At 39.6% G+C, this 43,379-nt stretch carries 37 protein-coding genes and 2 pseudogenes; 6 read left to right on the forward strand and 33 right to left on the reverse strand.

Translation table 11 applies throughout. From position 1 onward, the window contains the following. On the reverse strand, positions 1-254 hold a 254-nt coding region (locus BA1DRAFT_RS14620; RefSeq protein WP_036780512.1), incomplete at its 3' end, for a DNA-binding protein. A 20-nt stretch (positions 255-274) separates the two neighbouring features. Continuing rightward, on the reverse strand, positions 275-496 hold the full coding sequence (locus tag BA1DRAFT_RS14625; RefSeq protein WP_036780514.1) for a helix-turn-helix domain-containing protein: 222 nt from the start codon (positions 494-496) through the stop codon (positions 275-277). Between the two features lie 163 nt (positions 497-659). On the opposite strand from BA1DRAFT_RS14625, the gene BA1DRAFT_RS21340 reads away from it, so the two are divergent. After that, complete coding sequence (locus tag BA1DRAFT_RS21340; RefSeq protein WP_051560807.1) at positions 660-1,283, forward strand: helix-turn-helix domain-containing protein; 624 nt, start codon at positions 660-662, stop codon at positions 1,281-1,283. Positions 1,284-1,521: 238 nt separating this feature from the next. Further along, a complete protein-coding gene (locus BA1DRAFT_RS14635; protein WP_235201124.1) occupies positions 1,522-2,136 on the forward strand; it encodes an RES family NAD+ phosphorylase in 615 nt (204 codons plus the stop codon). A 38-nt stretch (positions 2,137-2,174) separates the two neighbouring features. Here BA1DRAFT_RS14635 and BA1DRAFT_RS14640 read toward each other — a convergent pair whose 3' ends face one another. Then, positions 2,175-2,795 carry a hypothetical protein gene (locus BA1DRAFT_RS14640; protein WP_036780516.1) on the reverse strand — a complete coding sequence of 207 codons (621 nt, stop codon included), beginning with the start codon at positions 2,793-2,795 and terminating at the stop codon, positions 2,175-2,177. 243 nt (positions 2,796-3,038) lie between these two features. On the opposite strand from BA1DRAFT_RS14640, the gene BA1DRAFT_RS14645 reads away from it, so the two are divergent. Further along, positions 3,039-3,230 carry a type II toxin-antitoxin system prevent-host-death family antitoxin gene (locus BA1DRAFT_RS14645; RefSeq protein ID WP_051560809.1) on the forward strand — a complete coding sequence of 64 codons (192 nt, stop codon included), beginning with the start codon at positions 3,039-3,041 and terminating at the stop codon, positions 3,228-3,230. Further along, entirely contained in the window at positions 3,227-4,129 is a 903-nt protein-coding gene (locus BA1DRAFT_RS14650; RefSeq protein ID WP_036780518.1) for an Rpn family recombination-promoting nuclease/putative transposase, read from the forward strand. Before BA1DRAFT_RS14645 ends, BA1DRAFT_RS14650 begins: the two co-directional genes overlap by 4 nt. Before the next feature lie 121 nt (positions 4,130-4,250). Here BA1DRAFT_RS14650 and BA1DRAFT_RS21345 read toward each other — a convergent pair whose 3' ends face one another. The 3 genes from BA1DRAFT_RS21345 to BA1DRAFT_RS14665 form a co-directional block, all read right to left on the reverse strand. After that, entirely contained in the window at positions 4,251-4,892 is a 642-nt protein-coding gene (locus BA1DRAFT_RS21345; protein WP_338049299.1) for a fucose-binding lectin II, read from the reverse strand. Between the two features lie 315 nt (positions 4,893-5,207). Then, positions 5,208-6,005 (reverse strand): tail fiber protein, encoded by a 798-nt coding sequence (locus BA1DRAFT_RS14660; RefSeq protein WP_051560810.1) that lies wholly within the window; start codon positions 6,003-6,005, stop codon positions 5,208-5,210. 519 nt (positions 6,006-6,524) lie between these two features. Continuing rightward, positions 6,525-7,415, reverse strand: a complete 891-nt coding sequence (locus tag BA1DRAFT_RS14665; RefSeq protein WP_036780521.1) for a hypothetical protein — start codon at positions 7,413-7,415, stop codon at positions 6,525-6,527. Between the two features lie 183 nt (positions 7,416-7,598). Between BA1DRAFT_RS14665 and BA1DRAFT_RS14670 the strand changes: the two genes are divergently transcribed. Together BA1DRAFT_RS14670 and BA1DRAFT_RS14675 are read left to right on the forward strand one after the other, a co-directional pair. Then, complete coding sequence (locus tag BA1DRAFT_RS14670; protein ID WP_036780524.1) at positions 7,599-8,294, forward strand: helix-turn-helix transcriptional regulator; 696 nt, start codon at positions 7,599-7,601, stop codon at positions 8,292-8,294. Positions 8,295-8,417: 123 nt separating this feature from the next. Beyond that, positions 8,418-9,287, forward strand: a complete 870-nt coding sequence (locus BA1DRAFT_RS14675; protein ID WP_036780526.1) for a hypothetical protein — start codon at positions 8,418-8,420, stop codon at positions 9,285-9,287. A 228-nt stretch (positions 9,288-9,515) separates the two neighbouring features. On the opposite strand, the gene BA1DRAFT_RS14680 is transcribed toward BA1DRAFT_RS14675, so the two are convergent. The 27 genes and pseudogenes from BA1DRAFT_RS14680 to BA1DRAFT_RS14800 form a co-directional block, all read right to left on the reverse strand. Then, positions 9,516-10,529, reverse strand: a complete 1,014-nt coding sequence (locus BA1DRAFT_RS14680) for a hypothetical protein (RefSeq protein ID WP_036780528.1) — start codon at positions 10,527-10,529, stop codon at positions 9,516-9,518. A 65-nt stretch (positions 10,530-10,594) separates the two neighbouring features. Then, entirely contained in the window at positions 10,595-11,497 is a 903-nt protein-coding gene (locus BA1DRAFT_RS14685) for a Pvc16 family protein (protein WP_036780529.1), read from the reverse strand. Between the two features lie 24 nt (positions 11,498-11,521). Then, positions 11,522-13,606, reverse strand: coding sequence for an ATP-binding protein (locus BA1DRAFT_RS14690; RefSeq protein WP_036780531.1), 2,085 nt, complete (start codon positions 13,604-13,606; stop codon positions 11,522-11,524). A 9-nt stretch (positions 13,607-13,615) separates the two neighbouring features. Beyond that, positions 13,616-15,793, reverse strand: coding sequence for a contractile injection system tape measure protein (locus BA1DRAFT_RS23795; protein WP_051560811.1), 2,178 nt, complete (start codon positions 15,791-15,793; stop codon positions 13,616-13,618). 62 nt (positions 15,794-15,855) lie between these two features. Further along, positions 15,856-17,160, reverse strand: coding sequence for a tail fiber protein (locus BA1DRAFT_RS14700; protein ID WP_036780533.1), 1,305 nt, complete (start codon positions 17,158-17,160; stop codon positions 15,856-15,858). Positions 17,161-17,220: 60 nt separating this feature from the next. Beyond that, entirely contained in the window at positions 17,221-20,121 is a 2,901-nt protein-coding gene (locus BA1DRAFT_RS14705; RefSeq protein ID WP_036780535.1) for a hypothetical protein, read from the reverse strand. After that, positions 20,114-22,819: a baseplate J/gp47 family protein gene (locus BA1DRAFT_RS14710; protein WP_036780536.1), complete on the reverse strand. Its 2,706-nt coding sequence runs from the start codon at positions 22,817-22,819 to the stop codon at positions 20,114-20,116. Before BA1DRAFT_RS14710 ends, BA1DRAFT_RS14705 begins: the two co-directional genes overlap by 8 nt. A gap of 84 nt (positions 22,820-22,903) precedes the next feature. Beyond that, positions 22,904-23,320 (reverse strand): hypothetical protein, encoded by a 417-nt coding sequence (locus BA1DRAFT_RS14715; RefSeq protein ID WP_036780537.1) that lies wholly within the window; start codon positions 23,318-23,320, stop codon positions 22,904-22,906. Next, on the reverse strand, positions 23,317-23,763 hold the full coding sequence (locus tag BA1DRAFT_RS14720) for a GPW/gp25 family protein (RefSeq protein WP_036780538.1): 447 nt from the start codon (positions 23,761-23,763) through the stop codon (positions 23,317-23,319). Before BA1DRAFT_RS14720 ends, BA1DRAFT_RS14715 begins: the two co-directional genes overlap by 4 nt. A gap of 12 nt (positions 23,764-23,775) precedes the next feature. After that, a complete protein-coding gene (locus BA1DRAFT_RS14725) occupies positions 23,776-25,377 on the reverse strand; it encodes a phage baseplate assembly protein V (RefSeq protein WP_036780539.1) in 1,602 nt (533 codons plus the stop codon). After that, entirely contained in the window at positions 25,374-26,057 is a 684-nt protein-coding gene (locus tag BA1DRAFT_RS14730) for a CIS tube protein (RefSeq protein ID WP_036780540.1), read from the reverse strand. Before BA1DRAFT_RS14730 ends, BA1DRAFT_RS14725 begins: the two co-directional genes overlap by 4 nt. Then, positions 26,044-26,223 (reverse strand): DUF5908 family protein, encoded by a 180-nt coding sequence (locus BA1DRAFT_RS14735; protein ID WP_036780541.1) that lies wholly within the window; start codon positions 26,221-26,223, stop codon positions 26,044-26,046. The genes BA1DRAFT_RS14730 and BA1DRAFT_RS14735 overlap by 14 nt, the downstream gene beginning before the upstream one ends. After that, positions 26,220-26,678 (reverse strand): phage tail protein, encoded by a 459-nt coding sequence (locus tag BA1DRAFT_RS14740; RefSeq protein WP_036780542.1) that lies wholly within the window; start codon positions 26,676-26,678, stop codon positions 26,220-26,222. Before BA1DRAFT_RS14740 ends, BA1DRAFT_RS14735 begins: the two co-directional genes overlap by 4 nt. A gap of 47 nt (positions 26,679-26,725) precedes the next feature. Next, a complete protein-coding gene (locus tag BA1DRAFT_RS14745; RefSeq protein WP_036780543.1) occupies positions 26,726-27,901 on the reverse strand; it encodes a phage tail sheath family protein in 1,176 nt (391 codons plus the stop codon). A gap of 54 nt (positions 27,902-27,955) precedes the next feature. Next, the gene (locus BA1DRAFT_RS14750; protein ID WP_036780554.1) at positions 27,956-29,350 is read right to left on the reverse strand and encodes a phage tail sheath family protein; all 1,395 of its coding nucleotides are present in this window, start codon (positions 29,348-29,350) and stop codon (positions 27,956-27,958) included. An 11-nt stretch (positions 29,351-29,361) separates the two neighbouring features. Next, the gene (locus BA1DRAFT_RS14755) at positions 29,362-30,444 is read right to left on the reverse strand and encodes a phage tail sheath family protein (RefSeq protein WP_036780557.1); all 1,083 of its coding nucleotides are present in this window, start codon (positions 30,442-30,444) and stop codon (positions 29,362-29,364) included. 171 nt (positions 30,445-30,615) lie between these two features. After that, on the reverse strand, positions 30,616-31,065 hold the full coding sequence (locus tag BA1DRAFT_RS14760; protein WP_036780559.1) for a phage tail protein: 450 nt from the start codon (positions 31,063-31,065) through the stop codon (positions 30,616-30,618). A gap of 575 nt (positions 31,066-31,640) precedes the next feature. Further along, complete coding sequence (locus tag BA1DRAFT_RS23565) at positions 31,641-31,814, reverse strand: hypothetical protein (protein WP_160170010.1); 174 nt, start codon at positions 31,812-31,814, stop codon at positions 31,641-31,643. 3 nt (positions 31,815-31,817) lie between these two features. Then, the gene (locus BA1DRAFT_RS14765) at positions 31,818-32,663 is read right to left on the reverse strand and encodes an Rpn family recombination-promoting nuclease/putative transposase (RefSeq protein WP_051560812.1); all 846 of its coding nucleotides are present in this window, start codon (positions 32,661-32,663) and stop codon (positions 31,818-31,820) included. A 29-nt stretch (positions 32,664-32,692) separates the two neighbouring features. Continuing rightward, positions 32,693-33,052 (reverse strand): hypothetical protein, encoded by a 360-nt coding sequence (locus tag BA1DRAFT_RS14770; RefSeq protein ID WP_036780561.1) that lies wholly within the window; start codon positions 33,050-33,052, stop codon positions 32,693-32,695. Between the two features lie 56 nt (positions 33,053-33,108). Next, on the reverse strand, positions 33,109-34,116 hold the full coding sequence (locus BA1DRAFT_RS14775; RefSeq protein WP_036780563.1) for a hypothetical protein: 1,008 nt from the start codon (positions 34,114-34,116) through the stop codon (positions 33,109-33,111). 155 nt (positions 34,117-34,271) lie between these two features. Next, complete coding sequence (locus BA1DRAFT_RS23800) at positions 34,272-34,487, reverse strand: hypothetical protein (RefSeq protein ID WP_051560813.1); 216 nt, start codon at positions 34,485-34,487, stop codon at positions 34,272-34,274. Then, complete coding sequence (locus BA1DRAFT_RS23805; protein ID WP_200868789.1) at positions 34,484-34,651, reverse strand: hypothetical protein; 168 nt, start codon at positions 34,649-34,651, stop codon at positions 34,484-34,486. Before BA1DRAFT_RS23805 ends, BA1DRAFT_RS23800 begins: the two co-directional genes overlap by 4 nt. Positions 34,652-35,248: 597 nt before the next feature. Then, positions 35,249-36,112: a cytotoxic necrotizing factor Rho-activating domain-containing protein gene (locus BA1DRAFT_RS14785; RefSeq protein WP_036780567.1), complete on the reverse strand. Its 864-nt coding sequence runs from the start codon at positions 36,110-36,112 to the stop codon at positions 35,249-35,251. A gap of 419 nt (positions 36,113-36,531) precedes the next feature. Further along, on the reverse strand, positions 36,532-40,488 hold the full coding sequence (locus BA1DRAFT_RS14790) for a putative adhesin (RefSeq protein WP_036780569.1): 3,957 nt from the start codon (positions 40,486-40,488) through the stop codon (positions 36,532-36,534). Positions 40,489-40,690: 202 nt separating this feature from the next. Beyond that, positions 40,691-41,353: pseudogene (locus tag BA1DRAFT_RS14795) on the reverse strand (Pvc16 family protein); the annotation flags it as partial. 24 nt (positions 41,354-41,377) lie between these two features. Then, a pseudogene (locus BA1DRAFT_RS14800) lies at positions 41,378-43,333 on the reverse strand (ATP-binding protein); the annotation flags it as partial. Positions 43,334-43,379: the final 46 nt, after the last annotated feature.

Raw genomic sequence — 43,379 nt, forward strand, 5'->3', positions numbered from 1 at the left:
CAGTAGCTTTCAGTCTGACGTTGTTTTATTTCAAACTGGCGATCGTTAATTTCTATCGTGCCTTGTTTTTTCAGTATTGCGGCACGGGCCACGGGCGGCAGACAATTAATATGGAATTCAAATGCCTTAGAGCCTTCACGCTTACGGACCATTTCTGTTGTTGCATTTTTCTTTAAGCGGTTAGAAATGTTAAAAGGGGCTGTTGGTAAATTCGGTAGCCCGACACACTCTTGCGCTGTAACCCAAATATCCATCAGCTTCATACTCCCTGACATTATGAATTTTGATAACGACTCGGCCAGATAACAGCCGGATCAACACCGATTGCCTGAGCAATCAATCTTTCCCCCTTGGGCCAAGGGCGAACTAGCGCATTACGCAAAGTATCTTTTGCCAGCCCTGCGGCAACAGACAACGCGCGTAAATTTGTACCGCGTTTTTCCAATGCTGCGCGAATATCTGCGCGATGCCAATCTGCTTGCTTGCTTGTCTGCATTGTGAAATCCTTATAAGTTTATCGGCGTGGATAATCACTACTGATTATCTGTGTGAGTATGAATATAGCGTATAAAAACACGCTTGTAAACATCCCGGCGTGTTTTTATACGCGGTGGTTTATTTTCAACAAACCTTTTGTTTAGCCTGTAATGGTGGGATTTATGACTGAAAAATATAATGAAGGAATAAAAAACACAGATCATGTTTTTCTTGAGAGTGTAATAACACGCTTTGGGGAGAGGTTATCCACCCTCATTAATGGAGAACCATACAAGTCATTTGCAAAAAAGTGCAATATGTCTGACAAAGCGATAAGGGACTATGTGAGTGGAAAAACATACCCAGCTTTAGATAAGATTGCTCATATAGCAAAAGTCACGGGATGCTCATTTGAATGGTTAGTGACAGGCCACGATATCAATGAACAAACAATTACTGAAACCCAAGAAATACGCACGGCTGTTACACCAGAGCAACAACAATCATGGCTATCCATATTAGGCAGAATGACCCCATCAGAAAGAGAATCGGTTATTGACAGGGTTTTCAGGCAAGGCATTAGCACACTACTAGTACCTCCCCAGGCAAGTACTCAACAACAAGAGTCGCAGTTCCCCTGGCCGGAAGACCTGCCTGCCAAACTAGGGGTATCTAACCACTCATTGGCGTTTGCTCAACTGTATGCATCTTTAACTGATGAACAACGACAGAGATTTTTGGAGTCTATCAATGACAAAGAACACGTCCCGGCAAACCACAACAAGATGAGCAGCAAAGCAGGTTAACATGGGCTAAAGTAGCCTATGTTTTAAAACGTATTTAAAGATGTTTTAAATGGCTGATAGGGCGTATCCTGGTTTTATTAAAATAAGTGGCGCAAAAGCAACAATCACAAAAATTTTCTCATTTTAGTTAGTCTGCCCGTCAGGGCAGGAATAAACTTATCACACTCACTCAACACCGCACCAGCTCTGAATTTACACCCGTGAATTCCCGTTTATTTTGACCAATTCCCTATTCTTTTTGTTTCTCATTACTTGTGGTTCAATACAACCTGGTAATGGGGACTTAAAACGCTGGCAGAGGAAAGAATGGCCATCGGCTATAAATTTCTCCACTGGTGACGGTCGATATAATGCTCCGGATGATACTTTTGGTGTTTGCTACATGGCAGACAAGGCCGTTTCAGCGCTTGCTGAAAGTTTTGGGCGCCTGGTACATAAAGATGGGCGGAAATTCGTTGAGGAGTCTGTTATTGAAAACTCACGAATGTGTCTGATTCGCCCACTCCGGCTACTCGTTTTTGTCGATGTGGGGAAACTTCTGGGAATGCTGCACATTACGTTAGACGTCTCAGTCGGAGATGACTACACGGTGACACAGAGAGTAATTGCGTGCCTCTACAAGCTCGCCAGAGATAAGTTTGACGGTGTTTGTTACTTATCGAGGCATTTTCCTTCCACTGATTTCTGCTATGCAGTCTGGGAATCGGATGAAGAAAAGTTTGAAGATGTAGGAATGAAGAATCTCGCGGAATACCACGATTCAGAATACATGCCATCGAACTGGAAATACTCCAGCATCACGGCTGAAGAACTGCTCGAAGACGTGCTTCGATTCAAGGTTGTCTCGCTTTAAGTTTGTACTAGGCGTGTCCTTTTCGAAAGGACACGCTTTTAACTGGCGATTTGTTCGCCCATCTGTTTCGCTGCACGAAGCATTTTTGAAACATCATCAATGCTGCTATCTTCTTTCATGATCTCGATAGGGGTTTTCCCTTTACCGTTCTTGTCGCTCAAGGGGGTAGTCAAAAACGATATTCTGGAAATAGGCCCGATATCATTGCTCATTGCTTTCATGACGTCTTCAAAGTGAGGTAACAGTCCCCCCTCTTTGAATTGAAAGAGTGGGAAGACATGATCACTATTCTTCTTGAAAGCGAGCAGCTTATTTCCCTTCACTCGCAAATTAACGGCCTGACGTGTGATACCGAGAATATCAGCAACATCCACTGCTTTAATCACGCCGCCCATGCGCTCAATTTCCTTATAAAAATTGGACAGGTTCTCAGCGCGACGCTTTAGTTTGCGGAGTTCGCGATCGGGAGTCCTGGCACTCTTTTCAAGTACGGTTGAGTACAGCAGCCCAAAAAGTTCGCTATCCGGAAGAACAAGAGCATTGCTGGCCTTCGCCTTTTCAGCAAACTCAGGCATCAATGAGCCGAATATTATGTCAAAGCGTTTTTGCAGTAACACCTGTAGCTCATTCAAATTACGTTGTTTGGTTGTGGTGTTCATAAAACCTCCTATTTCTTGACCATTATTTTATTATTTCACCTAGAATTGGTCAAGTAACATGGTGCAAATCAAAGGTGATTTGCAATCAGATAAAGCTATCAACTTTTACATATGGGCGGATAGAGATCGTGCGAATAAAGAGATTGCGCCACGGATGGCGCATATAGATGTTTAGCTTGATATTATACTATTTTGTCATACAATCTTTGTATGATATTTATACTACGGTGAAAAAGGCATATTATGCGGAAGACAACATATAGCGTTGCAAAGGGAAATCTTGCTTCGATAATGGATCAAGTTGTTCAGGATTGTACACCAATATTGATTACCAGACAAAACGGTGGTGATTGCGTCATTATTTCAAATGCAGAATATGCAAGCCTTGAAGAAACTGCTTATTTACTACGTTCATCCGCTACCATTCACCGATGAAGAGAAAAAATACACCAACGCCACATGACGCTGTTTTTAAACAGTTTTTAAGTCATATTGATACTGCCAGAGACTTTTTGGAGATACATTTGCCTGCGACATTACGGGCAGTTTGTGATCTGGATACACTGCGGTTGGAATCAGGGTCGTTTATTGAAGACAATCTGCGGGCGCATTATTCCGACATTTTGTATTCATTGAAAACGGCGCAGGGTGACGGTTATGTGTATTGTGTGATTGAGCACCAAAGTTCCCCGGACAAAATGATAGCATTTCGATTAATGCGTTACGGTATTTCAGCCATGCAAAGGCATCTGGAGCAGGGACATGAAAAATTGCCGCTGGTCATTCCGGTGTTGTTCTATCACGGTAAAATACAGCCGTATCCCTGGAGTACCAATTGGCTCGACTGTTTCGATGATCCGGCCTTGGCGGAGGAAATCTATTCCAATAAATTCCCGCTGGTAGATGTGACGGTAATCCCGGATGATGAAATCTTGACGCACAAACGGGTCGCGCTACTGGAAATGGTGCAAAAGCATATCCGGCAGCGAGATATGGCAGAGCTGCTGCAAGAGTTGGTTATACTGCTGACGTATGATTACTATACGGATGAACAGCTAAAAAGCGTGTTAAACTACTTATTACAGGTGGGAGATACCGCCGATCCAGAGGGTTTTATTCGGCGACTGGCAGAACAGTCCCCGAGGTATGAGGAGGTACTGATGACAATAGCACAAAGATTGGAACATAAAGCACGTCAAGAAGGGCGTCAGGAAGGACGTCAAGAAGGACGTCAAGAAGCAACGTTAAAAATTGCTCATGCATTGCTGAACAGCGGAATCGATCGTGAAACAGTGATGAAAACCACCGGTCTGAGCCAGAGTGAGCTTGAATAAATGTCCGACAAAATTACTGTATTTCTTCCAAATACTACTATTTATTTTACGGTAGTCATATGAGTAGGAAAAAAAGCGCCACGGAGGGCGCAATTATTATTCGAAACCAAGTATTTTTAGTTTATGTCAGAGGCCAATTCAAGAACACCACGCTATCATTGTAATGACTATTGGTACCGTTTTCAGCGCTGATAATAGCTGTTCCCGGGTTTCCATCAAATATATTATCGAGATAACGAAGCTTGCATGGTTTGCCATCCCCTTCAATCTCAATACAGATTTTGCCTGTACCTGATGTGTAGGCTTTAGTCGCCATGAGATTATTTTGTCCTTTACTGGTACTGGTTAATGTATCTACCAGAAGATCGTCAATATATACTTTTACAGTTTGCGGAATATTTGTATTAGTGTAGGCTATCAAGCCGAATCGAATACTGTGAGGTAACTGGAAGCAATATTTACCCGTATCATTAGTACCACATGTTCCATTACAGACTTTACTATTGCCTCCACTACTGTCTCGGTGACTGCCTAATAAATCAGTATCGACCGATACTGCCGCTTGAATATTTTTGAAGGTTAACCCTCTCCAACCCTCATTATCGCTGGAGATGATGATTGGCCCGGCATCAAGTGCATTCAATTTTTGGTCGAACCGAATAAAAGAATCATTTTTGAAAAAATAAATAAAATTTCCATCAATAGTTGGCCATAAAATAGCAGCATCAAGGTTGGTACTAAATTTTTCATATTCCTCTGTCATTCCCCACCGTTCTGAAATAGTATTCGTCTTAATTGTGTGTGAATCGATGGTGTAATCTACACAATATTTTCCTTTGAAAAAAATATAAAAAACCATTTAAATTAATAATATCGTCAATATATCTTTGGAACTCGGCAAGTAGGTTGGGCCAATCTTTACTGATGGGTTGGGGGTAGCCAATGTATATATTTAAACATTGATTATTAAATTTAATGTTTTCTTCATTTAGGAAGAAATAACTTGATATATTCATTGCTATGTATCCTTTGTAGCTAGAAAATAAGAGGTAATTTAAATCTTTTTAGTGCAACGGAATTAAAGTTTCATAATAAAAGCCAGTAAATAATAAGGCGGAATGATATCAACACTATGATTATGGGAAGGGGATGATGCCGTTGCTGGATGATTATGTCCTTGCCCTCCTCCTGTGTTTGATGTATTGGCATAGCAATTAAGTCCGGATGAAGGTTTCATCCATATTGAGCTATCTGGTATATCATTTATTTGGCATTCGGTTTGGGTAGCACTAACAGCATCATATTTATTTCCAAAGCAAGAATAATAAGGCATACCTCCAATATGTTTATGACTGGGTATTTGTGATTCTGTTAATATTGTATTTTCCACAGTAACATTTACCGAAACCACAGTTAATGTTGTATCTATGGAAAAGTTTTTTCCATTCCCTCTCCCACTGGCTTTATTACTGCTTTTCCCTGTCTCAGAAATAGTTTCACCACACATGACAAAACGACTTCTTAAATCTGGGGTTCCATTATTGCCATCACAAAAAGCCCAGCCCGTAGGGGCATCTCTACCGGAGAACATCATAATCATTCCTTTTGGCAATACATTATTGGGATCAATACTGATGCCGCTACTGTCTACCTTAATACCATTACCCACTTTAATTTTTACACCTAATCCATCTTTATCTGCTTTTAAGCCGCCGTCAGGGTTAATTTTTATTGCTTGTGTATAGTCATCACCTGGTTTTAGCGCTGAATTTGGCTTATCAGTTTGACAGGGCGTTTTACCAACTTCATGGTGATCCATAGTATTGGTATTCTCTGTATTGGATTCTGAAGTGGACCGGTTATATTTTTTCTCCATCTTTATCACCTTGTATATAATGTTGGGTTGTTTTATTTAACAATGAAATTGATGATTTTTCCTTTGTTTACTATTTGTATTTAAAATATAAAAACGTTTATTGCTTTGTTTTCATTAGTTTTTATTGAAGGATATATCTACCGCAATAACATGATTTATAGATGTTATTATTTATATTTGAAAATTTAATTCAATGGTTATTTAAATAAGTTTACATGAAAAAACAATTATTGGAGGTGGATTTTTAGATTCAACATCAATTGATAACAGGGATTGTTAGTTGATGCTGATTTCTTTGGTTGTTCAATTTTAAGTATGATAAGTCGGTGGTAATGAATAGGGTTATTTTTATTGCTTGGGATAAGTGGATTGGTTTTATTTTCAATGCTGGCCTTTTGCGACACCCTCTTCAGGGTGAGGAGGATGTCAAAGCAGAGTTCTGCTTCATTACGAAGAGCGAAGGTGGATTACAGGTAAGCTCAGTATGAAAAATAGAGCTTACAGTAATCCAATAATCATTTATGGTTTAATAACTTGATCTTCAATATTAAATTTGAATAATGCATCCTCGTTTAAAGTTCTTGGTAGTAGCATTTTAACAATAGGCAAAAACTTACCTGTTGCGTTTTTATAATCACGCTGATCTTTTTGTGCATCAGCTAAACCTGAATTTTCTGAATAAAAAAGGGCTTCAATAGGTAATTTATTAGGCTCATTTTCTTCCCAGATTGAAATTCTGATTTCATTCTGTTTTGGTGGAGTATTAGGAGTACGTGGAAGTTTTTTGATACTTTCTAACATTTGATAGAAAGCTATAGCTGGATTATTCACATCTTGAGTAACATTAAATCCACATTGAAAAATATCTTGAGAGTTTACTTTCCTATAATTTTTTATCCAATCATCGGAATTCATCACATTTTGTTCTTGGCAAGATTTACCTTTACCTTTCGCCTTAGTGATATTTTCACCACAACCTTGATTCGCTCTCTCATTTGTATAGCCATCAATAGGAAATGCACACAATACAGAAAAATCGACTCTATCTTTAGGCGCTATATGTTCAGGGAAAACAATAAATCCATTTCTATATCCATAAGCTAAACGTTTAAACTTAGCGTCTTTCCTTAAATATGAAAAAGAAACGCCACCACTTTTTATAGATGATGGGCTAGGTTGCCAAAATCTATAATCATCTGAATGTTTAGTGCCACGCAATATAACTCCAGAGCAAAGAAAAGCAGGTGATTGAGCATCACCACAATCTTTGACGGTATTATTATATTGTTGGGTCAATATATTAGCAATATCATTTTGTACATCGATTTTATTTTCTGTTTGCGTGAAAGCAAAAGTATTTTCTGAAAAAAAGACAATACTAAGGAGCAAACCTATGGCAGGCTTTTTCATAAAATCCTCACTTAATTTAAAGTGCGTTAATTGAAATTAAATTGTTCCCCATTTACTTCCTAGTAGAGTTTTTCATTGTTTTGCTTATATCACAACTATCAGATTTGATAGTTGTTCTAGTCAATTATTGGACTAATCTTAGTATTAACGTTTTGAAATATTTAACAATACCCAGGTTAAATTATGATTGACTTATATGAATTTTATTCGGATTGTGTTGTTGAGGAGTTTAATGATCTCCATTTTGTTATTAAAACCATTCAATCTATTACTGATATAGAATGGTATTCTCTCTTTTACTCTTCAACTAAAAGTAATATTAAAGAATCAAATTTCATCACCAATAATGATCAATTAGCCTTAAACTATCAGAAAGATAAATATATCAATAACAATCCAATTTTTGAATATTGCATAAAAAACACTATCCCTTTCATATGGGATTGCAATAAACTAGAAAAAAGATCACTTTTTTCCCATGAAATTAAAGATTATGGAATAAATCATGGCATATCTTTTCCTATGCATGGTATTAATCATGAGTTTGGAATTTTAACTTTATCTTTTTATTGCAAAGAAGATGATTATATAAGGACAATAAATAAAAATTTCAATCAATTAATAGCATTAAGAGACATAATACTACACTATTTAATTATTTTAAAAAACAAAAAAAACAACATTAAATTAAGTAAAAGAGAAAAAGAAGTTTGCTCTTGGTATTTAATTGGAAAAACAACATGGGAGATATCACGCATACTTAATTGCTCAGAAGCAAATATTAATTTTCACTTTAAAAAAATTAGAGAAAAATTTAATGTTAACTCTAGAGGTGCAGCCATAATAAAAGCCATTGAAAATGGTCAAATAGAATTATGAAGCCTTGTTTTGCTATCAATTTTGATAGTTGTGATATAAGCAAAACAGTGAAAAACTTCATTAGGAAGTGAATGGAGAACAATTTAATTTCAATTAACGCACTTTAAATTAAGTGAGGATTTTATGAAAAAGCCTGCCATAGGTTTGTTCCTTAGTATTGTCTTTTTTTCAGCAAATACTTTTGCCTTCACGCAAACGGGAAATGAAACCGATGTACAAAATGATATTGCTAATATATTGACCCAACAATATAATAATACCGCTAAAGACTGTGGCGATGCTCAATCACCCGCTTTTCTTTGCTCTGGAGTTTTGATGAGAGGGACTCGGCCTGGATTTAATTTTTGGAAGTTAAATCCATCTTCTATAAAAAATAATGGAGTTTCTTTTTCATATTTAAGAAAAGATGCTAAATTTGGCAATACATTTGCTAGCGTTAATGGTTTTATTCTTTTTCCTGAACAGATGGCCCCTGAGGATAAGGTTAAAGTTCCTGTATTATGCTCCTATGTTATTGATGCGAATACTTGGGGGCGTCAGGGAAATTATTGTGGCGCACCGCCTAAACCTTCAGATGGAAAATCATGCCAAGATTTTGGTGTTTTCACCGCTCATCAATTAAATAAAGCTATTGTAAGAAAATCTGCATGGGGAGTCTGTGCATTTGATGTTAGACCGACGGCTAAAGATCCAGCAGATGCTTTTTATCAAACATTACTTGCAATGCCTTATCATGGTAATGGTTTAAATTATAATGAGATAGTCGTTCAACCTTGGGATGAGAATAAGCCACAAACATTACCTATTGAAGCTCTTTTTTATTCAAACAGTGCAGGTTTAATTAATGCACAAAAAGATCAACGTGATTATAAAGATGCAACAGGTAAATTTTTACCTATTGTTAAAATCGAATTACCTAAAGGTACAAATGTAAAACAGGCAACAGATGCTGTATTTACATTTAACCCTAAAGATCAAGTTGTGAGTCAGTAATATAATATTGTAGTGGCGGATTCAACTAATAAGTGAAATTTTTCAAAAAGATTACCAGTTGTTATAATAACCTGAGCTTTTCTTAAGAAGGGAACTAAAGCGCCTGAGGCACGATAAAAGTTTTTGTTAAAGAAAACAAAATCGTGGAGTTCCTCAGGTGTATTAGCTCAGACCTGATCTATAAAGTGAAAGTGATCGATTGGTTATTCTTTCTTGCCGGTATTATTATTAATGAGATTTCCGATTAAATCTGGCCATTCCCGGTTTTTGTGGATTGGAAACGAATCCGGGATTTCCAGCACCCGGTTTCCAGCTTGCTTTCATTTTTGCGCCAATACTATTATAAAACTGATTCAGTTCATCGATATTATTGGCAATGGTCCATTGCCCTTTACTGACAATAGCAACCGGAAATTCCCCTGGTTCAGCAACGGCTTTAACAATTCCCCCATGTCTCCTTATCTCTTCTTTTTCTTTATCCATCGCAAAAGCAGGATAGCTTACTTGAGGACCATGCCTGATAACATTATGTTCTGTATCTTCAAATGGTCGGTTTGAATCAGATTTAGCAATATATTCGTTAATGCGATCGATGATTTTCTTTTCTTCTGATGAATTGGATGGTACTGAATGTGGTTGTGTTGCGAAGCTAATCATGTCATGCATATCATAATCACCGGTGAAAGGCAGCGCGGCCCAGTTCTTTTTTTCTTTCAAAGGCGCCAGACTTGCTTCGAGATTGTTTAAATCTATGGGATAAATTTTCCCATTGACCTGTTCATCTGATAGACCGTGACCGCTGCTCATATAAATACCTTCGAGACGTCCCGTTTCTTTATTCCAGTGACCGACATAACCTTCAATACCCGCCTCCTGTACTTGCTTTATGACATTTGAAGCTTCATCTTTGGGATAAGCTTTGTTAATTGAACCGGGTTTAATGGTTTTTTCCAGAATATCATGTCCCTTGGCCGCAGCGCCTTTACCCAAGGCTCTGAGTGTTGGTTCGCCCGCTGCCCGAAAACTGACAGCAAAATTACCGAGTCTGGACGCTTTTTCAATTGCCTCCATATGGCCTTCCCAGATAAATTGCCTCTTAACTTCTTGGCGAACGGAGGAGTCATTAGTCAGATTATTTGAAAGTGAAAGGTGTCCATCAGAGGGAATTGATAATGGAGATGTTCTACGGCTATTTTTACTATTCTGTGTGGGTATTCTCTGAGAATTAGAATATTTTGGCATATTTATAAATCCTTGGTCATTAGTTTGATCTATTAATCTGTATAATTTTATCTTTATTAATGATTTTATATTGATATTAAACTGTCGGAATTTTCTTTAGCGATAAGAATACCTGTTCCATTTACTTTAACTACGGTTTTTTGGCTATTTACCCATGTAGAAAGAATATCTTTTATTTTAGGTAAATAGATTGAACGGGTAATGCCCGAGACTTCAAGAATAACACTTTCATTTTCCTGATTATCATTATTATCTGTTGTAGGTTCGGTTATTATATTCACTTTAGCCAAGGAAAGGCGAATATCTTCTGTACCGCCTAAATCGGCACATAATTTATCTGCCAGAGCCTGATTTATTTGTGAATTATCCAGACTGGGTTTTTGAACCACCGAAGTGGATATTTGGCTAATTGGTGTCATATTGTCTTTAATATCTTGCAGTCTCATTGGTACAGTAATGGAATAGAGCAATGAGAGGCGAGGGCGATTACCCAGAGCTTGCCAAAAATTACCTAAGCTATTTAAATTTTCCTGTTGGGGAATAACCCGAGTATAAGCACCGGGAATGCCGGTTAATTGGCGGTTGTTGATTAATGCATTTAAAATTCGCGTCATCACTTGCGCAGCTTGATTATTGGGTTGGCTGTCTGGGTTGGAGCTGTCACTAGAGGGCTTGCTGGCATCCCAGTAGGTGATTAAATAGTTACAATTGATATTGACCCATCCCGGTAATAATGTGTTAGTTATCGGGTTATAACGTCTTGATTCAGCGGATCGTAATTGTAGATCTTCATGTATTTCATAAAGAAATACACTGACTGTCGGTTCTGATTGAATAGAGTTAATTTCAGGTAGATCAAATCGAATATCAATTTTTTGACCGGAAATGTCTAAATATTGAGATAAAATAGTATTTAATGCTTGATTAATCTCGATAATCGCATTGTCAGAAGCAATGATGGTTGTCATGGTTGTTCCTATTCTATTAAATATTTAAAATGCTAATCGGCCAGTTTTATTTAATTCAAGTATCACGGCGCGATCGATATGTTTATTTTCGATTTGTTCACTGTTATCATTTGCTGATAATATTGATGACAATAAAGCAATATTCCTGATATTAGCACCAGTTAAATCAGCCCGTTTAGCCAGAAGGGAAAAATCAATTTCATTGGATAATAGCAATTGTTCCGGCCAAATGACTTGCCACATTTTTTTACGTAACTCTTCATCTGGATAAGTAAAACGGGTAATAAAGGTAAAGCGGCGATTAAACGCGCTATCTAAATGACTGCGATTATTGGTGGCTAAAATCACTAATCCCGGATAATTTTCCAATCGTTGTAATAAGTAAGATACTTCGATATTCGCGTGCCTGTCTTGAGCATCTTTGGTCTCGCTGCGTTTGCCAAATAGGGCATCGGCTTCATCGAAAAACAGCACCCCAGAATCCGCTTCGGCCAGATCGAAAATACGAGAAATATTTTTTTCCGTTTCACCGATATATTTATTCACTACGGTGGAGAGATCAACTTTAATCAGATCAACCCCAAGATAACCCGCAATCACCTCGGCAGCCATTGTTTTGCCGGTACCCGATTCACCGTAAAATAGGGCGCTAATACCGGTACCGTAATTGATTTTTTCCTGAAAACCGGCGCCCAGAATTTGGTCACGGTAATTAATTGCTGAGATAATTTCTTTTAATTGTTGTGCTAATGTGTCTGAAACCACTAAATCGTCAAAACTGCGCTTTGGAGTAATTCGTTGAGCCAGTTTGCCGAAATTCTGTTGGGCGCGAAAACTTAATGCTTGACGCAGATCAGTTTCTTCCAGTTGGCCTTCTGGTTGCCGGATCATTTTATATTGATAAGCTTCTTCAAGAATCAGCGGTAATGTTTCCGCAGTAAAAGAGAAGCGCTGACATAGCCGAGTAATATTAATTTTTTGGGCGATATTTTCCGGTAAGCTTGTTTTTAGTAAAGTTTCTTTATCGGTCAGTGTCGCAATGGGCATATTAATTTGCACCATTGGCAGATGCTTAATCCAGACTAATGCATCTCCCGGTTCTACCAGATAAACCACGCGTAATTTCGGCTGATTTAGCAAAATAGATAAATTGTGGTGTAATATTTTCTTTGCCTCTGTAAGCAAAGAAAAATTGCGAATTAATAAACAGGCGTTATGTAGCCGGGTTTCTCGTATTGCGTCTGCGAGCAGGCCGGATATTATGGTTATGTTTTCTTCATCGGGCAGGAGGGCTAAATCAACAGTTAAGGTATTAATGCCATGAGATGCCATAATATTACTGACTGCTAATTCTCTGGCGCTGCCTTCTTTTCCCCGGAGTATCACCAGTGGTCGTATTTCATCAGTTTTATTCAATAATATCTTTTCCAGTGAATGATAAAGGGGCAGAGGATACCCATTATATGAAACAGGTGTTTGCCAATTAGCACAGGTTATCAAGGGAGATAAAAGTGTTCGTTGTCCCGATAAAAAATGCCAGATCGCGTTGTGGGTTAAAAATTGCGTTTGTAACCAGATAGATTCTTCGTGATTATTGAGTCGTAATAATTGGTTACTGATTAACGGTGCTTGCGGTAGAAAGCTGTTTTGCAGTAATTGCCGATCACTTTGGTGTTGGCTAAATAATTCAATGGCTAAAGTAAAACTGGGCCACTGTTTTTTACTGCTACCATTTAGAACGGCAAATAACGCATGATAACGACTATCGAAATGGGGTAATAAACCTAATAATAAAACATCACGCTCAAATTCAGTCAGTTCAAAACGTTCGACCAATAATGATAATGCATCAAGGGCAGGGTTTGCCTCGATTTCTGGATCGCGAATAGGATTATTTACTTCAATTAACCAATGAGGAACTCCTTGCGGTGATATTAAACATTGCTCGACTTCATCTTCGGTCAGTAGAAAACTTTCCGGTAATGAGTCGTATTGGTCTCCCTTTTGGTAATAATAGTGCTGTAATAGCAGATCAATACGTTCTAAATGGGGATAAATCCAGCGTAATTCAGCTATGCTACAGGGGATATTTGTTAGTAGGTAGTCCATATAAACCTTCTAAATATTTTTCCAGTCAATCTTTAAAGGGCGATCCAGCCAGGGAAGCTTGGCGATATTTAATGGCCACGGCCAATCGGTTAATAACATATCAAACGGCTGATGCTCTACTGTGATGTTGATTTCTTGATCGCTGATCAGTAATTCACCCGGTCGTTGTAAAAACAGTTGGCGAGCGTCATTACGGGTTAATTTTTTCCAGCCGGGAAGTTGGCTAATAATGACATCTAGCCATTGATCTATGATCAACTGTTTTTCTGGTTCAACAGGCGCTAATTCAATAGGTTCGTTAACCATTAATCCGCACAGAACGTTATTCAATATATTTAGTTCTGTCTGTATTTCTTCGTTTCCCCAAATCAAATAGTTGAGGAAATTAATTGCGCTAAATGGGGCTTGACGATGAATAAATTTTTGCTCTTCAAGTAAGCCAAATTGATTAAATAGTGCGGGTAGCATCGGCCATAAAACTAATATCCCAGCATTATTTACCTGATATGGAAGAGTTTGTTTAGGTAATAAAGCGTATTTAGAATGTGTTTTATTGATATTCTGTAGTTGGTTAGCGTTATTTCCTGTAATATGTCGGTTATTCGATATTGGTGATATTCTTTGGTTTTCGGATATTATTTCCTGATTTGTTGAATATTCATATCTATAAACATTTTTAATATCAACGTGAGTAGAGGTTAATTTCTTGCTGGATTTATTTCTATCTGTATGGCCTGAAATAAAATGTTTTGGAGTATATTGATCTTCCTTAACATTGATGTTGTCATGATTGGTAGCAATTGATTTTTTATCGAGTATATCTTTATGCATATGATTTGAAATAAAATACTCAGGTAAATATTGTTCTTCCTGAGTATTAATGTTGTCATGATCAGTAATAATTAGTTTTTCACCTACTCTATCTTTATCTGTATGATTTGAAATAAAATGTTCAAGTAAATATTGCTCTTCCTGAGTATTAATGCTGTCATGATTAGTAATAACTGATTTTTTACCGAGTCTATCTTTATCCTTATAATTTGAAATAGAATGCTCAGGTAAATATTGATTTTCCTGAGGATTAATATTTTTATGATTGGTAATAATTGACTTTTTGCCGAGTATACCTTTATCCGTATAATTTGAAATAAAATACTCAGGTAAATATTGTTCTTCCTGAGTATTAATGTTGTCATGATCAGTAATAATTGATTTTTTACCGAATGTATCTTTATTCGTAGGGTTTGGAATAAAATGCTCAGATAAATATTGATATTCTTTATCGGATAGATATTTTTTACTGAGTTTTGCAATGGTAATAGTTTGCCAGATCTGTTTTAACCAACTATTTAATGGAGTATTGTAAGTGATAATTTGGCGAAATAACGTAATAATAGATGTTGCATTAAGTATACCACTATCTAATTCAGTGGTGATATATAATAGCACTTTGGCATCCAGTTTAGGTATCTCCTGTGTATGATTTATCTGTATATATTGCAATGCATTGAGTATCAGTTGTCCGGGGGAGACAGGCTCCCCCAAATATTGTGATCTGTTTATCCTTACGGATAGTCTGTGGTTAATAGCGCTTAATAAAGTGGATTGCTTAAGCGCTATTAACCGTTGTAGACTTGGTTCAGATAAACAGCTTTTTGCTAAAAACAAAGCCCATTTATCTTCTATTCCAACTAATTGATAAACCAATTGATAAACCAATTGCTGGATATTGATGTCAATATTTTGATGATAAGTTTTAATCTCTATTGAATTGAATGCGGAATTTTTTTGATTTAAGTAATGAATGAAGTCTTCAATATTAATTGAATTATTATCGTATAATAAATAAGGTTTGTTGGTTATTTTTTGCGATTTTGATTGTATTAGGAATGTTTTTTTCTCCTGATTATTCATTTGATATTGGCTTAATGCTTTATTTAGCGCAGTGTTAAGCCGTACAGGGAACAGTGAATTAAAGTTATGTAAACTTATTTCGCCAAGGTCCAGAGTTAATGTTTCTAAATAGATATCCTGATTAATGGGATATTGAGTAAAGAATGTATTAAATAACTTATTGATATCAGCCTGATTAAGCAGGGAGCCATGCAATACTTTTTTAGCCGCCTGTTGATTATTAGCTTCAATAGTAATGGTAATCCGGTTTAATAGATTTGGCTCCGAAATCATATCAATATATCCTTGGTAATTAGAAAATAATAGATAATTTAAAGCTGTATTTATGGAAGGAATTAAATTTTCATAATAAATGCCAGAATATAATAAGGAGGACTCACACTTACTGTATGCTGATGAGCTGTTTCATTAACTGACGTTTGGTGATTGTGTGCTTTTCCGCCACCTATTTCGTTTGTTTTATGTAAGCTATAATCTTCGTTCGAGTCGTGAATAATTTGATTATTTAGATTATATCTATTTAACTGATTAGCCTTTTGGGTAACAAGTCCATACTCTGCTGCTTGTGTTATTTGCATTCTCATCCCTTCGATATGACTATGTGATGGTATTTGATCTATAGTTAATGTTGTATCTTGCACACTAACACTTAGATTAGTTTTATCCGCAGTGGTTTGGGCATTAAATGCTTTATTCTTATTATCTCCAGTAATGCGTTTATCGTTTGTATTACCTGCATCACTTAGTTGCCAAGCGCCTGAAACAAATCTATCGCGTAAATCTGGAGTACCGTTAGTACCATCACAAAATGCCCAACCTTGCGGTACTACAGAGCCAGAAAACATCACGATCATTCCTCTGGGGAGTACTTTGTCAGGATCAATACTGACACCTTTATCATCAACCTTAATACCGTTACCGGCTTTAACACGAAATCTATAGCTTGGAGGATCACATTGCAGTCCATCGCCGAAATAAATACCCACTCCTTTTTCTTCCGTTACCATAATACCAGTAGTAGTATCCGGAGTTACATGTATACCCTTCCAATCAACGTGAATGCCAGAGGCACCCTTAGCATTTAATCCATCACCTTCTTCTACTCCCCAACCAAGTTTTACTGATATCCCTGTAGGTTCGACTTTAATTGTGCTATTTGAGGTTTTTACAGCGACGCCATTACTATCAACGTTAATACCGTTACTTGCTTTAACTTTTACACCGTCTGGACCCAGGCCCAATCCACTTACACCACTCCAACCGTTACCGGAATTACCCCCTACTAATTTTAAATAAAGACCAGAACCGTCAGTGACTGTGATACCACCGCTCGGCCAACATTTAACAGCTAGGCCGCTCGAATCAACAGAAATACCGCCGGTAGGGTTAGTTTTTACTTTCAGCCCAGAACTATTATCCAGTTCCAACGCTGAATTTGGATTGTTAGTTTGATCTGGTGCTTTGCCCACTGCTCGGCGACCGATATCAGCAATATCAATCAGGTCTGAATAATCAGTTTGCAGGGGAATACTGCCCGCTTTAAAACGATTTTTTAATTCATCTGATGAAGGCCCTATTGATTCAGGATTGGCATTTTCTGTATTGGATTGCCCAGTAGATAGATTATATTCTTTTTCCATTTTAGTGACCTTATATTGAGGTTTGTTTTTATAGCACGATATTAATTTCTGCAACTATTTTTATTTAGATTGAATATTAGCTTGAATTTTCGGTACATATAATAACTGATTATCTTCTATTACCTTTTCGTTCCATTCGGTTCCAGAGTCGCCGATAACCTCTTTGCGCTGCTGTTCGGTGGCGATTCGCATATTACCCGTACCGGTTGCCGCTGAAGGTAAACGCCCTAACGTTAAGGTTTCTAAAATATTATAGGCTTCATCACCCAGAGGCGCGCCATTGTTCTGCCAACGCTTATAAGTACTGGCAAAATTCTTAAAATGTTCCGGTGATAGCCAGTGGAAAATCATGGAAAGATGTGCCGGGAATTCAGCTAAGATCTCCGTTTTTACCCACGCCTCCAGTTTATAAGGATCGACTTTATCATTCTCAATAAGTTGACGATTAATTACCACACTGACCATAAATGAAAAGCGGTCAGCCAACGCGTATTTGTCATTGGAAAAATACCAATGGTAGCGCCATGCGTCTTCTGGTTTTGGAAAATTATATTGTTGGCCCGGTATTTTTTTAATTAATATCCGGCCTTTAATGCGATCAAATTCCACGACTTGTGCTTTAAGCTCATAATCGGTAGGCGAATCACTATTAGCTAATATTTTTGTCGCTGGCCCATAGGGGGTAATGACATATTTCAGCGTAATTTCATCATTCACTTCGAGCATCGCAGGGAAGGGGCTTTGGGTGCTGGAGGTGATCCAACGTTTATCTTCTGTTCCCGTTTGATATGTGTCACTGGCATAAACCAGTTGGTAATCCATATCCTCCATCCATACCGGGCTATTACACCAGCGTAAATTACCTTGCTTAAACGCTTGTTCCACGCGGTTTAAATTGCGCTCTAGATCGGTGCTATTACGGGTGTTAAGAGAGAAGGCGTCTCCTGTAATATCGGTGATCATTTGGCCTCGTAATATGAATTTTCTGTCTCCCTCAATAATAATCAGATTAATGACCTGCCCGTGAAATAATTGGTCTGCCGTTCCTTTCTGGGTAATGATTAATTGATGATTTTTGACATTGGGATCACTTTTTATTTCCAGGTTATCGGGCTTTTGCTCGCTATCGAACTTTTTGTCAGGTTTTACCGGTAATAGCTGACGATGTTCAATCAGATAGAAAGGCAAATTAGCTAAGTTGGGGTTGTCTTTAAAACATTCTCCACCTAAGCCAATGCGGGCGGCAATCCGTTTTTGCAGCGCAGATACTTTATCAACACGAATATTATTACGCTGATAGGTTAATTCAGGTTGTTGCGCCAAATAGCCGCGCTGAGTAAAGAGAAAATCCAATGAATCCAGAGTGAGTGGTCTGGCCGCACGATGGGTGCCAAAATATTCCAATAAGTAATTCAGGATTGATAATTCTTTTGCATAATTTTGTCGATGGATACCGTCATCATTATTAATTTGGGAATCATTATTTAGTTGTTTGATTAAATTGGGCATGATCTCCTGATGGACTTTCTGACCGATAGTATTAGCTTTAAAAGGCCATTGTGTACCATATACCGCATTTCCCCGTTGTTTAAAGGCTAACAATTTCGGCAAAATAGCGAGTTCGGCGCAGCCGTTAGCCAGCATCTGTTCAAAAGGCAGCATAAATTGGTGCAAGTGTACTTGCTGTTGAGTTTCCGCATAGGTCTGTAATCCATAGCAGGCGGGTAATTTATTGCTGACTGGATAGTAGTCCAGAACTTTACGATGTTTGCCCCAGTTTAATAATTCGGGCTGTGTCTCAATCAATGGCTCAGTAATAACCTTGCTCGCTATATCTTGTTTAGAAACGGCGACTTTTACTCCACCTTTGGCGGTAATAGTGAGTGGGCTTGCTGGTGAGGAAATTAAGCCTAAGGGATCGTTACCCCATAGCCTGGGATAATATCTTTGAGCGATTGTCCAGGACCAATTATCGTCCGCCAACGGAGAAATATTTTCATCGTGTTTGCCTAATGCTAATTGGGTAATACTTTGTACTCCGGGGATAGCCAATAAGCGATTAGCCAAATGGCTGAGTTTTAATTCTGTCGGCTTGGTGTAATCTTTGGCCGCCGGTAATTCGGGTATCCAGCCGTGATGTAAATAAGGTCCCGCGAATATTTCTTCATTACTGTAGCCTAATTCTTTCATGGCCTGAGTGGTATGACGTAACGGTTTAGCCAATACCATCTGTGCGGTTGTCATATAGACTTTGGCGAAGATGTCAGCAATATCTCTCACATCATCATCCAGCTCAATATCAAGCTGTAATAGGAAATCCGTCGGTTGTAGCCAGATAATTTTACTGACGGATTCTCCCAGATTACGGTTATTTTTTAAGAAAGCCGCCAGACTCTGTTGTGCCAGTACCTTATCGGCCTCAGTTTCCCGGCTAGGGAGTAGATAAAGCCAGTAGTTGCCTCTCAGGGTTAATTGTTGGCTGTCTGGCGTCTGAATGAAACTGTATTCACGTTTCTGTTTGTTATACCAGTATTGATACCGTTCACTTTCAGGTTCACGAACTAGCTGCACATCGTTAAAGAAAAAATAACCTTCACTTTTGTCGTTAATATTATCGCTACTATGTAAATCCAGTAAGGTCCGGCGATAATCTTCCGCGGTAATGGGGCCGCAGGTCAGCATTTGTTGTGGGCCGAATTCTTGTGGAAAAATGCCATCGTTCGGTGTCTGTTCTTGTTTTTCGGGGGTAAGCAGATCGCGCAGGGGGAGCGAATGACGATAGGCCAGATCAGATGCACCGTAACAACTGGCTTCTAATAAGGTAATACCGGGATCATTTTCTGCTGTATTGCTCCAGAGTTGCCCAGACTGTTGCTCAACTACCGTCTTGGCTTGAGTGAGTAAGGTTTCAAAGGCGATATCGTCTTTAACGATGGGAAACAGGGCATCCTGATTATTCATTGTTTGCTCCTTTATTAGCGGGACTCTTTTCTGACCAAACTAAAATCAGTACTTCATTATCAGCAGCCTCTACGCTGTCACCGACTGCTTCTGCGGTTTGGGGCGATTTTTTCAACGTTAAGTTGGTGACTCGTTCAACTAAAGGTGACTGCTGAATGGTGGCTAATAACGGGTAGTAATCAATGCGGTTACCGGTTGTGACGCCGATTGCGCTATCTTCTGCCCACGGCATATATTTTCGGCTGAGTTCCTGCTGTAACTGATGACGACCGTAGTCGGGATTAACCCCTGCGACAAATACCAGTTGATAGCTGATCAGCACGTCAACGTATTTGGGATTGTCGATTTTGAGAGTGGTCCAAGGGCTGCTTAACTGGCTTATCCAATCGGCCATTTCCGCCAGTCGGGCCGGATTCAGGATCGGGCGCAGCGCATCGTCGTTATCTTTGTAACGACTGTTAGGGATCACCGTCAGTTGTTGCGTTTCCGGCGCCGGGATTTTGGTTAATTCATTGGCGGAAGGGTATTTGACATCAAATATACTGATAAAATTCTCTTTCAGTAGCGTAACGATATTATCCCAACTTAAAGCACGGTTACGATGGGATAACCGGGGAGGAATTCGCGTGAGAAAAGCGGATTCTGTTTCTTTCGGATGACCGTTCCAGGATGCCCAGGGTTGTGTCACACGGCTAATGGCGTCGGACGCGCTGACGGTTTGCTTGATGCTATCGGCGGCTAATCCATTGATAAAGTGATCATTTTCAACAGTTTCTGGGTTGACTAATGTAGCAGTGGCGGCGTTATACAATATGCCTTGCATTTTTGGGTAATTCTCAGGGGCGGTCTGTTGAGTGATCTCGGCTTTCAACCAGTATCGTCCTGACGGCATTAAGGCTGCCTGATTTGACGCGTCTTGTGGCAATAACGTACTCCATATTCCCCGGTCAAACAGGTTGTGAGTTTGGTCGTGAACCAGTTGATTTAATGGCTGCCAGGTGTTTTGTTGATTCAGATAAGACCAAAATAGCGTAAGTTCTTGAACACCGACCAATTGCCAGTATAGGGATAAGGTTTGTCCCGGTGACACGTTAGTGAAACCCAAATAGAGTGCGTCATTGGCGAATGAAGGCGTTTCAGCGTTCGCGTTTCCCCAACCGAAAGGCGTGAGAGGATAAACGGTGTATTGCTCGGTTTTTACTTTAGCGCTGAATGTGATTTGCAATGCGCTGATTTGTGGGGTGTAGGGTAAATTTTTACCGGTCGGATCTTGCCAATATTGGGTGTGCATAAAATCCTGCTCAGCCAATTCTATGCGCACTGACGCGGGCCAGTCATTAGGTGATGGACTATCAGTAACAGAATAGTCCATTGTCGGTAAGGTAAAACTCAGGCTTTGTCCTTGTGGCGCATCGGTTCCGCCAAATAACGATGGGGTTCCCGTGAGCTTTTTTCTTTCCTGAGGCGTGACTAAATAGCCTTGGACTTTAAACGCGCTATTATCCAGTTCAGGGGTGTACCCTTTATACCAGGTTTTAAAACTCTTTGTCGGCAAGCCAACCCATTGAGGAATCAGGGTAAGCGTCGCGTTTTCAGAACCATACCATTCAGGGGCAACCAGATTAAAACCGGAACCTAACGATGGAAATTGACCAAAGGGGAAACTGGTTTTATCGGTTTGTTCAGTTCCGCCGTCAGAGGCATAGCGCACACTACGGTTGCCGTTAATGTTGATTGCAATCCCGGTAATTTTGGGCAAAGTGGGTTTTTGAGTCGTGCCTAATGTTAATACCGGTACGTCGAATGTCATGCCGTCAAGGTTATCTGGCGGGCTGATAGGATCAGCGGTGGATGATAATCCCAGTTCAATATTCTTTTTGTCGATAAGTTTTACCGACAATGATAACCAGTGATCTTCTGTACTGATTTTAGCGGTGAGATGTTCCGCTTGACCTTCCCAATCATTTTCCAGCGTCAATGTAATGTGGCGTTCTCCGGCGGACATCGCAAATAAAGAGGAGGTAATCAGATAACCGGATAGCACCGACACATCATTAGCTGTCGGGCTAAAAAGTCGGATACCATTTTCAGGTAATGCAATGTTATCCGAAAGATTAAAAGGGATTGCCGATTGCCAGCCATTGTTGCCGTCTTTCCGATACCAACGCAGGTCGGTCAGCGCCCCTTGATTCGCCAATAAATCCGTGTCTGACGCATACTGTAACGAATTGCCTGCGCTATCTTGCCCGGCATCAAACAGTGTGCCTTGTGCTACCAGAAACTCCTCGTTATCCGTATTCAGGACAACGCTGATGGCGACACTATCCGCTTGGGCGTTTTTAGGATTCAGTCCCAGTAATTCTCGATAATAAAGATCACGGTGTCGTGCCGGGAAGGTGTTTAATAAGCGTTTGGTTGTTTCTAATAGTTTTAAAAAAGCCAGTACGAAAGCCTGATGTGGCGGTAAAAGGCCGTTGGCTTGATTAACTTGCTGGTAAATATTGGCTAATTGCTGAGGACTATTTTTTTGAATAAAGTAGAAACTGTCCCAGAACTGTTTTTTATCTTGATCGAAAGGAATGATTGCGGCGTATTTTTTAAGCCAGTTTAAAATATCCAATGTACTTCTTTCATCAAGTTTAAACGCAGTATTTGGCACAATAGCGGAGAGTTTATTATCTAACTCGGCCTGTCCCATATTGACACCACCTATTATTTGAATATATTCCTGATCAATTCTCAGGAGATCATGGTTATTTAGAAATAAGGTTGAAGGGAGGATTTATCCGGCAGTGACGCTATATTGGCTGGCAATAAAACGGCCTTTTCCCATACTCGGCGTTGTCACATCCGGGCCACTCGATGGATTATTTGCCGGTTGTGTCGGGGTGAAACGGGCGGTAAATTGCTGACCGACAATAATCACCGTGGCGGTGCTGCGACAAAAGTTTGCCTGCTGGCTAGCATCCAATTGAGCAATGGTGACCATTCCCATACCGGGTATCGGATGGTTAGGGGTAATATATTGCGCCTGAAATTGGACCTTTTTTTCGTCACCCACAATGGCGATCTTTTTGCCTTGGATCTGGGCGTGCCCGCTGCCTCTGATGGTCGCCGGCCCTAGAAGGGTGACTTGCCGGTTGCCGAATAACGGTTCAAATAGCAGATTGTCGCCATCCACCACTAGTTGCTTACTCATAGATGCACCCACACCTGGCCTTCGTTGACTTCAAGGATGCCATCAATTTGTTGGTTGATTTCGCTCCCTCTCAGGGCGCAAGTCACCTGAACATGCAGGGTGTTGGGCAAGTCCGTTCTCTGATTGACCTGAATTATCGTGATTTCCGCGCGTGGTTCATAACGCAATACCCGTTCTTCAATTCGGGTTTGGATTTCTGCTATCAGTGCATCATTGATATTGGCAAACAGATAATCATTCAGGCCACAACCGTAATCTTCACGCATAATCCGTTCGCCGGGTTCAGTGAGAAAAAGAATTTTCATGCTTTGGCGAACATTTTCCGCGCCTGCCGCCATTTGGACACCGGTGGGTATTTCTGAGTGCGCATTATCTTGGATAGAAAATTGTGGCGGAAAAGCCCAACCCCGGCCATAAATATCGGCTAATATGCTGTCTGTCATTTTGCTGTCCTATTATTGTGTTAAATTAATTTTCGCACCTTTAATATCGACGCCGGACTTTCCTGTGGCTGACAGGGATTTTTCCGCCTGTAGGTTAATTTCCTGACCTTTAGTGATAATATTCTTGGCCGAATCTAGCGTGATATCTTTATCCTGTTGCAGAGATAATGAATGTTTCCCGCTATTAAGAGCGGCAATTTTATCTTGATGATTGAATATTAGTTCTTGCTGATTATCCCCTTGTTTAATGACCAAGGTTTTTATTGGGTTTTTCTCACTAGGTTCTATCGGTGTTTTATTTTTCGGGTTGTGCATAGCGCCTAATATCACCGGGAAACGGGGATCGCATTCAAAAAAGCCGATAATCACTTCATCCCCCGGTTCCGGGTAGAAACAGAACCCGCTTTCATGACTGGCGTAAGGTTTACCCAGTCGGGCAAACAGCACGCTGTTGGTTAAATTTAACGCCGGTATCCTGACCGGAATTCGGTCCAGTGACTGTTTGTCCTGTTGGTATTTCTCCACAATCCCTACATGCAGCTCTTTAACCTGCGGGACCGCCGGTTCTGTCTCCGGCAACAAACCCAGAGTTAACCGGGTACGCCAACCTTGCCGTTGATTGATGGTCTGACTGACGCCGGTGATAACGCCTTTGCCATCCATTCCCTGACCAAAGCCGCTTAACGCCAGAACATTCCCCGGTTGATAGCGGCTATTCCCTGCAACTTCAACATTGCCGGAGACGTTATCACTTCGCAGGTTATTCAGGATGCCTTGCGCAAGGTATTTGGCTTGTTCATTATCTTGCGGATAGCTAAAAACCCATTGCCATGCCTGATCGGTCAAAGTCGCCAAACTGTCTGGCGCGAGTTGACCACTGCCAAGCCGACTGTTTTTTGCCTGAGTGGCCTGAGACAGTTTTTGTTGTGCGATATCCCAGGATTGTACGCTCACCGTTTTGGGGCTGTGCCGGTTATCCCATTGCAGATCCACTTCAAACAGCACAATGCCTTGATCGCCGGCACGTTGTTTAATCGTGTGCACCGTTGATTGATTAAGTGATTCCGGCGTCGCCAGCGTGACCGTTTCGTTACCGGGTAATAACCAGATATTGGTGGCGGCCAGTCGGCTTTTTAAGAATTTCCAGTCATGGCAGCGAAACTGGACCATTTGCTCATGCTCAGTTTTAAGCTGAGGCGCCTGTTTGATCGTGACGGGTATTCCTGCCTGACTGAATAGTTTTCTGATAATGGCTTCATCACTTTGTTGGCTGAATAACTGTGAATGGAAATTGTCAGTAAGTTTTTGCAGTGGATGTTTCGCCGTTAGGGTAATCAGACTGTCCTGACCTTTGAACTTAAGCGCTTGTCGAACAATGATCCCCTTAAACAACACGGTTTTTTGCACTCTCACGCTCAGTTCTTGATTTGGCCGACAGCTTGTGAGTTCAGCTTGCGCTTTAGCGGTGAAAATCGCGTTAGCGTCACCGGCTACGTTAAGGGTGATCTTGGCGGTGGGAATACCGTTGATTTGGTGGTTGACGGTCAGACTTATCACAGAAAATTGGCTGAGAGTTTTTCCCGCTATTTTAACGTCTATCGCCGGTATCTTCATGCGTCCCCCTGTGCCTGTAGCGTTTGCCCGGGGGTGAAATCATCAAGATTATCCAGATTGTTTTGCCAGGCGAGGGTGAGGTAATCAATGCCGCCAGCCAGAGAAGCCCCGGCGCCTAAGGCGATTAACGGCAGCGAGAGCATATCGGTGACGCTGACTGCGGTGATCGGCGGTGATTTTAACTGCTGTTCAGTGGCTTGAATAACAAAGCTTTCGTCCGCGATCAGCGATAAAGTGACGCTGGCTCGCAGCGGGGTGGCGTCCCGATCAAATAGGGTGTAATTGATGGTGAGATCACTGGCCCGGCAAGCGAAATAACCTTTATTTTCCCAACGCATTTTGCCCCATTTGATTTTGAGGAAGTGGGGTACGCTGGTGCTGGCATCCACCGTACACAGGGTTTTCAAGGTTGCGAGTTGGGTTTCTACCGGAATGTTGTTGCCCGGCATAGTGGCGTCAAATAGCAGAACTAACGTTAAACCGGCGGGTTGTGATAGCACATAGCGGCTGCTTTGGCTGGCATTGTTAACGCTTTCATCCTGTTGGTAGCGGGTTTGATAATCAAGCTGAATCCCATCAGGGTTATACATGGCCTGTAAGCTGCCGACGGAGATTTTCCCTTCCCGGTCTTTAAAGGCGGTCAGGGTGAGTTTGGACAGGCTGCGTTCAATTAAGCTCATAATATCCTCCTGTTTCACGCAACGCCTCTAACACTTCCCGTTTGACGATTTCGATCAGACGGGCGTTATCCAGCGTCTCTTGGGCTAATGTCTGTGGTGTGATGGGATTACTCTCGGAATCAGTCACTTTAGCCCGAATAATCAGCTCCTTAATTTCGACGGTCATACTTTCACTCCTAACCAGCGCATATCTTGATAACGCAACTCCAGTGAGTTCACCAAAACGGTGTTGCTATTGGCGTCAAAGTCGCCGGTGGACCAGCGTACCGGTAGCGCGTTGCTTAATGTCCAGCTTGCCACGGGTAATGAATGTTCATTCAGTAACATAATCACAACATCGGCGTAGACCGCTTTTTCGCCACGCAGGACGCGATCAAACACCAGCGTGAGTGGTGTCACTGTCATCACGCCACGTTCCAACATCAGACTGCCATGTTGGATTTTTTCGGCCAGCCAGGTATTTCTGGCATTTTCCCCGCCCTGGCTGTGTTGGCTGGTTTGCAGCTCGCGGCTCAGGCCCGATATGCGTTGAAAGGCGATATCCAGTGGACTGGGAATGTTGTTAAAAAGAAAACTGGCGATAAAACGGTGTGACACTGCCGGGGTGTAGAGGTTGTTCATATTTTGCCTCTGTTTAACTTTTATTTCTGTTTAACTTAGCGTTTAACTTAGCGGGTGGTACCGGTACGGGTATCGAATGTCAGGCTTAGCTCAATAAATTCAGCCGGAATTAAGACTGCGAGGCTGATTTTCATGATCATTTTTCCGGCCCGTATATCGGCTTCACTCATTGATTCACCCACACCTAATAACACCTCAAACGCCTGATCTTCTTGGGTGCCTCGTAGCCCGCCGTTTAACCATAATTGACGCAACCAGTTGTGGGCTTGTCCTTTAAGTTTCATCCAAGTGATAGCGTTATTAGGCTCAAAGACAAAGGCGCGACCTAGTTGGGTCATATGGGCTTCGATATAAGAAACCAGACGACGGATTTGGATATAACGCCAGAGGGAACCGGGTGTGTTGTCCAAGGTTCGGCATCCCCAGATCTTAATGCCTTTGCCGGGAAAGCTGCGCACCAGATTCAGCGAGGTGCCATCCGGGTTAAAGAGTATATTCGCTTCAATATAAGCGCGTACCGGGCTAATCACTTTGGCTAAGGCAATGTTGGCCGGAGCGGTCCATACGCCTTGTTGGTTATCGTTACGCTGGATGACGGCCGCCACGGCGGCGGTCGGTGAAAGCACGATAGGATTTTGCGCATTATCCTGATAGGCGCTTTTCAGCAACGGCCAGTATACGGCGCCCCATTGTCGATCCGCGGAAGAAAACCGTTTTAAACACTCAGCGGCTAATGTGGGATTGTCTGGAGCATCCAATAATCCCATGATACCGCGTCGGCTCTTGCAAAGATTGAGCGCCGATTGCCAAAATTGTAACCAAAGATCTCTTTGAGTATAGGAAACCTCTGTCTGATTAAAGCGGATAACATCCGGGGTGATAATCAGAGTAATGTCGTTCTCTGCGGAAATCGTTTGTGCCAGCCACGCTTGTTGCAGCGCGGTGATCAATGACGGAAAATCGCTCAATTGCTTCTCAGTACCCAATGACAGCACATAAGCCTGTTGACCGCCGTTTTCAAAGAAATGGCGCACGGAATAGTACATTAATCCTGACTCAGGAAATGACCGGGTAAAATCGGCCAGGCTGTGGAGCTTGATAGCGATTTTATTGACCGGCGATGAGGTGTAACCAATAAAAACCGGTATACCGATAAACGTGTCATCCTGTTTTGGGGATATCAGGTTTTCTGTGACGGTGACGCTCGGCTGTGTTATCTCCATTATCGTCTCCTTAGCGACTGAATAGACGCGGTGTTTAACCGCGTCTCAGTACGATTACTGTGCTACATGTTGTGAAAACTGAAGGATAATAAATTCAGCCGGACGTACCGCGGCCATGCCCACTTTGACAATCATTTTCCCTTGTTTAATGTCGTCGTCAGACATGGTGATACCTTTACCAATCTGAACAAAATAAGCTTCCTGAGGTTTATTTCCCGCTAATGCCCCTTGTTGCCATAAGGAATAGAGATAATTGTCAATGGCTGACTTCACTCGCTCCCAAGTAGGTTGGCTATTGGGTTCAAAAACAGCGGTGCGCATGGCTTGCTTGATATCCCGCTCTGCGCTGTTAAACAGACGTCGAACCGGAATATAGCGCCAGTTGTCATCATTTTGCAGAGTACGTGCGCCCCACACCACAAAGCCCCGCCCATTGAAATAGCGAATAGCATTGATGCCCTGTTGATTCATGGTGCCTTGTTCATCGTCATTGAGTCGTTCAGTGACATCACTGATACCGCTTAGCACGGCATTCGCCGGGGCTTTCCAGACACCACGGCTGGCGTCAGTGGCACAATACACGCCCGCCATGACTGCACTGGCAGGAATGACGTTGCCGTTGGTGGCTATTTTGTTCTGTATTGTTTGAGTAGCTTGTTGGTAGACAGCTAGATTTTTCTGTTTGAGTTGTGACAGATTGGTGATTGCATCGGGCTTTGTTTCCGCATCTTCATAACCTGAAACAGCTATAGCACTATCTTCCGCTTGCATAAGTTGTGAGACTTTCACCGCTGGATAGTAAGTTGCGGTTTGCGATTGCACATTAACGCCAGGTATGCTGGTTTTAGTTTGGCTGTCAGCGATCAGAAAATAGCCGGCATTCAATAATGCGGGGGTTAAGCCGTTGTATATCGCGCTCTGGTAAGAAGAATCCTGTTCAGGGCAGACGATTAAGGTAATCTCCAGAGCTTGCTCAATTAACTCAGGGATTAATGCCGAAGTGGCAGTATCTTGGGGATTAGCAACCGGCAGGATATAACAAGGTCCACCGCCATTTTGAAAATAAAGTTTTACCGCATCACTACTTGTTGTGTAGGTACCGACAGTCACAGTGTAAGTGTAACCGGAGCCTGTATCACCTGCGTTAAGAGCGATATCGGTAGTCGCGACAACTGCTGCATCGCCTGCAACTTTCTCGGAAGGCGGAGTGGGAGGCGGTGGTGTTGGTTTAGTCGATGTGATGGCGATTGACGTAATACAACCGACATTAAATAGATTGGTAAAATCCAGCCAGCTACTAACACGTACCGCTTTTAGGGGTGAGCTAGTTTTTTTAGGTTGGAAACGGCCAATAAAAACAGGTATTGCGGTATTCCCGTGGCTGACAGAGAGCGATAATGACGCATCTTCTTCAATATAGACGCCAGGATAAGTTGGTGTCGTTGGCATGCTGCCTCCAATTATTGTGCGATATTCTGCGTGAACTGCAAGATAATGAATTCGGCTGGACGGACAGCGGCCATACCGATTTTGACGATCATTTTGCCCTGCTTGATATCGTCATCAGTCATGGTGACGCCTTTACCGATTTGGACAAAATAAGCCTGTTCGGCTTTGTCGCCCATCAATCCGCCTTGCTGCCAGAGGGAATGGAGATAGTTATCAATGGCCCGGCGTACAGCTTCCCAAGTCGGTTGGCTGTTAGGCTCGAACACCGCGAAACTCATGGCGTTTTTAATGTCCCGTTCCGCGCTGTTAAACAGGCGACGAACCGGGATATAACGCCAGTTATCGCTGTCTTCAAGGGTTCTGGCTCCCCAGACCAGCGTACCAATCCTAGGAAAAGTACGGATCATATTCAGTGCTTTACCTTGGTTATATTTTCCTTGCAGATCGTCGGTCATCGGATATTTAGGTTGTAATCCGCCCTGAACAGGAACGTTGGCGGGGGCTTGCCAGACGCCCCGGCTATTATCGACACTGGCATAAATACCGGCCATGACGGCACTGGGTGGAATATCAATGGAGGCTTTATTTTCTCCCCATGCAGCGGTCAGCCAGGGGTAATAAACCGCGCCATATTGAGTTGCTGAATAAGGCTTAAGTACATCGTCTGGTTTTTTGTCTGAGGTTATTTGATCCTTTGGGCCATCAAAAATAGCGAATAATCCTTTGCCTAATTGACAAAGTGTTCCGACGGCGGTGGTGATCTCTTCTCCGGCGGCAACCAATAGCGTGACATCATCAAGTACCGGCACTTGCTTTTCTAAATCTTGCGTTTTGACGAGATAACCATATCCACCGCCGTTAATAAAATAGGCCCGCAGTGCGATATCAAGTTTATCGGAAGGATTAAATTGTCCACCTTTTAGTGTTAAATACTCCAGCCAGCTACTGACGCGAATATAGGGCTTACTTGATATTAATGAATTATTATTTGCGACGGCGAAAACAGGCACTGCCGTTGCCCCGGAACGAACAGAAAGAGACGGTGAAGCGTCCTCTTCAATATAAACGCCGGGATAAGTTGGGGTTATTGGCATATTGCCTCCAAGTTATTGTGCAATATTTTGCGCGAATTGTAGGATGATGAATTTGGTCGTGATGAGCTATGCCAATATTGATCATCATGTGTTTGCGCATGGATAATTGGCGATGTCAGACAATTATCTTCTGCAATATAAACATCGGGATAGATCGTTATTGTGGATCTATTAAGGTGCCTGAATGGTGACTCGATCCGCGACCAGTGCGATTTCTTGAATGGCAATATCATTGCTGGTGGCGTCAAAAGAGGGGGAGGTGAATGACGTTGGGAAAGCGTTTGTCACATTCCAGGTCATTAGAATCTCGGTACCGGCTTCGTTGGTCAGACTAATTGCGATATCTTTCTTCTCAACCTGATTAAGTTGAATCGCATTAATCCAGTCAAAAAGCTTAGTGTCGCCGGGAAAGACGCCTTTACGCAGGGTAATATTGATCGCTTGACGTTGGCCCGGCATTTTATAGTAATTACCGGTACCATCTTTATATTCGATGACGTCGTGAGAGATATCGAGTCCGGAAACATTGTTAAAAGGGATTTTCTCATCGCCAATAGAGACAACAAACCGATAAGCAGGAATGGGATAGTCAACAGCAATTTGTTCTGGAGTTATAGCCATGATTTTTTCCTTGATTGTTTACATTTGAAATATAAGGAAAACGTCTATTACTTTGTTTTCCTTAGTACCTAACGATTGAGTATAGCTACCGCAATAACCTGATTTACATAGGTCTTTATTCGTATTAAAGGGTTTGTTCAATGATTATTTAAATCACCTTTGATAAAGCGAGGTGATTATAGAGAATGATTTTTTAGGCGGTAGCATCAATTAATAATGATATTTATTTTTAATTGATGTGGTAGGTTTTAGTGATTTCATGTATCAGCGTTAATTTACTGCTTTCTGTAAACATGAAAATAAATAACAGGTGTGATTTTTATGTTGAATAATATCACGCGATTATGAGATTTTTCATTGCCTGGTAGTTTTGTTCTTTAATCATTTCAACGATAAATTAATTTTTGAATAAAAATATAATCATGAAAATGATTGCTAGTGAAATGAGTTAGAATATTTATTGGGGGTGAAAAGAGAAAACAGCGATTTCAGAAGCATGTGGATTCAAACCGGGTCTTTCGCTTGGAATGTAAATGTGCTGCTTCTATGCGTTTTGTGCATTGACTCAAGCATTTTTATGCCGATAACGGTATTAACAGTAAGTTTGTCGGACGTTTGTTCAAGTTCACTCTGGTGATTTCCATCACCGTTTCACGGCCAAGACCCATACCTCGGTGACTGTTCTGCCAGTCACCGTAAGATTCTCTTTTAACACGAATCGTTGAATACTGATTAAGAACTCTCAGCACGAGTTAGTGGCGTATTTGCTCAAGTTCGTTCTGACTCAGACCGGTGGTTTTCATCACTGTTTCACGATCGATTCCGCTGTTCAGCAATGCATGAGCAATTTTTAACGTTGCTTCCTGGCGTCCCTCCTGACGTCCCTCCTGACGTCCTTCCTGACGTGCTTTATGTTCTAATCTTTGCGCTATTGTCATCAGTACCTCCTCATACTTCGGGGACTGTTCTGCCAGTCGCCGGATAAAACCCTCTGGATCGGCGGTATCTCCCGCCTGTAATAAGTAGTTTAGCACGCTTCTTAGCTGATCTTCCGTATGGTAACCATACGCCAGCAATATGGACAGTTTTTGCAGTGACCCCATCATGTCACGCTGCCAGATATGCTTTTGCACCATTTCCAGTAGCGCGACCCGTTTATGCGTCAGGATTTCATCATCCGAAATTACCGTCACATCTACCAGCGGGAATGGACCGGAATAGAGCTCCTTCGCCAGAGCCGGATCATCGAAGCAGTCGAGCCAATTGGTACTCCAGGGATACGGCTGTATTTTCCCATGATAGAATAACACCGGAATGACCAGCGGCAATTTTTCATGTCCTTGCTCCAGATGCCGTTGCATGGCTGAAATACTGTAACGTATTAATCGGAACGCCATCATTTTGTCCGGGGAACTTTGGTGTTCGATCACGCAGTACACATAACCGTCACCTTGCACCGTTTTCAGTGAATACAAAATATCGGAATAATGCGCACGCAGATTGTCTTCAATAAACGACCCTGATGCCAATTGCAATGTATCCAGATCACAAACTGCCCGAATGGGTTTACCGTCATATTGAGGATTGGACGTAATCATTCTTATCGGGTGATTTAAATCATAAGCTGTTATTGCGGTATCCGAACCATAAATTTTTTTACCATTAAATAATATAGAATGCCAATTTTTCCACTGGCATTTCTTTTCTTAAGTTGTTGTTTGGTTAAAAAAATTATTTTGGGATCACGCAACTGTTGAAACTCATTAGGTATATTAGGTTGTTTGCTAAAAGCAGAACCTCTCATATTACTGCTGCATAAATTATCAGTTTCTGATGCAGCCTCAGTCGTTCCAGTCATATGAAATTTAGGGTTGAAAAGTGAATAGGTGGAAATTTCGCTTTGATGGCCTGTTTTGGCTGATTGGTGTTTCATTGAATTTGTTTTTTTATTTGCGTAGCTATCTTTTTTATCGAAAGTGGAGTACATGTTATCACCTAAGTTTTGATTCAAATGTATATTAGGGGTAAATGAAATTTAAATTTTTATTTCTCGACTTTTTTCCATTCCTTCACTTTCACGTTTCCTGGGATTTTTATTTCAAGACTGCGATTAAACTTACTATCTATACGTTCCAGAATCCCTTTTGCATCCAAACGCCCTAATTGAACTGGATTTATGCCAGATTGTTTTAATAATAATGATTTTAAGTCAGACAGTTTCCCTTTTACAGCAGGGGCTTGTGAAAGCTTTTTTTCGTGCAGCAAGTCAGGAGAAGCAAAAAATTCAGCTTCATCTAACCCAAGTTCTTTAAGTTCAGCAGGGTTTTCTATATCAACTTCTGCAAAGTGAGTCGTATTAGACAGGAATTTTCTATCAGATACTTCTCCATCTATCGCTAACAAGAAGAAAGTAAATGCCGTATTTCCTAAACGGTTCCAATCATCTTCATTAGTGTTGCTTCCTTGAGTACGTTTTAATGTTTTTATTCCCTCATTGACTAAATTAAAGTTTGATCCAATTTCATTAAATACAGGTTCTTCTGTTTGGGCAGTCGTATAATGCCTCAGAGTGAATTTCTTATCTTTTACTTTATCTAAAAGATTTGCGGGCGCTTTTTCAGAGGAGAATTTTATTTCATTATTGGTGATGTCATTCATTATTTCAAATGGTAATTTTCTATCGGAAGGAGAAAATCTATCTTTATACTGATTGAAAATATCTTCAGCTTTGGGTTTTTCATTCGGATTTTTGCGAGTGCTCGATGTTACTGAGCTTTCTTTTTTCATCACCAAATCTGGTGTATGCTCCTGTGCTTTACTTTCACTGTCACCATTCTTTACTTCGGTTTCCAGTTTTTCGGTGTGCTGTTGATTTGGGGTGTCTTGTGCATTTAAATCTTTTCTATCTCTTCTATTTTTAGATGTATCGAGTTCAAGGTGTTCAGTTTGGTGCTCAGTTTGTTTACTGCTATTTGATCTTGCAGGAGCAGCAATAGCTTGAGCTGCCTGAGGGCTAATTTCGAATTTTTTTATAAGATCACTTATTGGCATGATATTACTACCTATAGATTGATTGAATAGTAAATAATATATGGATTAAATTAAACGCTAACACGAAAAAGTAAAATAAAAACATTAAAAATAATTAATTTTAATAAATAATTATTTGCTAAGTGAGTGTTTGCTATTTTAGTATGAAAATAATTTTAAATCCCAATTAACTTATCAACATTTTCTTTAGAAACAACAATGCCGACACCATTTATATTAATAATAGCTTCTTGGCTATCTTTCCATTTGGCAAGCGTATCTTTTATTGGTGTTAAATAAGTTGCACTAGTAATGCCGGAAACTTCGACAATGACATTTTGATTTCCTTGGTTTTGATTATTTTCTGTATCAGGCTCGGTTGTCAGATTCACTTTAACAGGGTAAGACGTACATCTTCTGTACCGCCTAATTCTGCGCATAATTTATCTATTAAAGCTTGGTTTATTTGTGAATTATCCAGACTGGTTTTTTGATCCACAGAAGCGGATATTTTACTGACAGGGGTTACATTGTCAGAAGCAATGATAGTTGTCATGTTGACTCCAATTCTACTTAATTTTTAAAATGCCAATCGGCCGGTTTTATTTAATTCAAGTATCACGGCCCGTTCTATATATTTATTTTTTAGGTTATTTTTCTATTGATTGGCATAAATAGGTTGGGTTGATTTTTCTGTTTATGATTTTACCGATGAATTAATAGCAAAGTACAAAGATAATCATACCTATGATTATCAGAAAAATAAATTAAAATGATTATTCTGTAGGTATATATTGTCTTGGTTATTTAATAACGTTTCTAAATAGCGTTTCATAATTCCGCTACACATGGCATTCTTCAACCCATTGTTATATATGAAATTATGAGTGATATAAGATGTAGCACTATTTTATAATCTTATTTAGTATATGAGAATGACCATGTTGTATCCTGACTGTTGCAATAATGAAATAGAATCGAAAATTTATTGATATAATGGCACTTTCTTTTCAAGAAAGTTGCCATTATAGATTATTTATATAATCAATTCCTGCCTTATATTAATGATTATTGCAACTTGTTAATATCGGGATAGCTATCTCGGATATCAGGTTAGGCGCTATAAAACGGCGGATAGTGTAATTCGGACAGGCTATAACAACCGTTTTTTGAGTGAATTGATAACCTTAATACTATTACCGTTCTTGCCAGGGGAAACGATAGCATCCTCCGACAATACTTTAACGCTCACTTGGCCGTTATCATTAGCTAACAGCGCGTAGCTATAACCGGCTCTAATAGCGGGTTTTCCGGGTTTGATTTCATCATAGTTAAAAACGCTGACATTTTCTGCGGTATTGTCAATCACAACTGCCTGTTTTCCCATATAGGTAATAACACTCTGATCATACTCTGCAAAAATATTCACTAAATCGTTATTTTGTTTATTAACTGCAATTGGTTTGCTATCCGATAAAAGGGCTTTATGACTCTGAGCGGTAGTGACAACACCATCCTGCCCGGTTCTCCATTCATCATCGCCCGGTTTTTGGCCGGTATGGTAAGCAAAGAAATAATTATCCTTCACGGCATACACCATAGTGCAACCGCTTAACGCCCCTGACGTGACAATGATCGGATACCCGGGCCGAATATCTCGCAAGGCAATTTTTATTCCCACAGTTCCCGATGCGCCATTAACCACATTAATACCGGTAATATTGTGGTCTAATTTATTTTTTCCCCAATGCTTTCCTATAGCTCCTGAACCCGATTCTGAAGAGGTTACTTGATCACCACGAAATCCCGTAACAACATCATGAAAAGGGATCTCCTGACCAGAGTCACTATTTCTCAAAGAGCTGGCCTGCTCAAGCTGATTATTGCTATCATAACGATGCGCTATCACCGGTATATCGATTGGCGCATTATCACTACCCACCAGTAATCCCTTTCTCTTGAGCGGAGAAATATGCCCTTTATTAAGCTTATTATCTGCGGTGAAGTATTTTAACATTGATAATTCCTCTATAATAATTAAATTTTTTACCTTTAAGATTTATCTGATAATGATTGTTCAGATAATCTGATACTACGAATATAAATATTTAAATAATGCATCTATTTTCGACTGAGAAACAAACTCTCATAGGTGTTTCTTTAGTGCAATAGTTTTAGTTTACAGCATAATGTTATCCGTTTTTGTTTTGTTATTTAACTATGTGTATTTAATCATAAAGTTGAATAATGGGTATTTAATTGAGATCTATTTTCAGATTTGTCTTGTTTTTATTATCAACGTTTTGGTGCAATAATTATCTGATTAATCAGAAAAATAACAAAATGTATGGATTTGAAAAATTAATTATCATTGGAAATAACGGGGGCTATATTATTAAATATAGCCCCCGGGTTTTGCATATAAATTATGGTATATTATTTAACGTCTATAATACTAAATTTCACTTTGATGTAATAACTGTTTTCACTTTCACGCTTTAGATATAAATTATTAACATCTAGAATGCTTGTTTCAAGTTTTCCATTTTCTTCTCTTCCGGCTTTAAAATCTTGGGAATTTCTATTAATAATATTTGCCAGATAGATTCCCATCATGTTTAGATTTATAACCTTTATTGCCAATGAACGAAAACCTTCTGAATCATTGATTTCTAAAATGACATTTCCATCTGATTTCTCTCCGCTTTTAAAATGTAGGTGTTTGCCTACTGTTATTTCACTGAAATCAAGCAAGTTATTGCTATATACATTGAAGTTGGATAGAGAATGATTATCCAGTACTGTTTGTGTTTGCATTAATTCAGGGCTATCTTCTTCTCTGCCAGGTAAAAAGATATCATAATTTTCTTGTTTTAAAGAATCAGCGAAAGTAATAATTTTATCATCTGTTGTTACCACGCCAATTATATATTCGCTATAACTGAGAGTGTTATTACTATTGGTAAATAACATCGATGTCAAAAGGTATTTTATATCTCGTGATTCATTAAGATATTCATTGACATTAATAGTGGAAATCTCTCGTTTAGTTCTGCTTGAACCCGCAGTTTTAGGTTGTGGCAGCGTTTTCAACTCTTTATTTTCCCAATACTTTTCATGTTCGTTTCTATAGCCGCGAGTGACTGCATAAGAACGAGTTGTACTTCTGGGTTTGCCGTTATCCCAGATTTCTCTACACGCTAATACATGAACATTTTCATAATTTTTCTCTTTAATGAATTCAATAAGGTCTTTAATACTGACTTTTTTATCAATAGGAACATTTGGGTTAATGCTTATTAAGTCAACAGCCGGTGTGCCATCATTTACCCTTATTACTGTTTTTCTGTTTTCGATTAATGCCAGAACATACTCTTTTTCTTTATCTTTTTCATACCATGAAAATTGATATTCTGCGACTTTGGGCACTGAACTATTTTTTAATTTTGAGGCGCTAATGCCTGTTGCATCTTCTGCCCTTAAATTTGTATGTTTTTCTATAATATTACCGATGTTCTTTAACTGTTCAAATTTCTTTTCAGTAAATAACGATTTTAATAAGTCATAATCTTTATATCTGTTAGGGAATGCTGCCCAGAATTTTTCATAATTTCCGCCAACCGCTGAATGAGGATTTAATTTATTAAATTCATTAACAAATCGTTCAATAAGTGGATCATCTAACCGGTATTCATCTGGCGCCCAAAATATAAGGTTTTTACTCTTTGGAAATATAATTGGTCTGGCTGAATTCTCACGACCACCATGAGCGGAAAAAATAGCGGTTTTACTGGTAGCAGGATTTTCGTTTTTATCCCAGGCGGTATAGATATTGAATTTAGAGTTGGATTCATCAACTCCCACAGTATAATTTGAATCACTGTTGTCTAATATTTTAAATTTACCGACTTCTCCTTTATCCCTTAGTAGATAAAATGTATCCTGACGAGTATCCCCGGTCGGCGATCTAACAAATGTTTTAGGCCGATTGGCATTTTCGGTCAGTATCTTTTCTGATGAATTTGTTAATGCTTGAAATTTTCTATGTTTATTAATATAAGCCAGAGCATAAGCTGATCTGGCGACTCTGCCATTCCCGTCACCAAATGGATGAATTTCAATTAAAGTTGAATAGATAAGGAAAGGATCAACGCCATTAACGCTTTTTGTTCTTGCCAGATAATAAGGAAGAATCGTTTTGGATGATTCCATATGTGGAAATATCTGATCACCAAAACCACGATAATGTCTTAATGTAGCACCCGGCTTTAAACGATAGAGTTCATCGTGCAGTTGTGTCAATATATTAAAATCACTGATATCTTTGTCAATATATTTGGATAGTACTTTTGTGACATGGTGTGCGTCATTAGCGTTTGATGTACTTTTACTGACAATCCAATTGGCTGCTTTATTTAAATGACTGCTTCCTGAAATATCTTCAACATTAATTATTTTTCCTAGCTGATCTGAAAAGGTTAATTTATCGTCAAGGAAAGTTGATATATAATTAATTCGTTTCCTGTCATTTATTAAAGTATAACTTCTTGCTGCTACTTCATCTTCAAGCTTCCTGAATGATATTTTATTGATTGGACTCCCTTCATAATCTAATGTGATCGAATCCTTTATCATCTTATTAAGTTTTTCCCAGCCAACAATTTCAGCTAACTCTTTGGCCTCTTGCGTTTTCATCAGATGTGATTGTAAAACTTCTGTCTTTTTCTCAGTATTAAATCTTGACCAATATTTTCGATCAAAAAACCATTTATATCTATTGCGAATGTTTTCTAATCTCCACGGATTAGTGTTTGAACCGGGAATTTTCTTGACACTCTCTCTGGCTAATTGAGAATTTCCTCTATAATTAATGTTTATTTTTTTGATATTGAATTTATTAGTAATGTATCCACCGCTATTCTCAATTAACTTTGCGCCTTTAGCAATTTTTCCACTGATTGCCCGATTACTAAAAATTGCATGGAAAGCGGATGAAACAGCAAAATTAACCCAAGCCTCTTGTTGTAATGCGTGACTCTCCTCATTAGTGTTCACAATCGCTGATTGAATAAGTGGTATGATGGTATTGGCCGTAATAGTGGCTAAATAACCTTTGATCGGGCTGATAGGGAGAGTCATTGAGATAGCCTCGAAAAGCTGTCTGATTATATTAAGATAATAATCAGCTATAATTTCACTTTCCGTATAGCTTATCTCATCCATATGTTCTATATATTTATCAAGAAATTCGTCTACTGTTGTTCCTGTGGAACCAGAAAGTTTATTAATTCCTTCATTGATATAATATTTCACATCTTCATTGTTTCTAAATCTATTGATATATCTTTCATAATCACCAGTAACATCGTGCAATTTAATTAAAATATTTTCAATGTCGCTATTTAATAGATATTTTATATCTTTTCCACTATATTCAACTTTATTAAACTCTTTGTGATTGATGTTTCTAATTAAATCATAAATTGTGAAATATTTAGTTATCGGTTTTGGTTGGTTTTTACATACATCAAATTCTCTATTAATTTTAGGCTTGCATTTATCAAGCATTCTCTTTGAAATAATAACAGTAACTCGTTGATCTAAATGAACACGATTACCAGAAATCTCTTTAATTCTAGATTCAATATACTGATAAGGTGATGATATTTTTGAAACCGTATCTTCTGCCTTTGCTAATCTTTGAAGTTTTGTAATAACGTTTTGATTAAATTCACCTATTTTATTACCTAAATCATTATTAAGCAGATCTTGCTGCATTTCAAATGTGATCCCTTCAGGGAGAATAATTTTTTGTTTAATATCATTTGATATATTACCTTTCAGTAATCCCAGAATCGAAACTCTGGCAATACTATCTTCAATGGCAAGGCAAGTTTCTATGTCAATATTAGAAGTAAGATTATGCTCCTGGCGCCACCCTTCAAAGTAATCAATCAGAACTATGTCATTAAGTTCTTCATTGTCAAAATTAGATTCATGATAACGATCCAACTCTTCTGAATATTTAGTCTTTAAATATTGTAACGAAGTATATCCATAAAAATCATAATTATAAGGAATATGATTGGACATTACAGTAATAGAGTCAGCATCAGTTTCAAATTGCCGATTTTTATTAAAATAGATCATCTCCTCATATCTATTTTCTAACTCAGGTACTGAATAGGTTTGTTTATGAATATCCGTATGATGAAAGGCTCTGAAATACCTTGCATAAGGCACTTGTTCTACTCTCAATCTATGATAATTAAAATTTTTAGCGTGGTATATTTCATAAGCTTTGGTAAAGTCTTGTTCAGAAAAAATAGCGACAGGAATATCAGAATGATAACCACTATAGGATTGTTCACTTATTTGATAATTAAATTTCATTTTATTGGTCTCTCTATTGTTTTATTGATGGTGTTTTTTTGCATGATGAGTGTTTTTGCTATGTTTTTTTGTTTAGCATATTTCCAATTATTAATTTTATAATGATAAATATATTAGGAGTAAATAATATATATTAGTTGTCATTGATGTTTTCTCTATTATATCCAGAAACTTTCATATTTTTGGAGGTAAAGGTATCGGCTTCAATTCCACCTAAATCGGCACATAATTTATCTGTCAGAGCTTGATTAATTTGTAAGTTATTTAGGCTTGGTTTCTGATCCACCGAAGCAGAAATTTGGCTAATGGGTGTAATGTTGTCTTTAATATCTTGCAGTTTCATTGGTACGGTAATTGAATACATTAGAGAGAGGCGAGGGCGATTACCGAGAGCTTGCCAAAAGTTACCCAGGCTATTTAAGTTTTCTTGTTGTGGAATAATCCGGATATAGGCGCCAGGAATGCCGGTTAATTGACGGTTATTAATTAATGCATTCAGAGCACGAGTCATCACTTGCGTCGCTTGATTATTGGGTTGGCTATCCGGGCTTGAACTGTCGCTTGATGGTTTGTTAGCATCCCAGTAAGTGATTAAATAGTTACAATTGATATTGAACCATCCCGGTAATAATGTGTTGGTCATTGGGTTATAACGTCTTGGTTCAGCGGCGCGTAATTGTAAATCTTCATTGATGTCATAAAGAAATACACTGACCGTCGGTTCCGATTGAATGGAATTAATTTCAGGTAAATCAAAACGGATATCAATTTTATTGCCATTGATATTTAGATACTGGGATAAAACAGTATTTAATGCGTTATTTACTTCAATAATCGCATTGTCAGAAGCAATTAGGGTTGTCATATTTATTCCAATTTTGTTGAATTTTTAGAAAACCAGTCGGCCAGTTTTATTTAATTCAAGTGTAACGGCTCGATTTATATGTTTATTTTCGATTTGGTTACAGTGGTCATTTTTCGCTAACATTGAGGCTAATAGCGCAATATTTCTGATATTAGCCCCGGTTAAATTAGCTCGTTTAGCCAGATGGGTAAAATCAATGGTATCGGATAATTTAATTTGTTCCGGCCAAATGACTTGCCACATTTTCTTACGTAATATTTCATCGGGATAAGCAAAACGGGTAATAAAGGTAAAACGGCGATTAAAAGCACTGTCTAAATGGCTGCGATTATTGGTGGCTAAAATTACTAATCCCGGATAACTTTCCAATCTTTGTAATAAGTAGGAAACTTCAATATTAGCATGTCTGTCTTGAGCATCTTTGGTTTCACTGCGTTTGCCAAATAAAGCATCCGCTTCGTCGAAAAATAGCACGCCGGAATCCGCTTCGGCCAGATCGAAAATCCGGGAGATGTTTTTTTCCGTTTCGCCAATATACTTATTCACCACGGTAGAGAGATCCACTTTAATTAGATCAACGCCAAGATGACCGGCGATCACTTCGGCAGCCATCGTTTTGCCAGTCCCGGATTCTCCATAAAATAGCGCACTAATACCGGTGCCATAACCGATTTTTTCCTGAAAGCCGGTAGCCAGAATTTGGTCACGGTAATGAATGGCGGCAATAATCTCTTTTAATTGTTGGGTTAATGTGTCTGAAATGACTAAATCATTAAGGCCGCGTTTAGGCGTTATTTGTTGCGCTAATTTACCGAAATTCTGTTGAGCACGGAAACTTAATGCCTTACGCAGATCGGTTTCTTCCAACTGACCTTCCGGTTGTTGGAGTATTTGGTATTGATTCGCTTCTATAAGGATTTGCGGTAATGTTTCTGCGGTGAATGAAAAACGTTGGCATAGCTCAGTAATATTTATTTTCTGAATGATATTATCCGATAAACTTGCTTCCAGCATGGTTTTTTTATCCGCCAGAGTCAGTACCGGCATATTAATTTGCACTATTGGCAGGTGTTTAATCCACATTAGTGAATCTTGTGGTTCTGCCAGACAAACTACACGTAATTTTGGTTGATTTAATAAATCGGATAATTCGCTATGTAATATTTTCTTTTCATCTTTGAGCAAAGAAAAATTGCGAATTAATAAACAGGCATCATGTAATCGTGTTTCCCGTACTGCATCTATCAGCAAATTAGGATTACTTTCCTCCGGTAGTTGAGCTAAATCTAGAGTTAAGGTATTGATATTATGAAATGCCATAATATTGCTTACCGCTAATTCTCTGGCGCTATCTTGTTTTCCTCTGAGTATTACCAGCGGGCGTAGTTCATCGGTTTTATTTAATAATATTTTTCCAAGTGAACGGTAAAGGGGTTGTGGATACCAACCGTGTGAGGCAGAAGAATGCCAATAAGCACAAGTTGTCAAGGGGGATAAAATAACCCATTGGCCTGATCAGAAATGCCAAATAGTGCTGTGAGTTAGAAATTGAGTTTGTAACCAAATAGGCTCTTCGTTGTTATTAAGCCGTAATAGTTGATGACTGATTAACGGTGTTTGCGGCAGAAGGCTATTTTGTAGTAATTGCCGATCACTTTGGCGTTGGCTAAATAATTCAATTGCTAAGGCAAAACTCGGCCACTGTTTTTTACTGTTACCGTGCAGAGCAGCAAATAATGCATGATAACGGCTATCGAAATGGGGTAATAAACCTAATAATAAAACATCCCGTTCAAATTCAGTGAGTTCAAAACGTTCAACTAATTGTGATAATGCATTGGGGTTTTCTTCGATTTCAGGGGAATTAATAATATCATCTTGTTTAGTGATCCAATGAGGAATGCCTTGTGGCTTTGTCAGACGCTGGTTTAATTCATCTTCGGTAAGGAGAAAACTCTCCGGTAAATAATCGTATTTTTCTCCAGGGCAACCGCATGAATGATTAAATATCACTCACATTAGCAAA

It is taken from the genome of Photorhabdus aegyptia (assembly GCF_000612035.1).
Lineage (GTDB): Bacteria > Pseudomonadota > Gammaproteobacteria > Enterobacterales > Enterobacteriaceae > Photorhabdus > Photorhabdus akhurstii.

Excerpts from the sequence above, each read along its gene's own strand:
- BA1DRAFT_RS14760 (WP_036780559.1), bottom strand. The coding sequence starts at position 31,065 with ATGGCTATAACTCCAGAACAAATTGCTGTTGACTATCCCATTCCTGCT.
- BA1DRAFT_RS14680 (WP_036780528.1), bottom strand. The coding sequence starts at position 10,529 with ATGCCAAAATATTCTAATTCTCAGAGAATACCCACACAGAATAGTAAA.
- BA1DRAFT_RS14660 (WP_051560810.1), bottom strand. The coding sequence starts at position 6,005 with ATGGAGAAAAAATATAACCGGTCCACTTCAGAATCCAATACAGAGAAT.
- BA1DRAFT_RS14790 (WP_036780569.1), bottom strand. The coding sequence starts at position 40,488 with ATGAAATTTAATTATCAAATAAGTGAACAATCCTATAGTGGTTATCAT.
- BA1DRAFT_RS14650 (WP_036780518.1), top strand. The coding sequence starts at position 3,227 with ATGAAGAGAAAAAATACACCAACGCCACATGACGCTGTTTTTAAACAG.
- BA1DRAFT_RS14785 (WP_036780567.1), bottom strand. The coding sequence starts at position 36,112 with ATGTTAAAATACTTCACCGCAGATAATAAGCTTAATAAAGGGCATATT.
- BA1DRAFT_RS14745 (WP_036780543.1), bottom strand. The coding sequence starts at position 27,901 with ATGGAGATAACACAGCCGAGCGTCACCGTCACAGAAAACCTGATATCC.
- BA1DRAFT_RS14730 (WP_036780540.1), bottom strand. The coding sequence starts at position 26,057 with ATGAGCTTAATTGAACGCAGCCTGTCCAAACTCACCCTGACCGCCTTT.
- BA1DRAFT_RS14725 (WP_036780539.1), bottom strand. The coding sequence starts at position 25,377 with ATGAAGATACCGGCGATAGACGTTAAAATAGCGGGAAAAACTCTCAGC.
- BA1DRAFT_RS14755 (WP_036780557.1), bottom strand. The coding sequence starts at position 30,444 with ATGCCAATAACCCCAACTTATCCCGGCGTTTATATTGAAGAGGACGCT.
- BA1DRAFT_RS21340 (WP_051560807.1), top strand. The coding sequence starts at position 660 with ATGACTGAAAAATATAATGAAGGAATAAAAAACACAGATCATGTTTTT.
- BA1DRAFT_RS23805 (WP_200868789.1), bottom strand. The coding sequence starts at position 34,651 with ATGACAACTATCATTGCTTCTGACAATGTAACCCCTGTCAGTAAAATA.
- BA1DRAFT_RS21345 (WP_338049299.1), bottom strand. The coding sequence starts at position 4,892 with ATGACAGAGGAATATGAAAAATTTAGTACCAACCTTGATGCTGCTATT.
- BA1DRAFT_RS14750 (WP_036780554.1), bottom strand. The coding sequence starts at position 29,350 with ATGCCAACGACACCAACTTATCCTGGCGTCTATATTGAAGAAGATGCG.
- BA1DRAFT_RS14625 (WP_036780514.1), bottom strand. The coding sequence starts at position 496 with ATGCAGACAAGCAAGCAAGCAGATTGGCATCGCGCAGATATTCGCGCA.
- BA1DRAFT_RS14720 (WP_036780538.1), bottom strand. The coding sequence starts at position 23,763 with ATGACAGACAGCATATTAGCCGATATTTATGGCCGGGGTTGGGCTTTT.
- BA1DRAFT_RS14715 (WP_036780537.1), bottom strand. The coding sequence starts at position 23,320 with ATGAGTAAGCAACTAGTGGTGGATGGCGACAATCTGCTATTTGAACCG.
- BA1DRAFT_RS14705 (WP_036780535.1), bottom strand. The coding sequence starts at position 20,121 with ATGAATAATCAGGATGCCCTGTTTCCCATCGTTAAAGACGATATCGCC.
- BA1DRAFT_RS14740 (WP_036780542.1), bottom strand. The coding sequence starts at position 26,678 with ATGAACAACCTCTACACCCCGGCAGTGTCACACCGTTTTATCGCCAGT.
- BA1DRAFT_RS14685 (WP_036780529.1), bottom strand. The coding sequence starts at position 11,497 with ATGACAACCATCATTGCTTCTGACAATGCGATTATCGAGATTAATCAA.
- BA1DRAFT_RS14670 (WP_036780524.1), top strand. The coding sequence starts at position 7,599 with ATGATTGACTTATATGAATTTTATTCGGATTGTGTTGTTGAGGAGTTT.
- BA1DRAFT_RS14665 (WP_036780521.1), bottom strand. The coding sequence starts at position 7,415 with ATGAAAAAGCCTGCCATAGGTTTGCTCCTTAGTATTGTCTTTTTTTCA.
- BA1DRAFT_RS14735 (WP_036780541.1), bottom strand. The coding sequence starts at position 26,223 with ATGACCGTCGAAATTAAGGAGCTGATTATTCGGGCTAAAGTGACTGAT.
- BA1DRAFT_RS14770 (WP_036780561.1), bottom strand. The coding sequence starts at position 33,052 with ATGTACTCCACTTTCGATAAAAAAGATAGCTACGCAAATAAAAAAACA.
- BA1DRAFT_RS14700 (WP_036780533.1), bottom strand. The coding sequence starts at position 17,160 with ATGGAAAAAGAATATAATCTATCTACTGGGCAATCCAATACAGAAAAT.
- BA1DRAFT_RS14710 (WP_036780536.1), bottom strand. The coding sequence starts at position 22,819 with ATGGGACAGGCCGAGTTAGATAATAAACTCTCCGCTATTGTGCCAAAT.
- BA1DRAFT_RS14775 (WP_036780563.1), bottom strand. The coding sequence starts at position 34,116 with ATGCCAATAAGTGATCTTATAAAAAAATTCGAAATTAGCCCTCAGGCA.
- BA1DRAFT_RS23795 (WP_051560811.1), bottom strand. The coding sequence starts at position 15,793 with ATGATTTCGGAGCCAAATCTATTAAACCGGATTACCATTACTATTGAA.
- BA1DRAFT_RS14765 (WP_051560812.1), bottom strand. The coding sequence starts at position 32,663 with ATGATTACGTCCAATCCTCAATATGACGGTAAACCCATTCGGGCAGTT.
- BA1DRAFT_RS14640 (WP_036780516.1), bottom strand. The coding sequence starts at position 2,795 with ATGAACACCACAACCAAACAACGTAATTTGAATGAGCTACAGGTGTTA.
- BA1DRAFT_RS14675 (WP_036780526.1), top strand. The coding sequence starts at position 8,418 with ATGAAAAAGCCTGCCATAGGTTTGTTCCTTAGTATTGTCTTTTTTTCA.
- BA1DRAFT_RS14690 (WP_036780531.1), bottom strand. The coding sequence starts at position 13,606 with ATGGACTACCTACTAACAAATATCCCCTGTAGCATAGCTGAATTACGC.
- BA1DRAFT_RS14645 (WP_051560809.1), top strand. The coding sequence starts at position 3,039 with ATGCGGAAGACAACATATAGCGTTGCAAAGGGAAATCTTGCTTCGATA.